The organism is Streptomyces sp. IBSNAI002, from assembly GCF_052244475.1.
Classification (GTDB): Bacteria; Actinomycetota; Actinomycetes; order Streptomycetales; family Streptomycetaceae; genus Streptomyces.
In genome coordinates this window covers 5,222,686-5,279,889 of sequence record NZ_JBQPXG010000002.1, presented here as the reverse complement: position 1 = coordinate 5,279,889, position 57,204 = coordinate 5,222,686, and the positions used below count along the sequence as shown (strand labels likewise).

The following is a 57,204-nucleotide window of genomic DNA, read 5'->3' as shown; positions in this document are numbered from 1 at the left end:
CGACCCGAACAACCCGTACGGCCAGCAGCAGCCCCCGGCCCCGCAGGGCCAGCCCGGCTACGGCTACCCGCAGCAGGCACCCCAGGGCGTCCCGCCGCAGGGCGGCTACGCCTACCCGCAGCAGCAGGCCCCCCAGGGCTACCCGGCCTACCCCGGCGGCCCCGGCGGCTACCCGGGCGCGCCCGCGCAGATGCCGGGTCTGGTGAAGACCGCGCGCGTCCTGCTCTTCGTCGTGGGCGGTCTCCAGCTCATCGTCGGCCTCATCGCGCTCCTCGGCGGCGCCGCGCTGTCCACCACGGACAGCGGCGCGGCCGGTGACGTGGTCGGCGGCGTCGTGATCGCCCTCGGCCTCTTCGTCCTGGCCCTCGGCGTGCTGGCCATCGTCCTCGGCGCCAAGTTCGCCAAGGGCGGCAACGGCGTGCGCATCACGACGATCGTCTACGCCGCACTGTCCATCCTGGGCGGCCTCGCCAACTTCACCAGCAGCGCCTCCGAGGGCGGCGGCCCCGCGGCCGGCGTCATCAGCCTGGCCATCGGCGGCCTGATCCTCGCCGCCATGGTCACCGCGCCCGGTGCCGCCTGGTTCAAGCGTCCGCGCTTCTGATCCTCGCGGTCCGCACACGGCGAAGGCCGCGACCCGCAGTGCGGGTCGCGGCCTTCGCCGTGTCGGGGCGGGCTCAGTGGAAGAAGTGCCGGGTCCCGGTGAAGTACATCGTCACGCCCGCCTTCTCCGCGGCCTCGACGACCTGCTCGTCACGGACCGAACCGCCCGGCTGGACGACGGCCTTGATGCCGGCGGCCGTGAGGATCTCCAGCCCGTCGGGGAAGGGGAAGAAGGCGTCGGAGGCGGCGTACGAGCCCTGCGCGCGCTCGGCGCCCGCCCGCTCGACGGCGAGCTTCGCCGAGTCGACGCGGTTGACCTGGCCCATGCCGACACCGACGGAGGCGCCGTCCTTGGCGAGCAGGATGGCGTTGGACTTGACGGCCCGGCAGGCCTTCCACGCGAAGGCGAGCCCGGCGAGCTCCTCGGCGGAGAGGGCGTCGCCGGTGGCGAGGGTCCAGTTGGCCGGGTCGTCGCCCTCGGCCTGGAAGAGGTCCGACTGCTGGAGCAGTGCGCCGCCGGAGATCGGCTTGAGGTCGCCCGGCTGGTGCGGGGTGCCGTCCACCTTCAGGACGCGGATGTTCTTCTTCCGGGCGAGGATCTCGACGGCGCCGTCCTCGTAGGCGGGGGCCGCGATGACCTCGGTGAAGATCTCGGCCACCTGCTCGGCGAGCTCGACGGTCACCGGGCGGTTGACCGCGATGACACCGCCGAAGGCCGACAGCGGGTCGCAGGCGTGCGCCTTGCGGTGGGCGGCGGCCACGTCGGTGTCCACGGCGATGCCGCACGGGTTGGCGTGCTTGATGATCGCGACGCAGGGCTCTTCGTGGTCGTAGGCGGCCCGGCGGGCGGCCTCGGTGTCCACGTAGTTGTTGAAGGACATCTCCTTGCCGTGCAGCTGCTCGGCGTTGGCGAGCCCGCCGGGCTGGCCGTCCGTGTAGAGCGCGGCGGCCTGGTGCGGGTTCTCCCCGTAGCGCAGGGTCGACTTGCGCTCCCAGGCGCCGGCCAGGAACTCGGGCAGCACGGCCTCGGGCTCCGGGGCGTACGCGTTCGTGAACCAGGAGGCCACGGCCACGTCGTAGGCGGCGGTGTGCTGGAAGGCCTCGGCCGCCAGCCGCTTGCGCGCGGTGAGGTCGAAGCCGCCGCCCTGGGCGGCCGCGATCACGTCGGCGTAGCGGGCAGGGCTGGTGACGACGGCGACCGACGGGTGGTTCTTGGCGGCGGCGCGGACCATCGACGGACCGCCGATGTCGATCTGCTCCACGCACTCGTCCGGGGTGGCACCCGACTGGACGGTGGCCAGGAAGGGGTAGAGGTTGACGACCACCAGGTCGAAGGGCTCCACGCCCAGCTCGGCGAGCTGGTTGCGGTGGTCCTCGAGGCGCAGGTCGGCGAGGATCCCGGCGTGCACGCGCGGGTGCAGCGTCTTGACGCGGCCGTCCAGGCACTCGGGGAAGCCGGTGAGCTCCTCGACCTTGGTGACCGGCACCCCGGCCGCGGCGATCTTCGAGGCCGTGGAGCCGGTGGAGACGAGCGCGACGCCCGCCTCGTGCAGCCCGCGGGCCAGCTCCTCCAGGCCGGTCTTGTCGTAGACGCTGATGAGCGCACGCCGGATCGGCCGCTGGGTCGTGGTCGGGTCGTTGCTCGCTGCGGTCTCTACGGCGGTCACTGGATTGTTACCTTTCGTCCCTCAATGTGGTAGCCGTGCCGGGCCAGGCGCCCCACGACATCGACGAGCAGCTGGCGCTCGACTTCCTTGATGCGCTCATGGAGAGCGGCTTCGTCGTCCTCGTCCCGGATCTCGACGACACCCTGGGCGATGATCGGACCGGTGTCCACGCCGGAGTCCACGAAGTGGACGGTGCAGCCGGTGACCTTCGCGCCGTAGGCGAGCGCGTCCCGTACGCCGTGGGCGCCGGGAAAGGCGGGGAGGAGGGCGGGGTGGGTGTTGATGAACCGGCCGCCGAAGCGGTCGATGAACTCCTTGCCCACGATCTTCATGAAACCGGCCGACACGACGAGGTCGGGGGCGTGGGCCCCGGTCGCCTCGGTGAGGGCGGTGTCCCACTCCGCACGGCTGCCGTACGCCTTGACCGGGCAGACGAAGGTGGGGATCCCGGCCTTCTCGGCCCGCTCCAGGCCGGCGATGTTCTCGCGGTCGGCCCCCACGGCGACGACTTCGGCGCCGAAGCCCTCGGGTCCGCCGGGGTGGGCGTCGATGGCGTCGAGCAGGGCCTGGAGGTTGGTGCCGGAACCGGAGACCAGCACGACCAGGCGGGAGGCGGCCATGGGAGGCCCTTTCTCACGGGAATGCGGTGTTCGTCTTTGTGTGGTCATACGAAACTTCGGGGTACCGATATACGGGGAACCATACGAAGCCACCGACCGCCTGCAACGATACCGGCACACCGGACGGCCCCCGGGGGACGGGGTGACGGGCGGGCGGTAGCGTCTGGCCTACAAGCCGCACACAGGCCTCACCCACCTGGCCTTCGCCGCGACGTCGCCCTGACGTCCATGACACAGGGGAAGAAACACACCCGATGCCGGACCGCCGCCAGCCCGACTCCCCCACCGACGACAACCCCTTCGCGGCTCCCCCGGAAGGCCGGCCCGACCAGCCGTGGCAGCCGCGCCGTGGTGGCGGCGACGGCCCCGGCGGTGGCGACGGCCCCGGCCGGAAGGACCCGGAGGGCGGCGGCCGGGGCGGCCCCGCGCGCTGGGACCCGACGGACCCGGTCCAGCGCCGCGCCCGCTACGCGCTGCTGGCCGGCATGTGGGGCTTCTTCTTCGGGATCTTCGGCATCCCGTCGGTGGGCCTGCTGCTGGGGGCGCTCGCCCTGTACTGGGGCATCAGCGCCCTCCGGGGCCGGCCGGCGAAGCCGGAGTCCGGCGAGGCCGGCCGGAACGCGCCGGGCGGCCTGGCGGCCCTGGGCGACGCGGCCCGCCCCCAGCGCACGGCGGCGGTGAGCGGCCTGGTCACGGCCTCACTGGCGATCCTGCTGGCGCTGAGCTCGTACGCGGTGCAGCTGACCTACAAGGACTTCTACGTCTGCCGCGACGACGCCCTGACGAACACGGCGGAACTCCAGTGCAACACCCTCCTCCCGGACAACGTCCTGGGCGACATCCTGAAGGTCCGCCAGTAACCCGCCAGCCTCGCTGGGGGCCACCTCCCAGCGGTAGCCGGGGGAGATCGAGGCGCGGGTGTCCCCCCGGGCGGAGTCTGGGGGAGGGCCTGGGGCGGAGCCCGGACCTTGAGCCGCACCGGCGATGGACGCGCAGGGCTAGGGGGTGTCTGACGGATGTCCGTGGCCTCGCGACGCCCGTCAGACAGGCCCTAGGCCGGGGGCTTGCGGCGCGGCAGGACCCGGGCCCCGCCGGCCACCGGCAGCGGCGGCACCGGCGGCTGCGGGGCGAGCAGGTCCAGGCGGAGCCCGGGCACGACGGTCACCTGCCGGGGCGGCCGAGCCGGGGCCAGGGCCGAAGGCAGGGGCGGGGCCGGGACCGGGGCCGCAGCCGGGGACGGGGCTTCGGCCGGGGCCTGAGGCAGCGGCGCCGGGGCGATGTCCGGCACCAGCGCACCCGCCGCATGGCGAAGCGCGGCCCATCGAAGCTCCCGCACACCACTGTCGTGCCAGCCGTCATCGGCGGCACCGGCGGGCCGGTTCCGCCACGCATGCACCGCCACCGCCACCGGCACGGCCGGCACCAGCGTCCACGCGAAGGCCGCCGCCCCCGTCGCCCACCACACCGGCCCGAACTCGGCCAGCGCCCGCGACCCCATCGGCCCGGCCGACGCCGCCGCCAGCCCGGCCATGGCCAGCCCGCACACCAGCGCGCCCAGCGCCGCCGTCAGCGCGGTCTCCCCGTACGAGACCTCCCTCGCCCGGCGCACCGCGAACCAGCCCACCGCCAGCCCGGCCACCACCGGCACCCCGGCGACCGCCCAGGTCAGCGGTGTCCCCGGCCCCTCCGGCGGGAGCGCCGCCAGCAGCGGGAACCGGGGCAGCGCGGGCGAACCCGTGAACCCGAGCGGGGTGGCGGCCACCCCGGCGCCCAGCGCGAACCCGGGCCCGAGCGCATACGCCGCCCCCCAGACCATGGCGTTCGGGATCAGCGCCACCGCGAGCAGCAACACCGCGAAGCGCCCCGACCACACCCCGGTCAGCGCCAGGAAGGACCCCTGGACCTCCGCTCCGTGCCACGCGAGCGAGCCGCCGACGAGCAGCGCCCCACCCCCCAGCAGAACGAGCGCCCCACCCGCACCGGCCCGCAGCGCCAGCGCGTACCGAGGGCGCGCGAAGGCCCTCCGTACACCCGCCGGCACCCAGTCCGGCAGCGGCCCGAGCGGCCGGCCCCGTACCGCCCACACCCCGCCCGCCGCGGCGAGCACGGCGACCAGCGGGACGTGCCAGGCCGCGCTGATCGGGTCGGCCGGCATGGGCCCGCCCGCCGCGTACACCGTGGCCAGCGCCCCGACGGCCAGATAGCCGCAGAGCACGGCCGAGAAGACTGCGCTGGCGGGCAGCACCTCCTCCCGCTCCTCGTCGGAGCCGCTGCCCAGCCGGGCGGCCCGCCGCATGAGCAGCACGGGCAGCGCGACGAGCAGCAGGGGGGTCACTCCGACGGGCGCGGGCACGCCGGAGAGGGTCTCGTACCGCACCAGCTCGGTGCCGTGGGCGAGCAGCCACAGCCCGGCGGCGAGGTGCAGGGCCCCGCCGGGGCCGCTGTCGGGATAGGGGGAGCTGATCCACAGCACGATGACGAGCACGGCGAGGAAGCCGAGCCCTAGTCCGGCGGCCACGGCGCCGCCCACCACGCACGCGGCCGCCGCCGGAGAGCGGCGGCGCCCGGCGGCTCGCGGGGCCACGGACAACGGAGTCCCGCGTTCGGTCACTTGGGTCACCCCGCCATGGTGCCAACGACACGCGCTATGAGCGGGTAACAGGCGAATGCCCGTGGTGTCGCTCAATATACGCTTATGTACTTTTTCGCCCAGGGCTGCCGGGTCGCGGGGAGTGTGGCATGACACAACGCGTCGAGGGCCTGCCCGCACCGAAAGAGCGCCGAAGACTGCGCGAAGCCGCGGAGCTGACGCCCGAACAGGTCGCTTCGGCCATGGGCGTCACCACGAGCACGGTCCGTTCCTGGGAATCGGGCCGCACACACCCCCGCGGCCGCAAGCGCGAGCTGTACGTGGACTTCCTGGCCGGCCTCGCGCCCCGTCCGGACGCCCCCCGGGGCGCCGCGGCAGCGGTGGCCGCGGTGGCGGGCGGGGCTGACCCCGGACCCGCGCGACGGGCGATCGCCACCGCACCCGAGGAAACCCGGGCCGCCGCCCGGCCGGAGCCGACGGCTCCGGCCGGAGCGGCGCCCCCCGCCGAGGAGTCCACCGCAATGGCCGAGCCCGCACCCGCCGCGGAGGCCGAAACGGAAGCCGCGGCCGAGCCCCCCGCAGCGGCACCGCCGCGGCCCCGGGGCCCGGCCGAGGCCTTCGACGCCCTGTACGCCCTCGCCGCCCCCGGACTCGCCCGCCAGACCTACCTGCTCACCGGCCGTCGCCGCCTCGCCCTGGAATCCGTGGAGCGGGCGTTCCGTCAGGCCTGGGCCCAGTGGCCGGACGTGGCCGCCGATCCGGACCCGGTGGGCTGGGTGCGCGCGGCCGCGTACGAGTACGCCCTCTCCCCCTGGCACCGCTTCCGGCGTGCCCACCGCCACCCGGACAAGCCCCCCGCCGAGCCCGCCGACCGGATCCTCCTCGACGCGATGCTCGCCCTGCCGACCATCCACCGCCGTACGGTCCTGCTCTACGACGGCGTCGGCCTGGACCTCCCCGACACCGCCGCCGAGACCGAGGCCAGCACGCCCGCGACCGGGAACCGCCTCCTCAACGCACACGCCGACCTCGCCCACCGGATCCCGGAACTGGCCGGCGTACCGCCCGAGGAGCAGTCCGCGCTGCTGCGCGACCTGTTCGACGCGCTGCGGCCGGCCGTGGTGCTCGACCCCCGCCCGGCTTCGGCCGTACGCGGCCACGGGGAGCGGCGGACCCGGCAGTGGACGCGTGCGACCCTCAGCCTCACCGCGGTGATCGCCGCCGCGACCGCCTACACGGCCTCGACCGCGCCCACGCACTACGAGCCCCCGCGTGCGCCCGGCGAGAGCGTCTCCGGCGTACCCCCGCTCAGCGGCCCCCAGCAGCTCACCGACCGGAGCCGGCTGCTCCACGAGAAGCTCCGGGCCGACCCGGACGCCGGACCGGCCCGGGTCGTCCCGCGGATCGACTGAAAAGGACCGACGGGAAAAGGGCGTGGCCCGCACCCCGGGGGGTGCGGGCCACGCCCTTGTGCGCAGGTGCGCCTACTGGGCGGCGCTCAGGATCTCGCGCGCCAGCTTGGCGGTCTCGGTCGGCGTCTTGCCGACCTTCACGCCGGCGGCCTCGAGGGCCTCCTTCTTGGCCTGCGCGGTGCCGGAGGAGCCGGAGACGATGGCGCCGGCGTGGCCCATGGTCTTGCCCTCGGGGGCGGTGAAGCCCGCGACGTAGCCGACGACCGGCTTGGTGACGTTCTTCGCGATGAAGTCCGCCGCACGCTCCTCGGCGTCACCGCCGATCTCGCCGATCATGACGATCAGGTCGGTGTCGGGGTCGGCCTCGAACGCCTCGAGGGCGTCGATGTGCGTGGTGCCGATGACCGGGTCGCCACCGATGCCGACGGCCGAGGAGAAGCCGATGTCACGGAGCTCGTACATCATCTGGTAGGTCAGCGTGCCGGACTTGGACACGAGACCGATGCGGCCGGGCTTGGTGATGTCGCCCGGGATGATGCCGGCGTTGGACTGGCCGGGGGTGATCAGACCCGGGCAGTTCGGGCCGATGATCCGGGTCTTGTTGCCCTTGGCGGTCGCGTACGCCCAGAAGGCGGCGGAGTCGTGCACCGCGATGCCCTCGGTGATGACGACGGCCAGCGGGATCTCGGCGTCGATGGCCTCGACGACGGCGGCCTTGGCGAAGGCCGGCGGGACGAAGAGGACGGAGACGTTGGCGCCCGTCTTCTCCATCGCCTCGGCGACGGAGCCGAAGACCGGGACCTCGGTGCCGTCGAAGTCGACGGTGGTGCCGGCCTTGCGCGGGTTCACGCCGCCGACGATGTTGGTGCCGTCAGCCAGCATCAGCTTGGTGTGCTTCATGCCCGTGGCACCGGTCATGCCCTGGACGATGACCTTGCTGTCCTTGTTGAGGAAGATAGCCATGTGAGTCTGTGACCTCTGCCCTTACTTCGCAGCCGCGAGCTCGGCGGCCTTGTCGGCCGCGCCGTCCATGGTGTCCACGCGCTGCACCAGCGGGTGGTTGGCGTCCGAGAGGATCTTGCGACCCAGCTCGGCGTTGTTGCCGTCGAGGCGGACGACGAGGGGCTTGGTGACCTCTTCGCCCTTGTCCTTCAGCAGCTGGAGCGCCTGGACGATGCCGTTGGCGACCTCGTCGCACGCGGTGATGCCGCCGAAGACGTTGACGAAGACGGACTTGACGTCCGGGTCGCCGAGGATGATCTCGAGACCGTTGGCCATGACGGCGGCGGAGGCGCCACCGCCGATGTCCAGGAAGTTGGCGGGCTTGACGCCGCCGTGGTTCTCGCCGGCGTAGGCGACGACGTCGAGGGTGCTCATGACGAGACCCGCGCCGTTGCCGATGATGCCGACCTCACCGTCGAGCTTGACGTAGTTGAGGTTCTTCGCCTTGGCGGCGGCCTCGAGCGGGTTCGCGGCCGCGTGGTCCACGAACTCCTCGTGACCCGGCTGGCGGAACTCGGCGTTCTCGTCGAGCGAGACCTTGCCGTCGAGGGCGATGACGTCGCCGTTGGCGACCTTCGCGAGCGGGTTGACCTCGACGAGGAGCGCGTCCTCGGCGATGAAGGTCGCCCACAGGGTCACGAGGACCTCGGCGACCTTCTCGGCGACCTCGGCCGGGAACTGCGCCAGCGCGACGATCTCGCGGGCCTTCTCGATGGTCACGCCCTCGTTGGCGTTCACCGGGACCTTGGCGAGCTTCTCCGGGGTCTCCTCGGCGACCTGCTCGATGTCCATGCCGCCCGCGACCGACGCCATGGCGAGGAAGGTGCGGTTGGTCCGGTCGAGGAGGTACGAGACGTAGTACTCCTCGAGGATCTCGGGAGCAGTCTCGGCGATCATCACCTTGTGGACCGTGTGGCCCTTGATGTCCATGCCGAGGATGTCCGTCGCCCGGGCGACAGCCTCGTCCGGGGTGGCGGCCAGCTTCACGCCGCCGGCCTTGCCGCGGCCGCCGACCTTCACCTGCGCCTTGACGACCGACTTGCCGCCCAGCCGCTCGGTGGCCTCGCGAGCCGCCTCAGGCGTGTCGATGACTTCACCGGCCAGCACCGGTACACCGTGCTTGGCGAAGAGGTCCCTCGCCTGGTACTCGAACAGGTCCACGCGCGTCCGTCCCTTGTCTTTTTAAAGATTCGCAGTGATTCGCGGTTGTCTGCTATCTGCGTGGGCGTGCCGCGGAGGGCAACGTGACGGCGCTGTCACAAGGAAGGCGCACACGGTGACCGTGGACGCGGCATGTCCGTCCCGCAGGTTATCCCCGTGGGCCGTAGGTCCCTAAATCACAGATCACACCTGAGCGGTGATACCTGTCACAGATCGCCTCACGGTTGAGCTGGAACTTCGTGCGATCGGCCGATTCCCCGGAGGGCTCCCGCGCCCCCTCAGGGCACCGGCAGGGGCCGCTTTTCCAGGGCCGCGGCCATCACGTCGGGGAACAGGTCGGGGGTGCAGGCGAAGGCGGGCGCGCCGAGGCCGGCCAGGGCTGCGGCGTGCTCGTGGTCGTAGGCCGGGGCGCCCTCGTCGGACAGCGCGAGCAGGGTCACGAACTCGACCCCGGAGGCCTTCATCGCGGCGACCCGCTTCAGCATCTCGTTGCGTATGCCGCCCTCGTAGAGATCGCTGATCAGGACCACGACGGTGTCGGCGGGCCGGGTGATCCTGGACTGGCAGTGGGCGAGCGCGCGGTTGATGTCGGTGCCCCCGCCGAGCTGGGTGCCGAAGAGGACGTCGACCGGATCGTCGAGCTGGTCCGTGAGGTCCACGACGGCGGTGTCGAAGACGACGAGGCGGGTGGCGATCGAGCGCATGGAGGCCAGGACGGCGCCGAAGACGGAGGCGTAGACCACCGAGGCCGCCATCGAACCCGATTGGTCGATGCAGAGGATCACCTCTTTCTTCACCGATTGCGCCGCTCGGCCGTAGCCGATGAGCCGTTCGGGGACGACCGTGCGGTATTCGGGCAGGTAGTTCTTCAGATTGGCCCGGATCGTGCGGTTCCAGTCGATGTCGTGGTGGCGGGGACGGCTGACGCGGGCGGAGCGGTCCAGCGCGCCCGTGAGCGTGGCCCGGGTTCGCGCCCCGAGCTTCCTCTCCAGCTGCTCCACCACCGTGCGGACCACGGCCCGCGCCGTCTCCTTCGTGGTGTCGGGCATCGCCTTGTTCAGCGAGAGCAGGGTGCCGACCAGGTGCACGTCGGGCTCGACGGCCTCCAGCATCTCCGGCTCCAGGAGCAGCGCGGCCAGCCCGAGCCGCTCGATGGCGTCGCGCTGCATGACCTGGACCACCGAGGCGGGGAAGTACGTACGGATGTCCCCGAGCCAGCGCGCCACGTTCGGCGCGGACCCGCCGAGCCCCGCGGAGCGCGCCCCCGCCCCCTTCCGCGAGCCGCCCGCGCCCCCGCCGTACAGCGCCCCGAGCGCCGCGTCCATCGCCGCGTCCCGCCCGGCCGGCACGAAGCCCGTACCGTCCCCCTCTCCCCCGCCCAGCACCATCCGCCAGCGCCGCAACCGCTCGCCGCCGAGGTGCTCGGCAGCACCCTGCGCCGTGTCCGAACCGTTCATCAGCCCTTTCCCCCCTGCATCGATCGCATCCGTCACCACCGGCCCGCTCTCACCCTTCGGTCCCGCCGGAGGGCGAGAGCAGCATCCGGACCACGTCGAGCACCGCATCCGCACGGACCTCGTCCAGCTCCGCCCCGAACCCCGCGGCCCCCGCACCCGCCCGGGACGGCCCGGCGGAGCCGCCCGGCCCCCGGCGGACCAGCTCGCCCAGGGTCCGCTTCACCCCCGGCTCGTACGCCCCGAACGTCCGCCTCAGCAGGGGCAGCACGTCGGTGAACGCCCGCTCCGGCACCCCCGTCAGCCAGCCGTCGATCAGGCCCAGCAGCCGTTCGTCGTGGACCAGCAGGGTCCCGCCGCCCGAAGCGCCGCCCGCGAAGCCCTCGATCCAGCCCGCCGCGTCGGCCGGGTCGCCCGCCGGTGACAGCGCGAGGCCCATCAGCCGGGCCGTCTCCTCGGCCGGCAGCCGCCCGTCGTCGAGCAGCAGCCGGGCCGCGCGGCCGCGGATCAGGCCCGGCACGGTCTCCCGTCCGGCCAGCGTCCGCAGCACCGCGGACCACCGCTCGCGCAGCCCCTCGTCCGCGTCCGCCAGCAGCCCGACCGCCCCGTGCACCCCGTCCACGTGGCCGCGCAGCTCCGCCGCCGCGTCGGCGTCGAGCCCGGTGGTGCAGGCGGGCGGCAGGGCCACGCATATCCGCTCGGCGAGCCCGGCCGCCACCGTGCCGAGGGCCGCCGCGTCGGTGCCCCGGACGTCCCCGTACCGCAGCGAACGGGCCAGCGCCGGCAGGGCCTTGGCGAGCCGCGCCACATCGGTGTCCAGCGCGGCCCGGTCCGCGAGCGCCCGCAGGACGGCGGGCAGCGCCTCGGACAGCCCGGCGAGCAGGCACCGTTCGGCGAGGGCGGTGACCTCGCCCAGCTCCGCGGCGCCGGCCGCGTCCGCCTCCGCCTTGGCGGTGGCCGCCGCCAGCACGGTGGTGCCCCAGATCCCGGCCTCCGCGACCCGCACCGACAGCTCCGGCTCCCAGCGGAGCCGCCAGGTCTCCCGGAAGGTCCCCGTGCTGCCCCGGGACGCGGTGGGTATGCCCCAGTCGATGCCGAGCAGCCTCAACCGGTGGAGCAGCAGCGACTTGGCCGCGTCGGTCTCCTTGCGCAGGTCGAGCTCCAGCTCGCGCTCCTGCGCCTCGGCCTTGAGCCGCAGCGAGCGCTGCCGGCGGGTGAGGTCGCGCTGGAGCGGTACGGCGGGGGCCGTGTCCGGGACCTCCCCGAGTACGTCCCCGATGACGAGCCGGTCCTCGATCAGCGCGAGCGGTACGTCGGATCCGTCGCACATCACCGCCCGGACCGCCTCCAGGGTCTCCGTCAGCCCGGGCAGCGGTCTGCCGCGCATCGCGGCCAGCGTCTCCGCCAGCCGGACCGCCTCGATGACGTGCGCCGAGGAGACCTGCCGGTCCTCCTCCCGGAGCAGCCCGGCGACCTTGGTCAGCCACCGCTCGACGGGCCGGTCCCGGGCCGCGAAGAGGTGGGCGTACCAGCCGGGCGAGGTGATCCCGGCGCCGTATCCGCCGGCCCGGGCCAGTCTGCGGTGGGTCCAGGGCACCCAGGTGGTCTCCACCTTGACCTTCGGCAGGCCGGTGAGCAGCGCCTTGTCGGCGGCGGCGGTGGCCTTGGCCCGCAGCGCCGGGACGTGCCAGGCCCCGCACACCACGGCGTAGGCGTCGCCGAACTCCCGGCGGGCGGCCCGCATCCGCTGCCGCATGTACGCCTCGCGCACGAGGTCGCGGGCGCGGCCGCCGGCGCCGTACGGGTGGCCCCCCTCGCGCAGCGCGCCCATGGCCTCCCCGAGCACCTCGAACGCGGCGAGCGGGTCGGGCACGGCCCCGGTGCCCCGGTGCTCGACCACGTCCTCCCACCAGCGCTCGGGGTCGTCGTACCCGGCGGCCCCGGCGAGCACCGCGAGGGGGTCCACCCGTACGGAGTCGGGCTGCCCGCCCTCCCCCTCCTCGTCGTCGTCTTCCCGGTGGGCCAGGGTGTGGGCGGCCGGGAGGTCCATGAAGCGCACCGGTACGCCCGCCTCCTGCGCCCAGCGGATCGCGGTCCACTCCGGGGAGAAGGCGGCCAGCGGCCAGAACGCGGCGCGGGCGGGGTCGTCCGCGGCGTGTGCGAGGAGCGCCACGGGCGGCCGCATCCCGGGGTCGGCGGCCAGTGCGAGCAGTGCGTCCCCCTCGGGCGGTCCCTCGATGAGCACGGCCGCCGGCCCCGCCGCGTCGAGGGCGGCGCGCACGGCGCGGGCGGAGCCGGGCCCGTGGTGCCGTACGCCGAGCAGCAGCGGGCTCATACCGTCACCTCCCGGCAGGCCCGGTAGAAGTCCTTCCAGCCGTCCCGCTCGCGGACCACGGTCTCCAGGTACTCCTGCCAGACCACCTTGTCGGCGGCCGGGTCGCGGACGACGGCTCCGAGGATCCCGGCGGCCACGTCGGAGGGGCGGAGCACGCCGTCCCCGAAGTGGGCGGCCAGGGCCAGGCCGCCGGTGACGACGGAGATGGCCTCGGCGGTGGACAGGGTGCCGCTGGGCGACTTCACCTTCGTGCGGCCGTCGCCGGTGACTCCGTCGCGCAGCTCGCGGAAGACGGTGACGACGCGGCGGATCTCCTCCAGGCCCTCGGGCGCGGCGGGCAGGTCGAGGGCGCGGCCCATCTGGTCGACGCGGCGGGCGACGATGTCGACCTCGGCGTCGGCGGTGGCGGGCAGCGGCAGGACGACGGTGTTGAAGCGCCGGCGCAGGGCGCTGGAGAGCTCGTTGACCCCGCGGTCGCGGTCGTTGGCGGTGGCGATGAGGTTGAAGCCGCCCACGGCCTGCACCTCTTCGCCGAGTTCCGGTATCGGCAGGGTCTTCTCGGACAGGACGGTGATGAGGGTGTCCTGGACGTCGGCGGGGATGCGGGTGAGCTCCTCGACGCGGGCGGTCATGCCGTCGGCCATGGCCCGCATGACGGGGCTGGGGACGAGGGCCTCGCGGCTGGGGCCGTGGGCGAGCAGGCGGGCGTAGTTCCAGCCGTACCGGATGGCCTCCTCGGGGGTTCCGGCGGTGCCCTGGACCAGGAGCGTGGAGTCTCCGCTGACGGCTGCGGCGAGGTGTTCGGAGACCCAGGTCTTCGCGGTGCCGGGAACGCCGAGGAGGAGGAGGGCGCGGTCGGTGGCCAGTGTGGTGACGGCCACTTCGACGATGCGGCGCGGCCCGATGTACTTGGGTGTGATCGCCGTGCCGTCGTCGAGGGTGCCGCCGAGCAGGTAGGTGGCCACGGCCCACGGGGAGAGCTTCCAGCGGGCCGGGCGGGGCCGGTCGTCCGCGGCCGCCAGGGCTTTCAGTTCGTGTGCGAAGGCGTCTTCGGCGTGCGGTCGCAGTGCCTGGTTTCCGCGGTCGTCCTCGGGCGTGGTCATGGTCCCCCTCCAATGCTCGGCAGCCGCTCCCGACTGCTGTTCCAACGGTGCACCACACCACTGACAACGCCCCTTGTTCGAGGCGTTGTTGCAGGTCAGGGCGATTGTCAGTGGGGGTCCGTACGGTGGTTCACATGACTGAGCAGGGGGTCCGCTGGACGGCGGAACAGGTACTGGCTCTGGCTCCTGACGATGCCTCGCGAAAGGCGGGGGGCAGACTCGGCGGGGCGGGGCCGTGGTTGCAGATCGGAGGTTCCGCTTCCGGTTCTGTATGGGGGTTGTGCAAGGGCAGCGGCAGCAAGCCGTACCGCACGGTCGTTGACCTGGCGGGGCCGGCGTACAAGTGCTCCTGCCCGAGCCGGAAGTTCCCGTGCAAGCACGCGCTGGGCCTGCTGCTGCTCTGGTCCGCGGAGGGGGCGGGCGAGCCGGGAGAGCCGCCGGAGTGGGCCGCGGAGTGGCTGGCGGACCGTGCGGCGAAGGCCGCGCGGCCGGCCGCCCCGGCGGGCCGGCCGGTGGACGAGGAGGGGGCCCGGCGGCGGGCCGCGCGGCGGGCGGCCCGGATCGGGGCGGGCGTCACCGAGCTGGAGCAGCGGCTGGCCGACCTGCTGCGCGGCGGTCTCGCCGGGCAGGAACAGGCGGGTTATGCGGCCTGGGAGGAGACGGCCGCCCGGATGGTAGACGCCCAGGCTCCCGGACTGGCCGGTCGGGTAAGGGAGTTGGGCACGATACCCAGTTGCGGCCCCGGCTGGCCCGCCAGGATGCTGGAGGAGGCGGCGCTGCTGCACCTGCTGGACCGGGCCTGGCTGGGCGTGGCGGCACTGCCCGAAGAGCTGGCCGCGACGGTGCGCAGCCGCGTGGGACTGCCGGCCTCCGGGGAGGGGGAGGCCGTACGGGACCGCTGGCTGGTGCTGGCCCAGTACGACTCGGTGTCGCCGGACGGCAGGCTCACCACCCGCCGGATATGGCTGCGCGGGCTGGCGAGCGGGCGGCCGGCCCTGGTGCTGGACTTCGGCCCGCCCGGGCGGGCTCCGGGGCTGGCACTGCCGGTGGGACTGGTGCTGGAGGCGGAAGTCCGCTTCCGGCCCGGGTCGGCGGGGCTGCGGGCGGATCTGGGGGAGAGACCCTCGGCGGCCGTGCCGTGCGCGGAGGTTCCCGCCGCGGTGAGCACGGGGGCCGCGCTGGAGGCCTACGGGGCGGCACTGCGGGCGGACCCGTGGCTGGAGTCCTGGCCGGTGGTGCTCGGCCCGGTGATCCCGATACCGGGGGAGCTCGGCTGGCAGCTGGCGGACGCGGGGGGCGACTCCGCGCTGCCGGTGCCCGTCACGGGGGCGGGCAGCCGCTCGCGCGGCGGCCTGTGGCAGCTGGCCGCGTTGTCGGGCGGGGGCCCGGTGACGGTGTTCGGGGAGTGCGGCCACCGCGGCTTCACCCCGCTGACCGCCTGGCAGCCGGGCTCGCCCGAGGCGGTGTCGCTGGCCTGATCCCAGGCTCGGCGCAGCAGGAATTCACAACGGAATCGACAGGGGCCTGGGGACACGTGTGCCGTCACGAAGGGGCGGCACGGACGGGGAAGGACGCGGCGGCGCGGGGGCGCCGTCGTGTGATGACGAGAGGCCGGGGGGCTTGCATGAACGACAACCACGCCAGTTGAGCGCAGTTGAACGGGGCACCGACTGCTCCGGTCCCGCGGAGGGGGCGGGACCGGAGCGCTGAGAGTGACGACGGACGAGTGCCGAGGGACGAGTGTCGAGGGAGGGGTCCGATGGGCAAGCGCGACGAGGGATACGGGGACTGGGAGGAGCTGGTCGCTGCGGCGCTGCTGGGCACCGGCCGGCGCCGGGGCGGGGGCCCGGCCGGCTCGCCGCAGGCCCTGCTGGACGCGGCGGCCGTGCACACCGTGCGGCGCCGGGCCGGGCTGCGGCCGGCCGAGGCCGGCCCACTCCCGGATCCGGCGACCCGGGACCCGCGTCCGGTGCCACCGGCCGCGGCCCGGCAGCGGCTCGCGCAGCTGCTGGCCGGCCGGACGGGCGCGGGCAGCGGCGGCCGCCGCGGCGCGGCCCCTGACCTGACGGAACTGCTGCCGCAGTGGCTGGCCGCGGCCGGCCGGCACGGATACCGCTCACCGGCGGCGCTCGTCCCCGCGCTGCTGGACGCGGCCCGGGCCCGTACGGACCTGCGGCCGCAGGCGCTCGCGCTGGCAGGGGCGCGGGGGCGGTGGCTGGCGCGGCTGAATCCGGACTGGCGGTTCGCGCTGCGAGGTGGGACCGGCGGAGCCGGGGAGCTGCCGGACGTGACCGACCGGTCCGGGGTGGAGCGGCTCTGGCAGGAGGGGCTGTTCGCGGAGCGGGTGGCCCTGCTGGGCACCGTACGGGCGCACGACGCGGCGGCCGCGACGCACCTGCTGGCGACGACCTGGGCCACGGAGCGGGCCGAGGACCGGTTGATGTTCCTCGATTCGCTGCGGGCGGGCCTCTCGGACGGCGACGAGCCGTTCCTGGAGGCGGCCCTGGGAGACCGCAGCCGCAATGTCCGGGCAACCGCGGCCGAGTTGCTGTCGGCGCTGCCGGGCTCGGCGCTGGCGGGTCGCATGGCGGAGCGCGCCCTGGCCTGCGTGGGACCGGAGGGGGTCAATCCGCCGGCGGCGTGCGATACGGGGATGCTGCGGGACGGGGTGATCCGCACCCCGCCCGCGGGGCGGGGCGAGCGGGCCTGGTGGCTCGGCCAGTTGGTGGAGTCGGCCCCGCTGTCCTGCTGGCCGGAGCGGTTCGGGGGACTCGACCCGGCGGAGATAGTGGCGCTGCCGGTGGCAGAAGGCGATTCCTGGCGGGAGGAACTGCACGCGGCGTGGTGCCGGGCGGCGGTGCGCCAGCGCGACGCGCGGTGGTCGCGGGCCCTGCTCGGTGAGCCGTCCGCGCCGCCCGCGGCCGGCCCGGGCACGGCCTCGCTCGCGGAGCGCGCCAAGCTGCTGGAGACCCTGCCCGACGGGGAACGGGCGGAGTGGGTCGCGCGGTTCATACGGGCCCACGGCCTGTCGGAGGCGTTCCAGCTGCTCGGGGTGTGCGTGGTGCCGTGGGCCGGGGAGCTGGGGCGGGCCGTGGTGGACGCGCTGGATTGCGCCCGGGAGGCGGGCAGTTACCCGTGGAGCTTCAGCGGGGTGATGGGGCTGGCGGAGCGCTGCCTTGATCCTGCGGAGGCCGGGCGGCTGGAGGCCGCGGCCGTCGGGGCCGATGCCGGGGAGCCGGGGGATGCGGCGGGTGGGGCCGCAGCGTACTGGGCCGAGGCCTTTCAGCGGCTGGTCGCCACCCTTCGCCTCCGCGAGACCATGCTCGCGGAGCTGACCCCGGCCTGAGCCGCTCCGGGCTCCGGCGCCGGGTCGCGCGGGGCGAGCCGGGCCGGGGCGGGCAGAGCAGGGCTCCGCCCTGACGCGGGTGCGGCCGCGCCGCCCGGTCGGGCCCGGCCCGGCCCGGCCCGGCCCGGCCCGGCCCGGCCCGACCCGGCCCTGGTCAGTGCCTGCGGCGGCTACTGGCGGACGTTCGCCCGGACCCAGTCGACGATCGAGGTCGTCGTCGCGCCCGGGGTGAAGATGGCGGCCACGCCCTTCTCCTTGAGGGGGGCGATGTCGTCCTCGGGGATGATGCCGCCGCCGAAGACCTGGATGTCCTCCGCGTCACGCTCCTTGAGGAGTTCCAGGACGCGCACGAACAGCGTGTTGTGCGCGCCCGAGAGGATCGAGAGGCCGATCGCGTCGGCGTCCTCCTGGATGGCGGTGTCCACGATCTGCTCGGGGGTCTGGTGGAGGCCGGTGTAGATGACCTCCATGCCCGCGTCACGCAGCGCACGCGCGATCACCTTCGCGCCGCGGTCGTGGCCGTCGAGACCCGGCTTGGCCACCACCACACGGATCGGACCGGTCACACCCATCGCACTGCCTCCCGAGTGAACGAACGTTAAGTACAGCATCGCGCACGCTCCCGTTTCGCGGTCAACCAGGAGGGGGAAATCACACGTGGGACGGCATTGCGCCACCGTGCCGACAGCCGAACGGCACGGTGGCGCCACGGTCGGCGTCAAGACCACAGTCCCAAGGGGCTGAGGGGAGAGCGTCAATGGGGTTGTACATACCCGTGTCGATTCCCGCCTCCGGCGCCGCGCTCCGGGCCGGCGCGCTCGAGGTGGTGGTGCTCGGCGGACACCTCCTCCTGTACCCCACCGGGGTGTGCCAGGAGAAGGCCGCCGCCGGCCGGCCCGCGACACGCCCGCCCGCGACCCGCCCGCCCGTCCTACTCCTCCACGGGTTCACCGACAACCGCTCGGTCTTCGTCCTGCTGCGCCGCGCCCTCGGGGCGGACGGCCTGCGGCACGTGGAGGCGTACAACTACTCGCCCTTCACCCGCGACCTGCGCGTCACGGCCCGCCATCTGGCCCGGCGCGTCGAGGAGCTGTGCGAGCGCACCGGGCAGGACCGGGTGGACCTGGTCGGGCACAGCCTGGGCGGGCTGGTCGGCCGGTACTACGTCCAGCGCCTCGGCGGCGACGCCCGCGTCCGGACCCTCGTCACGCTCGGCACCCCGCATTCCGGCACGCGGATCGCCCCCTTCCTCGACGCGCACCCGCTCATGCGGCAGATGCGCCCCGGCTCCGAGGTGCTGGCCGAGCTGGCCGAGCCCGCGCCCGGATGCGCCACCCGGTGCGTGTCGTTCTGGAGCGAGTTCGATGCCGTGATGACGCCCGCAGGGACGGCCCGGCTCGAACACCCGGATCTACGCGTGGAGAACGTGCAGGTCACCGGCATCGGGCACCTCGCCTTGGCCGTCCACCCCACCGTGATCGCGGCCATCCGACGCGTCCTCGACGGCATCGGACCGGCCTCGGCGGCCGCCCCGGGAACCGCCTCCGTCGCCTAGACAACAACCGGCGAGAAGTCGAACGAATTTCGAACTCAAGGCCAAGGCTGCGTCTTCACGCGACCGAAAGAGGGCCGAATGCCCGGTTCCACGAACAAGGAAACCCTTCGAAGATTGTCGTTGCCAGTAACCGCCGGGTACAGTCACGCCACTGCTCTCCTCCGGTGAACCCCGAGTTCCCCGGCCACCCAGGCCCCCCAATGCCGAGGCGAAAGAGAAGTTGGTGAACGACCGCCCCTCGCCGGGCCAGTACCCGGATCCCGGGTATGACGGCCTTGCCACCACCACTTTCGCTGGTGACTCGACCTACGTTTCCTATGAAACGCAGGGCCAGGGGGTCAACTACGCTGCATACGGCTCCTATGAGACCGGCGCGTACGACACCACGGCATGGAATTCCCAGGACGCCTACCTGTCCACGATCCCCTCCCAGGGCCTGCCCGCGGACGGGACCGGTCAGTGGGATACGAGTGCGTGGAGCACGGCCGGCACGGACCAGTCCGGTTACACGCAGTACGAGCCGGCCGTCTCCTTCGGGTACGACACCTCCGGCGAGCAGACCGGGCACTGGGCGATGCCGGGCTACGGGACCGAGACCGGGGCGTACGACGCCACCGCGTGGAACACGGTCACGGAGACGCAGGCACAGCCCCAGGCCGACACCGCGTACGAGTACGAGTACGCATACCGGCCCGCGCAGCCCGAGTACGCGCAGGAGTACACGTACGAGGCCGCGCCGACGACCGTCGCGGACTACGCCTACGAGGTGCACATCCCGGCGCAGGACGTCGTCGGCGAGTCGTACGAGGAGACCGCCGTCTTCGAGCTGGTCACCGACGCGGCGGCCGCAGTGGCCGAGGCGCCGGAGGTCCACGACCTCCCCACCCAGTCCATGCCCGTCACCTCCGCCTCCGTGCCGCGCGCCGCGCGCCGGACCTCCGCCAAGGGCAGTGCCAAAGCGGGCGGCGGCGCCAACAGCCGCCGCCGGACCCCTGCGAAGCGCTCCGCCCTGCTGACCGTGGCCGTGCCCTCCGCCTGCGTGATGGGCGTCGCGGGTGTCGCTGCCGCCTCCGTCGGCGGGCTCACCGGCACGGAGAAGCCCGCCGACGACACCACCACGATGGCCGCGCCCGACCCGGCCTCGGTGAAGCCCGTCGCGGCGAACACCAAGCTCGACACCCAACTGGCAGCGCTCAGCGCCGACGCGGGAGACTTCGCGGACCGCGCGAGCCGTACGCAGGAGCGCATCGACCTGCGCGAGCGCCAGGAGGAGGAGAAGAAGCGGAAGGCCGAGGAGGCCGCGGCCAAGGAGGCCGCGCGCCCCAAGTTCGCGATCCCCGTCGAACAGCGCGGCCTCAGCGCCAACTTCGGCCAGTCCGGCGGCATGTGGATGTCCGTGCACACCGGCATCGACTTCCCGGTCGCCTACGGCACCCCGGTCATGGCCGCCACCGACGGCACCGTGCGCACCCAGTACAACAGCGCCTACGGGAACATGGCCATAGTCACCGCGCCCGACGGCACCGAGACCTGGTACTGCCACCTCAGCAGCACCAAGATCCGCGGCGGCAAGGTCAAGGCCGGCGACGTCATCGCGTACTCCGGCAACTCCGGCAACTCCACCGGACCGCACCTCCACTTCGAGGTCCGGCCCGGAGGCGGAGCGGCGATCGACCCCCTGGCCTGGCTCCGCAGCCACGGCCTGGACCCGAACTAGCCGACAGCCTCAGCGGCGACCCCGGCACAGGCCGTGGGCGCGGCAACGGCCGCGCCCACCACCTCGGCCCACCACCTCGGCCCACTTCGGCCGCGCCTACAGCTTCTGCACCGGCGCGTAGCGCAGCAGCAGCCGCTTCGGCTTGTCGTCGCCGAAGTCGATGGTGGCCTGCGCGTCCGCGCCCGCTCCCCTGACCTCCATGACGGTGCCGAGCCCGAACTGGTCGTGCGTCACCCGGTCCCCGACCACCAGCGCGATCACCGGCTTGTCGGCGGCCCGGCGCGTGGCGAACCCCGAGGGGCCGGACTTCGTGCGCGACGATGACAGGAAGGCCTCCGGCGAGGTGCCGAACGACGCCTTGCCACCGCCCGAGCCGCGGATCGGCCCGGCCGGCTTCTGGGCCGCGCCCGTGCGCTTCCACTGGAGGTACTCCGCCGGGATCTCCTCGAGGAACCGCGACGGCGGGTTGTACGAGGGCGTGCCCCAGGCACTGCGCATCGAGGACCGGGTCAGGTACAGCCGCTCGCGCGCACGCGTGATGCCGACGTACGCGAGACGGCGCTCCTCCTCCAGCTCCTTGGTCTGGCCCAGCGACCGCATGTGCGGGAAGACCCCGTCCTCCATGCCGGTCAGGAAGACCACCGGGAACTCCAGGCCCTTGGCGGTGTGCAGGGTCATGAGCGTGATGACGCCCGTGCCCTCGGTGTCCTCGTCGGGGATCTGGTCGGAGTCGGCCACCAGCGCGACCTGCTCCAGGAACTCGGCGAGCGTCCCGGGCCCCGCGGCGCCGGCCGCCGGGGTGTCCGCCTGGTCCCGCGCCTGCTCGAACTCCAGGGCGACCGCCGCCAGTTCCTGGAGGTTCTCGATCCGCGTCTCGTCCTGCGGGTCGGTCGAGGCCTGGAGTTCGGCGAGGTAGCCGGTACGCTCCAGCACCGCCTCCAGCACCACCGCCGGGCCCGCGCCCGAGTCGACGATCGTGCGGAGCTCTTCCATCAGGACGTTGAAGCGCTTCACCGCGTTCGTGGAGCGCGCGGCCATGCCGAAGGCCTCGTCCACGCGCTTCAGCGCCTGCGGGAAGGTGATCTTCTCGCGCATCGCGAGGGCGTCGATCATCGCCTCGGCGCGCTCGCCGATGCCGCGCTTGGGCACGTTCAGGATGCGGCGGAGCGGGACGTTGTCCTCGGGGTTGGCGAGGACGCGCAGGTACGCGAGGACGTCGCGGACCTCCTTGCGCTCGTAGAAGCGGACGCCGCCGACGACCTTGTAGGGCAGCCCGACCCGGATGAAGATCTCCTCGAACACGCGCGACTGCGCGTTGGTCCGGTAGAAGATCGCGACGTCCCCGGCCTGGGCGTCCCCGGCGTCGGTGAGCCGGTCGATCTCGTCGGCGACGAACTGCGCCTCGTCGTGTTCGGTGTCGGCGACGTAGCCGGTGATGACCGCGCCGGTGCCGGCCTGGGTCCACAGGTTCTTGGCGCGGCGGTTCTCGTTGCGCTCGATGACCGCGTTGGCGGCGGAGAGGATCGTCTGCGTGGAGCGGTAGTTCTGCTCGAGCAGGATCGTCGTCGCGTCCTTGTAGTCCTCTTCGAACTGGAGGATGTTGCGGATGGTCGCGCCGCGGAAGGCGTAGATCGACTGGTCGGCGTCACCCACCACGCACAGTTCGGCCGGGGGCAGGTCCGGGTAGCCGGTGCCGACCAGCTCGCGCACCAGCGTGTACTGGGCGTGGTTGGTGTCCTGGTACTCGTCGACCAGTACGTGCCGGAAGCGGCGCCGGTAGTGCTCGGCGACGTCCGGGAACGCCTGGAGCAGGTGGACCGTGGTCATGATGATGTCGTCGAAGTCGAGCGCGTTGGCCTCGCGCAGCCGCCCCTGGTACATCCCGTACGCCTGGGCGAGCGTCTTCTCGAATCCGTCGACGGCCTGGTCGGCGAAGGCCTCCGCGTCGATCAGCTCGTTCTTCAGGTTCGAGACCTTGGCGTTGAAGGCCTTGGGCGGGAACTTCTTCGGGTCCAGGTCCAGGTCGCGGCAGACGAGCGCCATCAGGCGCTTCGAGTCGGCCGCGTCGTAGATCGAGAACGAGGAGGTGAAGCCGAGCCGCTTCGACTCGCGGCGCAGGATGCGGACGCACGCGCTGTGGAAGGTGGAGACCCACATGGCGTTGGCGCGCGGGCCGACCAGGCCCTCCACGCGCTCCTTCATCTCGCCGGCGGCCTTGTTGGTGAAGGTGATCGCCAGGATCTGGCCGGGGTGGACGTTCCGCGCGGACAGCAGGTGTCCGATGCGGTGGGTCAGCACCCGGGTCTTGCCGGAGCCCGCGCCGGCGACGATGAGCAGCGGCGAGCCCGCGTGCACCACCGCCGCGCGCTGCTGCTCGTTCAGCCCGTCCAGGAGCACCGCCGGGTCGATGACGGGCTTGGGGGCGCCGTCCCGGTAGTACGCGTCCCCGGACATGGGTACGTCGAACCTGCCCTCGAAGAGGTCGTCCGCCCCCTGCTCCGGGGCGGCGTGGTCCTCGGGCGGCGGCGGGACCTCGTCGGAGGGGGTGAGGTCCGCCAGGAAACTGTCGTCAAAGAGGCTGCTCATCGCATTCCGAGTCTAGGGGGCGGGACCGACAGCCGGTCCCGGGCCCGGAAAATCGCCCACGGCCAGGGCCAGCAGTCCGGGGAAGCGCTGCTCCAGGTCCTCGCGGCGCAGGGTCAGGAAGAGTCTGCGGCCTTCGGGCCGCTGGCGGATCACCCCGGCCTCGCGCAGGGTGCGCAGGTGGTGGGTGACGGTGGAGCGCGGGAGTCCGGTGGCCACGGCCCCGCAGAAGACCTCGGCCCCGGCGCCGGAGAGGGTCCGGACGATCTCCAGCCGGACGGGGTGGCCGAGGGCCGCCAGGACCTCGACCAGCTCGATCCGGGCGGCGTCGGGGTGGTGGAGTTCTCCGGCGGCCATGGGCCAACTGTACGCAAAAGCCGTACGGACACGGGCCCGCCGTCGGGGCCCTCCCGGCCGCCCGTACGCTCGACGCCATGGACGTACTCATCGATGTCTTCGTCGGCCTGCACATCATCGGGATCGCCTCGCTCCTCGGCGGGTTCCTGACCCAGATGAAGGCGATGAGCGCGGGCACCGCCCGGTTCGTGCCCGCCATGCTGCACGGCGCGCTCACCATGCTCGTCACCGGCGTGCTCCTGGTGGGCTTCAACGAGATGGACGGCTCCGCCGTCAACAACGTCAAGATCGGCGTGAAGCTGGCGGTCCTCTTCGTGATCCTCGCCCTCGTCTACGTCAAGCGTGACGAGGAGCGCGTGGAGAAGGCGCTGTTCGGCGCGGTGGGCGGTCTGACCGTGGTCAATATCTTCATCGCCGTCCTCTGGCACTGATCCGCTTCGGTCCCGGGCAGCCAACCGCGATCGCATCAGGACACTTGCGATCATCTCGTCATCTGCCCGTTACCTCCGGGTCTAGCGTCCTCCTCCAAGCACCGAGAGAGGAAGGACGTGAGGCCCTCGTGGCCAGTCATCGAAAGCCCAGGCAGCGCCCGCTCTCCGGCGGCACCGTACGGACCGCCGCCACTCTCGCCCTCGCGGGCGCTGCCACCGCCACCGCCTTCGAAGGCACCTCCCAGGCCGCCCCCCGCCCCACACCCGCGCAGGTCGAGGCGGAGGTGGACCGGCTCTACGAGGAGGCCGAGGCCGCGACCGAGCGGTACAACGGGGCGAAGCAGAAGGCCGACGAGGCCGAGCGGGCGCTGGAGGGCCTGCGCGACGAGACCGCCCGCAAGACCGACCAGCTCAACGCCGCCCGCGGCACGCTCGGCTCGCTCGCCGCCACCCAGTACCGCCGGGGTTCCCTGGGGACCGCCGTACAGCTCGCCATGGCGGCCGACCCGCAGGAGTACCTCTCCCAGGCCTCCTTCATCTCCCGCGCCGGGGACCGCAGCGCCGCGGGGATCAGCTCGGTGCGCCGCCGGCTCGACGAGGTCGGCAAGCTGAAGGAGCAGGCCGCCGGACGCCTCGCCGACCTGCGTGCACAGCGGGACGAACTGGCCGGGCACAAGGCCGAGATCGAGGGCAAGCTGGCGACCGCCAAGCAGCTCCTGGCGAAGCTGACCGCCGAGCAGCGCGCCGCGTACGAGGCCCGCTCGGGCGGCGGCGCCCCCGCGGCCGGCCCGCATTCCGCGCCCCCGCCGCCGGCGCCCTCGGACGGTTCGCGGGCGGCCCGCGCCGTGGCCTTCGCGCACGGGGCGATCGGGAAGCCGTACGTCTGGGGCGCGACGGGCCCGGGATCCTTCGACTGCTCGGGGCTGACCCAGGCGGCCTGGCGCTCGGCGGGGGTGTCCCTCCCCCGCACCACCTACACCCAGATCAACGCGGGCCGGCGCGTCTCCCGCGACCAGCTGGCCCCCGGCGACCTGGTGTTCTTCTACTCCGGGGTCACCCACGTCGGCCTGTACATCGGCAACGGCCAGATGATCCACGCACCGCGCCCCGGATCGACGGTCCGCGTGGCCCCGATCGACTCGATGCCCTGGGCGGGTGCCTCGCGCCCCGCCTGACCGCGCCCCGCCTGACCGCGCGACGGCGCGAGCGGACCGGGCGGACCGGGCAGCTCTACGGCGCCTTGACCGTCTTGCTCAGCCAGTCGAAGGTCTGCGGCAGCTGCTTCGACCACGAGTCGAGGTTGTGCCCGCCGGTCACCTTCTCGGCGTGCACCACGGTCGGGCTCTTCGCGATCGCCTTGAGGTCCGTGCCCGACAGGTATCCGTCGTGTTCCGCCCCCGACATCCACAGCGAGACCGCCGGCGGCGTGGGCGCGGTCTGCAGCACGTGCTTCAGATTGTGCGTACGGCGCAGTTCCGGATCCTGGGCGACCAGCGAGGACGGCTCCTGGCCCGGGTCGTTGTAGCCGGACAGGGAGACGGCCGCGCTGTAGCGGTCGGGGTGGTTGATCGCCAGCTTCGCGGCGCAGTAGGCCCCGGCCGAGTACCCGGCCACGCCCCAGGTGCGGGCCTCCTCCGAGACCCGGAAGTTGTCGACGACCATCTTGCGGACGTCGACGCTGAACCAGCTGTCGGCGTTGACCTTGCCCGGCAGGTTGGCGCAGCCGGTGTCGGCGTTGCCCAGCAGCATGGCGCGCGGCGAGACCAGGATGAACGGCTGCACCTTGCCGCTCTTCATCAGCGGCTCCAGCACCTCGTGCGCCTTGAGCCCCTGGAACCAGGACTTGCCCGTCCCCGGGATGCCCGGGATCAGCTCGACCACGGGGAACTTCTTGTCCTTGTAGGCCGGGTCGTCGTACTGGGGCGGCAGCCACACCATGACGTCGCCCCTGACCCCGGAGACCTTGCCGTCGAGCTCGGTCTTCTGGACGCGGCCCCCGAGGCCCTCCACGGGCTGGAAGGCCTGCTTCACCTTGGGCGCGGCCTCGGCCTTCTTCCCGCCGAGCCCGTCCGGGCCGAGGTCGGGAGCGGCGGTGACGTACGTGCCGGTGCCGAGCAGGTCCCCCCACGAGGCGTAGAAGTTCATGTCCCGGTTGACCCCGATGAACACCAGCGCGATGGCAGTGACCTGTGCGAACACCACCATCAGGGCGCGGGAGGCCACGCGTACGACGGCAGGGCCGCGCATCTTGCTCCACACGGCCAGCGGCAGGACGACGGCGATCACGGTCAGGGCGACCACCGTCGCGAAGAGGGGGGTCCCCGTCAGGCTCATCACGGCAACGTAGAGGGCCGCACGGCCCGCCCCGGTTGCCCTCACGGCCTGCGGCATGGATCACATCGGGGGGTCCCCCGCGGCTACACCAGCCGGCGGGCCGTCGCCCAGCGGGTCAGCTCGTGCCGGTTGGAGAGCTGGAGCTTGCGCAGGACGGCCGAGACGTGCGACTCCACCGTCTTGACGGAGATGAAGAGCTGCTTGGCGATCTCCTTGTACGCGTAGCCGCGCGCGATGAGCCGCAGCACCTCGCGCTCGCGCTGGGTCAGCCGGTCCAGGTCCTCGTCGACGGGCGGGGCGTCCGTGGAGGCGAAGGCGTCGAGCACGAAGCCCGCCAGCCGCGGCGAGAACACCGCGTCCCCCTCCTGCACCCGGAAGACCGAGTTCACCAGGTCGGTGCCGGTGATCGTCTTGGTGACGTAACCGCGCGCGCCGCCCCGGATGACACCGATGACGTCCTCCGCCGCGTCCGACACGGACAGCGCCAGGAACCGCACCTGGTTCTCGGCCGCCGCCATCAGCGGGGCGCAGCGCCGCAGCACCTCGACCCCGCCGCCGCCGGGCAGGTGCACGTCCAGCAGGACGACCTCGGGCCGGGTGGCGGTAATGACGGTGACGGCCTGGTCCACGTCTGCGGCCTCGCCGACGACCTCGACCCCGGTCCGCTCGGTCTCGCCGATCTCGGCCTGTACGCCGGTGCGGAACATCCGGTGGTCGTCGACGAGCACCACCCGGACCCGCCTGCCGGTCTGCGTCACCGCGTTGTCCTCGGTCATGCTGTGTTCGCCGCCCTCTCCATCTCCAGCTCGACTTCCGTGCCGCCGTCGGGCGCCGACCGCAGCCGCGCGGTCCCGCCGTTGCGCTGCATCCGGCCGATGATCGATTCTCGTACGCCCATCCGGTCGTCCGGTACGGCGTCGATGTCGAAGCCCGGTCCGCGGTCCCGTACGGACACGAACACCGTCTGCCCCTCCACCTCCGCGTACACCTGTACCGGGCCTCCCTCGCCACCGTACTTGGCGGCGTTGACCATCGCCTCGCGCGCGGCCTGGATCTGCGCGGCCAGACCCTCGTCGAGCGGGCAGTCGCCGACGACGACGACCTCGATGGGGACGCCGTGGTGGTCCTCCACCTCGGCGGCGGTCTTCTTCACGGCCTCCGCCAGGGTGGCCGGCTCCTCGTCCTCGTCCTTGCCGGTGCCCTCGGGCTTGTACAGCCAGTTCCGCAGTTCCCGCTCCTGGGCACGCGCCAGGCGGCGCACCTCCCCGACGTCCTCGGCGTTGCGCTGGATCAGGGTGAGGGTGTGCAGCACCGAGTCGTGCACGTGGGCGGCGACCTCGGCGCGCTCCTGGGCGCGGATGCGCATCAGCCGCTCCTCGGAGAGGTCCTGGGTCATCCGGATCAGCCAGGGCCCGGCGAGCAGTGCGACGCCGACGAGGACGGCGAGGGTGGCGGTGAGGACGTTGCCGAGCTGGGCCGCGGAGCCGCGTACGACGATGAAGACGGTGAGGCCGACACCGACCAGGGCCACCCCGGCGAGCGCCCGGGCCGCCTGGAGCAGCCGCCCGTGCCGTCCGGCGGCCTCGGTCCAGTGGGCCCGGCGGGCGTTGTCGGCCTGCCGCCATACGAGGACCACCCCGGCCCCGACCAGCAGCGTCGGCCACACGTACCGGCCGGAGGCGCCGCCGACCTGGACCTGCGAGATGAAGATGCCCGCGCCGATGCACAGCGCGATCAGCGCGCTGATCTGCCCCTTGTCGGGTTTGCGCAGGCGGCGGGTGCCGTCGGGCAGGGTCTCGAAGTACGAGCGGTGCCCGCTGCGGCCGCCGACGCCCAGCGGTACGAACACCCAGAACGCGGCGTACAGCAGCACGCCGAGCCCGTCGCCCCACATGAACAGGCCGAGGAAGGCCAGCCGGACCCAGACGACCGGCAGCCCGAGGTGCCCGGCGAGCCCGCGTGCGACTCCGCCGAGCATCCGGCCGTCGGCGCTGCGGTAGAGCTTGCGCTGCGGCACCTCGTCGACGTCGGGGGCGTGCGGGGTACGGGAAGCGGCGGCTGCGGGCATGGCACCAGGGTCACACGCGCGGAAGCCGCCCGGCATCAGGGCTGCCCCCCAGATCGGCCCGGGGGATATCAGGGTTGTGCCAGGGTCGGGCCCGGTGCCGCGGGCCGCCGCGGGCCGTCACCATGGACACATGACCGAAGTACACGACGCCCCGCCGGAGCCCGGGGCGCCCCAGGCACCCGAAGTCCGGCCTCCGCTGCGCCGCAGCAAGCGCGACAAGGTCCTGGCGGGCGTGTGCGGGGGGCTGGGCCGGTACTTCGACCTGGACCCGGTGGTCTTCCGGATCGTGCTGGGCGTCCTCGCGGTCACCGGCGGCGTCGGCCTGATCTTCTACGGCTTCGCGTGGCTGCTGCTCCCCCAGGAGGGGGAGGAGGACAGCGAGGCGAAGAAGATGCTGACCGGCCGCGTCGAGGGCGCCACCCTCGCCGCGGTGTTCGCCGCGCTGGTCGGCTGCGCGCTGTTCCTGTCGATGCTGGACAACGGCGTTCTCGCCGTCTTCTCGGTGCTGGTGATCCTGGCGCTGGGCGGAGCCTCGTACTGGTCGCAGCGGCGGCGGACCGCCGGCCCGGTGGAGGCCGAGGCCCCCGCACCGCAGGAGACGAAGGCGCCGCCGGAGACGAAGGCCCCGCCCGCCCCGGGCGGCCCGTCGTGGTGGCGGGACCCGCTGGTCAAGGACGGCACCACCGGCCCGGTCGGGGCGACGGGGTACCTGTGGGGCCCCGCCGACTCCCCCGTCCCCGAGCGGCCGGGCGCCGCACCGGCCGCGGCCGCCGCCACGAAGGAGCCGCCCGCTCCGGCCCGTCCGCGCGGCGGCATCGGCGGCCGGGTCTTCGTCCTGGCGCTGATCGCCGGGATCACCGCGGCGAGCGCCAAGTGGCAGGGGCATCCGCTGGGCGAGGCCCTGCAGGCCGCACTGGCCGCCGCGCTCGTCGTCTTCGGCCTCGGTCTCGCCGTCAGCTCCCTGCTGGGGCGCACCGGCTTCGGCACGATCGTGCTGGCCGTGCTCACCTCGGGGCTGCTCGCGGTGGCCGCCGTACTGCCCCGGGAGATCGGCACGGACTGGCGGGAGACCGCGTGGCGGCCGGCCGCGGTGGCCGACGTACGGCCCGAGTACGAGGCGGGGACCGGCCTCGCCACCTTGGACCTGAGCCGGCTGGACGTGCCCAAGGGCACCACCCTGGCCGTCCGGGCCTCCGTGGACGCGGGGCGGCTGAAGGTGATCGTGCCCCGCGAGGTGACGGCCGAGGCCGATGTGACCATCCGTCTGGGCGACATCCAGATGCCCGGGGACACGAGCGAGGACGTACGGGTCCGCGGCGGCGGCGAACACCGGCGGGCGACCCTCTCGCCCGAGGCCGGCACCGAGGCCGGCGGGACGATCGAGCTGCACCTGAACGCGGGTGTGGGACAGGTGGAGGTGGCCCGTGCGGCGTCATGAGTTCCAGCCGGGACGGCTGATCGCGGGACTGGCCCTGCTGGCCGCGGGCGTGCTGTACCTGCTCGACAGCAGCGGCGAGGCCGACCTGCCCTGGTTCCTGGTCATCCCGCTCACGGTGGGCGGGCTCTCGCTCGCCGCCCTGACCGGGATGGTGACCTACGCCGTCAGGCGCGACCGCCGCGACCAGCGCGACCCGATCAGCGAGTCCAGGGACCAGTAGGGCGCACCGGCGATGACCAGCGGGATCCAGGCGATCATGTAGATCAGGTCGTTGCCGTAGTAGTACGGGGTCACCGCCCACGAAACGGTGAGCCACAGGCTGAGCGCGATCAGCGCTCCGCCGGCGGCCGCGATCCGGGTCAGCAGGCCGGCCAGCGTCCCGAGGCCGACGAGGATCTCCCCGATGGCCAGGGCGACGGCGAAGCCGACGGGGGCCTCCAGGGCCATGTCCACCATGGCGGGGATCGCGGAGGTGTCGCGCACCCCCGTCATCAGCTCCCCGATGGAGCCGGTGCCGGAGGCGGAGAGGAAAGCGGAATCGGTCAGCTTGTCCACGCCCGCGTAGACGAAGGTCACGCCGAGGAAGATCCGCAGGGGCAGCAGTGCGTAGTCGGCCGCGCGTGCCTTCGGCGGGCGGACTGCGGACGCGTCTGTCGAGACATCAGTTCGGGTCACGCGACATGTGTACCCCGATCACTCCGCCACGTCGATGATGCACCGGTTGGATTCCACCCCGGCGGCGGTGACCACCTGGATGTCGATCCGCCCCGGCTCGACCTCGGCCGGCACCGGCACCGTCAGCACCGTGTCGGAGGGATTGGTGAATCCGCCCGGCACCGGAACCAGCGGCACGTGCACGTGCACCGCCCCGATCCGCACCACCAGCCGGGCCAGCATCTCCGGTGTCTGCGCCCCGGGCGGCACGAAGCCCACCCCCCGGATCTCGATGTCGTCCCCGGGCCGGACCGCCGCGTCCAGGTCGCCGGGCTCCCGTCTGCGCACCACCGACAGCACCAGCGGGCGGCTGCCCTCCGCGTACTTGGCCGCCAGGTACACCGCGGCCGACAGCGCCACCAGCAGGGCCAGGGCCCAGGGCAGCTGCGGCAGCCGGTCCGGGAAGCGGGCCAGCGACGCGGCCGCGTAGACCAGCACCACCGTGGAGACGAGCACGTACTGCGTGTCCGGGAAGCTGCCGCGGCCCGCGTCGTCCGTCAGCAGGTCCACCCCGCGCGGCCGGTCGGCCGGCAGCTTCTGCAGGCGCTGGCCCATGATCCGTACGGAGACCACCCGGCGCACCACCACGGCCACCACCGAGGTCAGCGAGACCACCGCGAGCAGGGGCAGCGCCCGGTCCAGGGCGAACCCCGCGTACAGGGCCTGCCGTTCGGGGCCCGGCGCCGAGGCCGCCAGCCGCAGCGCGGGCAGCAGGCCGGCGAACGCCGTCAGCACCACCCAGGCGCTCGGCACCGCCTTGGAGGTGGACAGCCGGTTGTCCTCGCCGACCAGCGGGGCCAGCAGCCCGCCGCGCACCGACTGGGCGCGGGCCGCGACGGTCAGCAGCCCGGCCAGGACCAGGGCGGCCAGCAGCCCGGCGGTGCGGGCCGTGGACCAGCCGGTGCCGAGCGCGGTGGCGACCTGGACCAGGAGCAGCACCCCTGCGGCGATCCACACGCCGAGCACGGCCCGCCGCGAGAACAGGTACAGCCAGGAGTTCCCGGCCTCCCGGCCCCGGTCGGCGACGGTGCGGGCCGACAGGGTCAGTTCGTCGGAGACCCACTGCCGGGACGCTCCGAGCGAGTGGGCCACGGCGGCGGGCAGCCCCTGTCCGGCGGCGAACTCGTCGCGCTTCTCCAGGAAGGCGGCCACGGCCCGGCGGTGCCCTTCCCGTGCGCAGTCGTCGCATGCGCAGGCCGCGGTGTGAGTACCCCGGGACATCTCTTGGACAGCCACGTGCGTGCCGCCTCTCTGAACTACGGTGCAATGCCAGCGAATTGTGCACCACTGCGGCAGTGTTCCGGATTGCGCACGATGTCAGAGCAGGTGATTAACCGTTCATGATGTTGACGCCACCGGCGTGTCACCGCTGTGGCGCAGGGGCTGGTAGTTCACCCAGGCGGCCAGATCGGACCCGAACCGCTCCCGTGTGGCGAGCGCGCTGTGGTGGTCGATGAGCACCGGTTTCCCGGCCGCCCGCGCGATCAGCTGCACCTGGGCGGCCCGCTCCGCCGCGATGAACCACCAGACAGCGGCGTCCACCGATCCCCCCACCGTCAGCAGCCCCCGGTTGCGCAGGATCAGCGCCTTGTACGGGCCCAGCGCGCGCCCGATCCGGCTCGCGTCCTCGGCTCCGGCGAACTCGTCGAGCAGGGCGTGGTCCTCGTAGAAGGCGCAGGCCTCCTGGGAGATCGGGGCCAGCAGCTCGCCGAGCGCGGCGAGGGCGCGGCCGTACGGGGCCTGCGTGCGCACCACGGCCACCACCCCGGGGCGCTCCCGGTGCACGGCGGCGTGCACGGCGAAGGCCAGCTCGTTGACCCGGCGCTCCCCCTGGAGGACCCGCCCGTCCCCGTCGACCAGCAGCAGGTCCGCGGCGGTCAGCGCGGCGAAGGCCCGCCCGAAGGGGTTGACCCAGTAGCAGTCCTCGAACTCCGGGTCCCGCGCGCTGACGTGCCCGGCCACCCCGTCCTCGTAGCCGAGCCAGCCCAGCAGGCGCAGCGCTCCGGCGAGCCGCTCCTTGCGGTGCGCCCGCTCGTCGGCCGGGTCGGTGTGGACGGGCGGCATCTCGAAGCCGAGCCGTTCCACGGGGACGGGTACGGGCTGATCCGGCATGGGACCTCCTGCGACGGCTCGGGTCGCGGCGCAAGGTACCGGCGCGTCCGCGAAGTGGCCAGAGGAACGCGGCCCCGAGAAGGAGGCGCCGCAGGAACGGAGCCGGGAAAACGGCGAAGCCGCCGCTCGGGAGGGAGCGGCGGCTTCGGCTGCGGTCCGGGTGGGGACTACTCCCACTCGATGGTGCCCGGGGGCTTGCTCGTGCAGTCCAGGACCACACGGTTCACGTCCGGCACCTCGTTGGTGATGCGGGTGGAGATCCGCGCGAGCACCTCGTACGGCATGCGCGTCCAGTCCGCGGTCATCGCGTCCTCGGAGGAGACGGGACGCAGCACGATCGGGTGGCCGTAGCTGCGGCCGTCGCCCTGGACGCCGACGCTGCGGACGTCCGCGAGCAGGACGACCGGGCACTGCCAGATCTCGCGGTCCAGGCCGGCCGCGGTGAGCTCGTGGCGGGCGATGGCGTCGGCCTCGCGCAGCAGGTCCAGGCGCTCCCGGGTGACCTCGCCGACGATGCGGATGCCGAGGCCGGGGCCGGGGAAGGGCTGGCGCTGGACGATCTCGTCGGGCAGGCCGAGCTCCTGGCCGACCATCCGGACCTCGTCCTTGAACAGCTGGCGCAGCGGCTCGACGAGCTCGAACTCGATGTCGTCGGGGAGGCCGCCCACGTTGTGGTGGGACTTGATGTTCGCGGTGCCGGTGCCGCCGCCGGACTCGACCACGTCCGGGTACAGGGTGCCCTGCACCAGGAACGCGACCGCGGGGCCGTCCTCCTGGAGGATCTCCAGCTGGGCCTGCTCGAAGACGCGGATGAACTCACGGCCGATGATCTTGCGCTTGGTCTCCGGGTCGGAGACGCCGGCCAGCGCGTTCAGGAAGCGCTCCTGCGCGTCGACGACCTTCAGCTGCACGCCGGTCGCTGCGACGAAGTCCTTCTCGACCTGCTCGGTCTCACCCTTGCGCATCAGACCGTGGTCGACGTACACACAGGTCAGCTGCGAGCCGATGGCCTTCTGCACGAGGGCCGCGGCCACGGCCGAGTCCACGCCGCCGGAGAGGCCGCAGATGGCGCGCTTGTCGCCGACCTGCTCGCGGATGGCCGCGATCTGCTCCTCGACGATGTTGCCGGTGGTCCAGGTCGGGGACAGGCCCGCGCCCCGGTAGAGGAAGTGCTCGAGGACCTGCTGGCCGTGCGTGGAGTGCATCACCTCGGGGTGGTACTGCACGCCGTACAGCTTCTTCTCGTCGTTCTCGAAGGCCGCGACCGGGACCACGTCGGTGGACGCGGTGACGGTGAAGCCCTCGGGGGCGGCGGAACAGGCGTCGCCGTGCGACATCCACACCGACTGCTGCCCGGGGGTGCCCTCGAAGAGGGTGGAGCCGGTCTTGGAGACGGCCAGCTGGGTACGGCCGTACTCGCGGGCGCCGGTGTTGTCGACCTGGCCGCCGAGGGTGGTCGCCATCAGCTGGAAGCCGTAGCACATGCCGAAGACGGGAACACCGGCCTCGAACAGGGAACGGTCGAGCCGCGGGGCGCCCTCCTCGTACACGGAGGACGGACCGCCGGAGAGGATGATCGCCTTGGGGTTCTTGGCCAGCATCTCGTCGACGGGCATCGAGCTCGGCACGATCTCGCTGTAGACCCGTGCCTCGCGGACGCGGCGGGCGATGAGCTGGGCGTACTGGGCGCCGAAGTCGACGACGAGAACCGTGTCCGGGGCGCTGTCGTGGGCGGCGGAGGGTGCTTCTGGCACGGGGCGGCCTTCCGGCGGAAGAGGTGGCTGTTTTGTCGATTCTAACGGGGCACCCACACCCCTCTTCGTCTCACCATCCGAACCGGCTTGGCCGGGAGGGGGACGGAAGTACATAATCCGTTCCATGCGCAAGCAGCTGAGCTTCCTCTTTACCTATGGCACCGGCCGGTCCGGTCGCCATGGGTCTTCGTGATGCTCGCCTGAGCCGCTGAACTTCCCAGAGCGCCCCGGTCCGACAGGACCGGGGCGCTCTGGCGTTCTCGGGACTGGCGGGCGGCGGGCTCCATCCGACAGGAGACGAAGACCATGAGCACGACCACGATGACCGCCGCCACCTCCGAGCAGCTCATCGCCGACTCCCGTGAGCGCATCGACGCCCTCGACGACCGGATCATCGGGCTGATCCAGGAGCGCATGGCCGTCTCGACGGTCATCCAGGAGGCGCGGATCTCCTCCGGCGGGCGGCGGGTGCACCTGTCCCGGGAGATGGAGGTGCTCTCGCACTGGAGCGATGCCCTCGGCAAGCCCGGCACCGCCCTCGCCATGACGCTGCTCGAGCTGTGCCGGGGGCGCGTGTGACGGCTGTTCGTCACCCGTCCGGACCGTGACCGCCCCGAGTGCCCTTCGTTGGTGTGGTTGTCCGCACCAGCCAGGCGCGCGACCGCAACACCACGCGTGGCTCCGCCGGAGCGATGAGGCGCGTTCCCCGTGGGGGGCGCGTCGTGGGACCTCGCTCCCTCGCGTGACCGGACGGCAGGGGACAGCAGCCCGGTCACCCCACAAAGAACGGCCGGCCCTGGGGACGCCCCGGGCCGGCCGTTCGGCGTTCGGAGCTCTCCGGTCACCCCGGCTCTCCGGTCACCCCCGACCCTCCCGGCACACATGCACACTTCACTGTGTGACCGACACCACAGCCCGGGGTGACGGATTCCGGTACAACCTTCCGTGGCGACCGCCTGTCACTCATGTACCGCGGTGGGTACCGCGCTCGGAGGGGGAGCGCGGTGCCGACCCGGTCATCAGACCTGGTCCACGACCTTCGGCGGGACCTCGGGGACGGCCAGGAACGGCAGCCGCAGCGCGCCGAAGGCCTCCTTCGGAACGGCCGGACGAACCGGTTCCACCGCCGCGAGCCGTACGTAGCCCGCCCCCTGCTCCGGACGCGGGTCCTGCTCGCCCTTGTTCGGCCAGTACGACATCGCCCGCTCGGCCTGCGCCGTGATCGTCAGCGACGGGTTCACGCCGAGGTTCGCGGAAACCGCCGAGCCGTCCACCACCGAGATCCCCGGGTGCCCGTAGAGCCGGTGGTACGGGTCCACCACGCCCTCCTCGGGCGAGGCGCCGATCGGGCAGCCGCCGAGGAAGTGCGCGGTCAGCGGGGTGCCCATGAGCTCGCCGATGTTGCTGCCGGCGAAGCCGTTGATCTCCTCGGCCAGCAGGGTCGCGGCCCGGGTGGCCTCCTCGATCTGGACCGGGTTGGGGGCGCCGTGGCCCTGACGGGCGGTGAGCAAGCCCTTCCCGATGCCGCCGGGCTTGCGGTAGGTGGTCAGCGAGTTGTCCAGCGACTGCATGACCAGGCCGATGATGGTCCGCTCCGACCAGCGCCGGTTGGACAGCGAACGGGCCAGCTGGAGCGGGTGCCTGGCGGTGCGGGCGAACCAGGCGCGGACCCGGTGCCTGCTGTACGGGACCTGGAGGACGGTCATGAACCCCATCGCGTTGGAGCCCTTGCCGTAGCGGACGGGCTCGATGTGGGTGTCGGCGTTGGGGTGCACCGAGGAGGTGATCGCCACGCCCCGGGTGAAGTCGGCGCGCTGCCCCTCGCTGGGGCCCGCGCCATGCCGCCTGCGGTAGCGGCGGTCGTCGGTCTGCGCGCCGACCAGGCCCTCGGAGTTGGTCCGGGTCAGGTCGCCGAGCCGGTCCGAGATCCCGGGGAGCTCGCCGCGGTCCTTCATCGTGTGCAGCAGGGTCTGGGTCCCGTACGTGCCCGCCGCGACGACCACGTACCGGGCGCGCAGCACCTTCGGCCTGCCCTTGCGGCGCTGGTCGGTGGGGACCGTACGGATCCGGTAGCCGCCCTCGGGGTGTTCGGAGAGCGCGGTGACCGTGGTCATGGGGTGGATGACGGCCCCGGCGCGTTCGGCGAGGTGCAGGTAGTTCTCGCCCAGGGTGTTCTTCGCGCCGTGCCGGCAGCCGGTCATGCACTCGCCGCATTCGGTGCAGGCCTTGCGGGCGGGGCCGGCGCCGCCGAAGTACGGGTCGGCGACCTCGTCCCCGGGCCGGACCCGCTCGTTCCCCCCGGCGTCGGCTCCGTCGCCGAAGAAGACGCCGACCGGGGCCATGTGGAAGGAGTCGGCCACGCCCATCTTCGCGGCGGCCGCCTTGAGGTGGACGTCGGAGGGGGTCATGGTCGGGTTGAGGCGGACGCCGAGCATCCGCTTGGCCTGGTCGTAGTACGGGGCCAGTTCCTCGCGCCAGTCGGTGATGCCAGCCCACTGCCGGTCCTCGAAGAAGGCGGTGGGCGGCACGTACAGGGTGTTGGCGTAGTTGAGGGATCCGCCGCCCACCCCGGCGCCCGCGAGCACCATCACGTTGCCGAGCAGGTGGATGCGCTGGATCCCGTACAGCCCGAGGGCCGGGGCCCACAGGTAGTTGCGCAGGTCCCAGCTGTTCTTCGGCAGGCTGTCCCGGGTGAAGCGGCGCCCTGCCTCCAGGACGCCCACCCGGTAGCCCTTCTCGGTGAGGCGCAGGGCCGAGACCGACCCGCCGAAGCCGGATCCGATGACGATGACGTCGTAGTCGTACGGCTCAGACACGGTGTGCCCCTTCAGCGGAGTCGGAGGGCCTTCATGACCTGGAGGCTGCGGGTCATGAACGCCGCGTACTTCTCGTCGTCCATGCCCAGCGAGGGCGCCATCGGGAGCAGCCGCTGGTGGGCGACGGTCTGGGCCTCGGTGTACTTGAGGATGCCCTCGGAGCCGTGGCGGCGGCCGAGCCCGGAGTCCTTCATGCCGCCCATGGGCGCCTGGGCGCTGCCGTAGGCGGGGGCGTAGCCCTCGTTGATGTTGACGGTGCCGGTGCGCAGACGGGCGGCGACGGCGTGGCCGCGGCGGGCGTCCTTGGTCCAGACGCTGGAGTTCAGGCCGTAGGCGGTGCCGTTGGCCTCGGCGATGGCCTGGTCCTCGTCGGTGAAGCGGTAGACGGACACGACCGGGCCGAAGGTCTCCTCGCCGCACACCGCCATGGGCGCCTCGACGCCGTCGAGGATGGTCGGCTCGTAGAAGAGGGGGCCGATGTCGGGGCGGGCGGTGCCGCCGGCGACGAGCGTGGCTCCCTTGGCGACGGCCTCGTCCACGTGCCGCTGTACGGTCTCCAGCTGGCGCTCGCCGACCAGCGAGCCCATGTCGGCGCCGTAGGCGAGCGCACTGCCCAGGCGCATGGCCTTGGTGCGGGCGGCGAACCTCTCGACGAACGCGTCGGCGACCGAGGCGTGCACGTAGAGCCGCTCGATGGAGATGCACAGCTGGCCGGCGGAGGAGAAGCAGGCGCGGACGGCGCCCGCGGCGGCCTTCTCGATGTCGGCGTCATGCAGGACCAGCATGGCGTTCTTGCCGCCGAGCTCGAGGGAGACGCCGACGAGGCGGGCGGCCGCGCCCTGGGCGACCTCGCGGCCGGTGCGGGTGGAGCCGGTGAAGGAGACGTAGTCGGCGTGCCGGACCACTTCGGGGCCGACGACGGGGCCTTCGCCGAGGACGATCTGGAAGACCTCGGCGGGCAGGCCTGCCTCGATGAGCAGGTCGCGGGCCCACAGGGCGGTCAGCGCGGTCTCGGTGTCGGGCTTCATGACCACGGCGTTGCCCGAGACGAAGGCGGGCAGCGCGTCGCCGACGGACAGTTCCAGCGGGTAGTTCCAGGGGGCGATCTGGCCGACGACCCCGCGCGGCTGGCGCAGTTCGGTGACCTTGGTGAGGGTGGGCATGGCGCCCGTGTGGCCCTTGGGGCGCAGGTAGCCGGGGGCCTTGCGGCCGTAGTGCCGGGCGGAGACGGCGACCGCCTGGACCTCTTCGTGGGCGTGCAGGCGGGCCTTGCCGGTCTCCAGCTGGATCAGGTCGAGCACCTCGGCCTGCCGGGCGAGGACCAGGTCGTGGAAGCGCAGCAGTACGGCGGCCCGCTTGCGCACGGGGACGGCGGCCCAGGCGGGCTGGGCGGCGCGGGCCCGGGCGAAGGCCTCGGCCACGTCCTCGGGGGTGGCCTCGGGGAGTTCCGCCAGCCGGTCCCCGGTGAAGGGGCTGTGGTTGGCGGTGCGGCCGGAGCCGATCACCCCGCGGGTGAGGCGGACGACCAGATCGGGGGTCACCACGTCGGCCGCGGTGCGGACGCCGGCCGGGGCCGGGGCGACCGGGTTGGTGGGTGCCGGTGCGGTGCGGAGGGGGGCCGGGGCCTGCGAGTCCGTCATGGCGGTGAGCGTATTGCGCCGGACAGGCTTTGGGTACCCGTGGGTAACCGGATTTTGCCATTTCCGCCAGCGATCGCTGGCAGGATGACGGAATCAGGGCTTCGCGGCGGGCGGCTCCCAGCCGCTGAGCACGATGTCGAACTGCTGCCGCGTCGTGTCCCAGTCGGCGGCGGGGCTCGACATGTACACCGCGTACTCGGTGCCGTCCGGGGCGATGTACATCTGCTCCTTCGCCCGCCGGGGCCCGGCGAGCGTCCCCTTCTCGGTCCAGGTGAAGTCCCACAGGGCGCCCCGGGTGGTGTCCCGGAAGCTGTTCTGCTCCAGCCGCAGCCGCTTGTACTCCGCCCGCTTGCGCACCTGCTTCTCCAGGTCGAGCAGGTGCAGGTACGGGGTCTCGTAGTCCGGGGTCGGGTCGACGGCGATCCGGATGAAGTGATTGCCGTTGTCCGGGGTGTAGTCGATCTGGGTGCCGTTGTACTCCCGGTGCCAGCCGTCCGGCACGAACAGGGTGAAGCCCTCCGGGTCGGTGACCTTGGACCAGCCGGCCGGCGGCGCGGCCTGGGACTTCTGCGACTTCGACTCCCCGCCCGCACCCTCCTGGTCGGGGGCGCTCGCGTTCTTGTCCGATCCGCCCGAACCGCTGTCGCTCGTGTACTTGAGGATTCCGAACACCCCGCCGCCGCCGATCAGCGCCGCCACCAGGGCCACGGCCGCGGCGCGCTTGATCCAGCCGCCGCCCGCCCGGTCGGTGGGGGCCGGCGCGGACACGGGGGTCTCGGGCTCCGGCAGCGGGGTCGTGTGGGCGGTGGTCCCGGGAGCCGCCGCCTCCTGCGACACCTCCTGCGGATGGTCCTGCGCCGGGGCGAGCTCCTGCGAGGTCACCGAACGCGTGGGCACGTACGCCTGCGCCGCCTTCGGCTCCCGGCCCTCCATCGCCTCCAGCAGCATCCGCTCCGCCTCCCCGGCCGTCGGCCGGTCCGCCGGATCCTTCCGCAGCAGGGCCGTGATGACCGGGCCCAGTGCGCCGGACTGCTTCAGGGCCGGCGGTTCGTCGTTCACCACGGCCTGGAGGCTGGAGATGGGCGAGGTGCGGCGGAACGGCGAACGGGCCTCCACCGCCGTGTACAGGGTCGCGCCCAGCGACCACAGGTCGGAGGCCGTGCCCGGGGTCCCGCCGGTGACCCGCTCGGGGGCCAGGTAGTCGATGGATCCGACGATCTCGCCGGTGCGCGTGATCGAGGAGTCCCCCTCGATCGCCGCGATCCCGAAGTCCGTGAGCAGCACCCGGCCGTCCTTGGCCAGCAGCACGTTGCCCGGCTTCACGTCGCGGTGCAGTACGCCGACCGCGTGCGCCGCCCGGAGCGCGCCCAGCACGTGCAGCCCGATCCTGGCCGCCTCGCGGGGCTCGATGCGCCCGGCCGCCTTGGCCGCGTCCGCGAGGGAGGGGCCGTCGATGTACTCCATGACGATCCACGGCCGGTCGTCGTGCTCCAGCACGTCGTGGACGGTGACGACCGCCGGATGCTGGATCCGGGCCGCGGCCCGGGCCTCCTTCTGCGTCCGGGCGTGCATGACGTCCCGGTCGGCCTGGGCGACGTACAGACCCGCCGTCAGCTCCTTGACGGCGACGGTCCTGTGCAGCAGCTCGTCATGCGCGCGCCACACCTTGCCCATGCCGCCACGGCCGATCGGCTCGATGAGCCGGTACCGGCCCGCCAGCACGGCGCCCCCACCTGTCTGCTGTTCCACAAAACCCCGCCGCTCTCCGCACTTCAGGCCAGATTACGGAGCCCACGGCCGGTGTCGGAACCGCACGGCCGCGGAAAGCCCGCACTGTGACGCAATCGCCGTACTGACCGCCCGTCAGCCACCGTTCATCCGCCCGATTTGTAACTCGTCGTGGCCTTCTCGAAGACCTCGGTCACCTTTCCCTGCTCGTCTTCCGGGCCGGTGACCATGACCACGTGGTAGCTGCCGCCCAGCGCGACGACGAAATTGCGGGCGAACACGTTGCGTCCGGTGCCGTCGATCCACGTGTAACGGCCCGTGGCGCGCAGCTGCTGGCCGACCTTGGTGGTCTTGACGTCGCCGACCGTGGACCAGGTGGAGGTCCGGTACGGCGTCAGCTCCTGCTCCTTGTCCTTCTGGTATGCCGCCGGGTCCGGGTTGCCCTCGACCTTGTCCCGGCCGGGGACCACCGTCAGCGTGAACTGCCCGCTGGTGTAGCGGACCTGGCCGGCCTCGTTGATGCCGCGGCGCTCCCAGCCGTCGGGGACCACGATCTCGAAGTGCTCCGGATCCTGCTGGGTGGTGTACCCGGCCGGGGCCGGCGCGGCCGGGGTCGCCGCCGGGGGCGGTGTCGTCGTCTGGGGCGCGGGCTTGGACTCGGGGGTTCCGGTCGGGACCTGGGACGGGCTCTGCCGGGGCGCGGTGGGCGCGGCGCTGCCGCCCCGGCCCTGCGGGTCGGCGGAGCGGGGCATGAAGAGCATCGCGTACGCCACTGCCCCGGCGAGCAGGACCAGGATGCCGAGGAGCAGGCTCCGGCCCAGGGCGCGGGGCTTGCGGGGGGCCGCGGGATTGCGGTGCCGCCCGTGGAGGTCGCCGCGACGGCGTACGACGGGCAGCCGCGCGGGGTCCGGTTCGGGCATCGGGAGCATGGCGAGGCCCGCGTCGGGCTCGGGGGCGGACCGTACGAGCGAGCGCAGCCAGCCGCGGAGCTCCTCGAAGTCCGGGCGCTCGGTCGGGTCCTGACGCAGCAGCGACTCGACGACCGGGCGGAGCGCGCCGCACTCCTCGGCGAAGGCCGGCGGCTCGGCGCAGACCATCTCGACGAGCTCGGCGACGGACTCCTCGGGGTACGGGGCGTGGCCCTGGACGGCCCGGTACAGCAGCGCGCCGAGCGCCCAGAGGTCGGTGGCGGGGCCGACGGGGGCCGCCAGCTGCCAGGGCCCGGTGACGGAGCCGGCCTGCTCGGGGGCCCACCGCTCGGTGACGGCGCCGACGACCGCCATCCGCGTCTGGCGGGCCCGTTCGGCGTCGAGGCCGCTGCGGGGGCCGGACCAGCTGTCGGCGGTGCCGGTCCCGGTGCCGGTGCCGGTGCCGGTGCCGGTCCGCGGGGGTGACGGGGCGTCGGCCTGGCGGTAGCCCTGGGGCAGCGCGAGCTGTGCGGGCAGCCCGGGCGACTGAGGCGGCGGCAGCTGCTGAGGCTCCGGCTGCGGGTCCGGCTGCGGGTCCGGCTGCGGCTTCGGGTCTCGTTCCCGTTCGCTCTCCGGCTCGGGAGGTTCGAGCGCCGGGCGGCGGGGGGTGGCGCCGTGCCAGGGCGCGGCGGTACCGGCCTCCGGGCCGCCGTACGGGTACGAGTACCCCTGCGGCAGGGTCGACCCCTGCGGCCTCGGCTCCGGTACGACGACGGGGTCGCTCTGCCGCTGCTCGCCGACCTTGGCCGCGGCCGCCCGCGCGCCCGCCCGGTACGCGGCGATGGCCCCGGCCCGCGCGGCGGCCTTGAGCTCGGGCCGCTCCTCGGGGCTCGGGCGTCCGGGGGTGATGTGATCGCTGTACCGCGGCCCGGTGTCGTACCCCGGAGCCACCAACGGCGCATACCCGCCGCCGTACGTCTCCGCGCCGGGTCCGGCTGGGACCGGTCCGGCGGGGCCGGGTCCGGCGGGGCCGGGTCCGGGCTGTCGGGCCGGCGCGGGCGGGGCCGGGGGCGGGGCTTCGCCCCATCCCGTACCCCCGCCGGAGGCGTCACCGCCCGGAACGGGGTCGTAGCCGCACAGGGCGTCCTCCGCCGCGCCGGCCGCGAGGCCGGTCAGCACGACCCGCCCGTCGTCGCAGACCAGCACCGTCCGCACGGTGATGTTGCGGTGGGTCCAGCCGTGCGCGTGCAGCACCCGCAGCGCGGTCAGTACGTCCGAGGCCACCTCCGCCGCCCGGTAGGCGGTCAGCGGCTCATCGGCGATCAGTGCCGCCAGCGGCCTGGCCGGGACCAGTTCGCTCACTATCCACAGCGACCCGCCCTCGGCGAAAACGTCGAAGACCTGGTCCAGCCGGGGGTGGTCGGGTACGGCTGCGGCGGCCTGCGCGGCCTCGATCGCGCGTCGCACGGCCGGGAGGTCGCCCGGGGCGCGCTGCCCGGCCGCCGGTACGGCCCGGTGTCCGTCCAGCAGCTCCGCGTCCACGACCTCCGGCAACGGCACCTGCCGGACCAGGACTTCCTGACCGCTGCGCGTGTCGAAGGCGCGGGTCTCCACGAGCTCGTACTCGTCCGTCGGCGGCAGCGGCAGACGGTAGCGGTGGGCCACGATCCGGCCCGCGTAGTCCTCCACATCGCCTCCCCCGAGTGCTGGGGGCACCCCCGTGGCCCCGCTGACACGATACGTCTCCGGGGCCGCCCGCGTCCCGAGGTCAGCCGAGCGGCTGGAAGGTCTCGAAGGCGGTGTTGCGCATCTGCGTGCACTCGGGACCGTCCCACTGGTCCGCGGGGCAGCTGATCATGATGGCGTAGCCGTGCGTCGCGTCCATCTTGAAGCCGCGGTTGAGCACGCGGACCCGGATGCCGCTCTGCTCCCTCTCGAACTCCCAGTCGGCGACGGTGGGGTAGTTCCGGTAGTTCGTCGGGTCGATCCTGATCAGGCGGTAGCCCTTGCTGCTGCCCGCCACGGCGGGGGCCAGCTGGGCCCAGGCCAACCGGGCGTCATCGCCCGGGTTGGCGTTGTAGTCGACCTGGATCCTGGGGAAGCCGCCGTCGCGGCTGTATATCCCGCCGGAGTTGTCACCCGCTATGGCCGTCTGGTGGAAGCCCTGGGGCATCGCCATCGAGAAGCGGAACCCAGGCTCCGTCACCATCACGTAGCCCGCGGGTATTCCGCTCCCCCCGCCGCCGGGCTGGGCGCCCTGGCCCTGGCCCTGCCCCTGGCCCTGACCGGCGCCCGGGCTCTGCTGGCCCTGGCCGCCGGAGGCGGTGCTGCCGTCCGTCCCGGCACCGGGCTCACCGGGCTTGGCCGAGGGCTGCGGGCTCTGCCCGGCGCCGCCCGGAGACTGGCTCGCGGACACCGAGGGGTTGGCCTTGCCGTCCTTGCCCTCGTCCTTGCGGCTGTCGGTGTCGTCGCCGCCGACGGCGTAGGCGATGAGCGAGCCGACCACCGCGAGCACGACCACCACGGCGGCTATCGCGAGCGCGATGGTGCGGCGCGGCATGACGTCGGTGAGCGGGGCCGCCACCGGGCCGGTCTTGGCCGAGGGCTTGGGTGCGGGCTGGTCCGCCGGCGGCTCCGCGGCCGTGGCGGCGGTCGTGGCCGCCGCGGCGGCGGCCGCCTTGCGGGCCGACTTCAGCGCGGCGCGGGCGCGTTCGCGCTGCTCGCGTTCCTTGCGCTCGCGTTCCTTCTTCGCCGCCTTTTCCGCCGCCTTCTGGGCGGTGGCCTGCTCGGCGGCCTGCTTGGCGTCGGCGAGCGAGATCTGGCGGGTCTCCTCGGCGGGCGGGGCCGCCACCGGGACCGGTTCGGGCTCGGGCGCGTTGACGACGGCGCTCAGCATCGCCCGGGCCCGGCCGTCGTCCAGGCGCTGGGCCGGGTCCTTGGCGAGCAGACCGTAGATGACGTCGGTCAGCGGGCCGGCGTTCTTGGGCGGCTCCACCGGCTCGGTCATCACCGCGGTGAGGGTGGCGAGGGCGGAGCCCTTGTCGTACGGGGGCACGCCCTCGACGGCGGCGTACAGCAGGCCGCCGAGCGACCACATGTCGGCGGGCGGACCGGGCTTGTGGCCGCGGGCGCGCTCGGGCGAGATGTAGGAGGGGGCGCCGACGAGCATGCCGGTGGAGGTGACGGAGGGATCGCCCTCGACCTGCGCGATACCGAAGTCGGTGAGGACGACACGGCCGCTGGCGGCGATGAGCACGTTGGACGGCTTGACGTCCCGGTGCAGGATGCCCTGCCCGTGGGCGGCGCGCAGCACGTCGAGCACCGCGAGGCCGACCTCGGCGGCGCGGCGCGGGGTGAGCGCGCCGTTCTCGCGTATGAACTCGGCGAGCGAGGGGCCCTCGATGAGCTCCATGACGATCCACGGCCGGGCGTCCTCGTCGACGACGTCGTAGACGGTGACGGCTCCGCCGCTGCGGATCCGGGCGATGGCCTTGGCCTCGCGGAGGGTGCGGGTGATGAGGCGTCGCTTCTCGTCCTCGTCGACGCCGGTGCCGAAGCGGAGCTCCTTGACGGCGACCGTCCGGCCCAGGGTCTCGTCCTGGGCCCTCCAGACGGTTCCCATCCCGCCCTTGCCGAGCACGGCGCCCAGCCGGTAGCGGCCGGCCAGCAGCCGTCCCTTGTCCTGGCCGTCCGCGGCCGCCTTGGCGGCCTCGGCCCGGGCCTTGACCTCGGCGGCCACGGCATCGGCCTTCTCCACCACGGGATTGACGGCCTTCACCGCCTCGGCCTTGGCCGCGGGCTTCGCGTCCTCAGGCTCGGCCCTGACCGCGGCCTTGGCCTCAGCCTCGGCCTCAGGCTCCACACCCTCAGGCTCCACCCCGGCCTCGGCCTTGGCCTTGCCGTCGACCTCGGCCTCGACCTCGGCCTTGTCCTCGACCCTGCCCTCGGGCTCCGCCCCGGCCGCCGGCTTCGCGTCCTCGGGTTCGGCCTTCGGCCCGGTCTTCCCGTCCCCGGGCTCCGCCTTCGTCAGCCCCGGCTTCGCAGCCGCGGGCTTCGGACCCTCAGCAGGCGCGGCCTCGGCCGACGCAGCCGGAGCCGCAGCCCCCACCTCTTCGGGCTTCGCCGCAGGCGCCCCGTGCTCCGGCTTCGACATGCGTCCCCTCTGCGATCGTGCCGCTGCTCCGACTGCCCCGGTGTCCGACCAACCCGGCGGCCGAGCGACCCGGCGACCGGGGTCCGCGTAACCCGCCCCGGCAGAACCTTCATTGTTCCTCACTCCGCAACGGACGGGCGCCCCGGGTCCGCGGTTCCCCCTTCCACATCCCGGAGTTACAACGGAACGATGTCGGGCGCCCCCAGCCGCGCGGCGTCCGCCGTCTGGTCGTCCGGCTGACGCTGCGATTCCCGCTCCGCCTGGACCCGCTTCTCGTAGTGCTCCACTTCTTTCTCGATCTGCTGCTTGTCCCACCCCAGCACGGGCGCCATCAACTCCGCGCACTCCCGGGCCGACCGCGTCCCCCGGTCGAAGGTCTCGATCGAGATCCGCGTCCGCCGGGTCAGTACGTCGTCCAGATGGCGGGCCCCTTCGTGCGAGGCGGCGTACACGATCTCCGCCCGCAGATAGTCGTCCGCCCCGGTCACCGGCTCACCCAGCCCCGGGTCGGCGGCGATCAGGTCGAGCAGTTCCTCGGTGAGCGACCCGTACCGGTTCAACAGGTGCTCCACCCGGACCACGTGAAGCCCCGTCCGGGCCGCGGTCCTCGCCCGCCCGTTCCACAGCGCCCGGTACCCCTCCGCACCGACCAGGGGCACGTCCTCCGTCACGCACTCCGCCACCCGCAGGTCCAGCCCGTGCACCGCCTCGTCGACCGCGTCCTTCGCCATGACCCTGTACGTCGTGTACTTGCCGCCGGCCACCACCACGAGCCCCGGCACCGGATGCGCCACCGTGTGCTCGCGCGACAGCTTGCTCGTCGCGTCCGACTCCCCGGCCAGCAGCGGCCGCAGGCCCGCGTACACGCCCTGGACGTCGTCCCGCGTCAGCGGCACCGCCAGCACCGAGTTCACGTGCTCCAGCAGGTAGTCGATGTCCGCGCTCGACGCCGCGGGGTGCGCCTTGTCCAGGTCCCAGTCGGTGTCCGTGGTGCCCACGATCCAGTGCCGCCCCCACGGGATGACGAACAGCACCGACTTCTCGGTCCGCAGGATCAGCCCGGTGCTCGAATGGATCCGGTCCTTCGGTACGACCAGGTGGATGCCCTTCGACGCCCGTACGTGGAACTGCCCGCGCTCCCCGATCAGCGCCTGGGTGTCGTCCGTCCACACCCCGGTCGCGTTCACGACCTGCTTCGCGCGGACCTCGTATTCCCCGGCGCCCTCCACGTCCCGCACCCGCGCGCCGACCACCCGTTCGCCCTCGCGCAGGAATCCGATCACTCTCGCCCGGTTGGCGCAGTGCGCCCCGTACGCCGAGGCCGTGCGCACCAGCGTGGCCACGTACCGCGCGTCGTCCATCTGGGCGTCGTAGTACTGCAGGGCGCCCACCAGCGCGTCCTTGCGCAGCGCCGGGGCCACCCGCAGCGCGCGCCTGCGCGAGAGGTGCCGGTGCACCGGCAGACCCCGGCCGTGCCCGCTGGAGATGGACATCGCGTCGTACAGCGCGACGCCCGATCCCGCGTACCACCGCTCCCAGCCCTTGTGCTGCAAGGGGTAGAGGAACGGCACCGGCTTCACCAGGTGCGGCGCGAGGCGCTCCAGCAGCAGGCCGCGCTCCTTCAGCGCCTCCCGCACCAGGGCGAAGTCGAGCATCTCCAGATACCGCAGGCCGCCGTGGATGAGCTTGCTGGACCTGCTGGAGGTCCCGGACGCCCAGTCGCGCGCCTCCACGAGGCCGGTGGACAGTCCTCTGGTCGCCGCGTCGAGCGCGGTGCCGGCGCCGACCACGCCCGCGCCCACGACCAGTACGTCCAGCTCCCGCTCGGCCATCCGGGCGAGGGCCTCGGCGCGCTGCGCCGGTCCCAGTGTCGCTGTCCTCACGGCTGCCTCCCGTTGGTGCGGGTGTTCCCCGCGTCGTGCGGGTGATCCCGCTCACATCCCCGTTTCATGATTCTGACCGCCCGCACCCACATCAGCCACCGCCTGTGGACAACACAACGACGACCACCACCCCAGAATGCGACATATCTGTCATATATACGCCTAGTCTGACATTGCGCCAGCTTCCCCGGGCCTTCCTCGTCCACAGGGCTTGCGCGCGCATCCCCCTCATGTCAGGGAAGGGACGGCACCCCCATGCCCGCAGACCTCGCCGTCATCGGACTCGGCCATCTCGGCCTCCCCCTCGCCCAGGCGGCCGTGGCCGCCGGGATCGAGACGGTCGGCTACGACAGCGGTCCGGTCACGGACTCCACCCTCACCGCCGCCGAGATCCGCCGCATGTCGGCGGCCGGCTTCCGGGTCACCACCAACCCCGCCGAGCTCGGCCGGGTCCGTACCGCCGTCATCTGCGCCCCCACCCAGCTCGGCGCCGACCGCGCACTGGACCTGTCCGCCATCGCCGAGGCGGGCCACGCGCTCGCCGCCCGCCTGCGCCCGCACACCACCGTGATCCTCGAATCGGCCGTCCACCCGGGCGTCACCGAGGAGTACCTGCGCCCGGTCCTCGAGGCGGGCTCCGGACTGCGGGCCGGCCGGGACTTCCACCTGGCCTACTCCCCCAGCCGCCACGACCCGGGCAACCGCACGCACGGCATCTCCAACACCCCCAAGGTGATCGGCGGCCTCACCCCCGCCTGCACGGAGTCCGCGCACGCCTTCTACGCCCGCCTCACCGAGAAGGTCGTCCGGGCCCGCGGCCTGCGCGAAGCCGAGACCGTGCAGCTCCTGGAGACCAACTACCGGCACGTCAACATCGCCCTCATGAACGAGATGGCCGTGCTCTGCCACGACCTCGGCGTCGACCTGTGGGACGTCATCCGCTGCGCCGAGACCAAGCCGTACGGCTTCCAGGCGTTCCGCCCCGGCCCCGGGGTCGGCGGCCACGGCGTCCCCCTCGACCCCAACTACCTCCCCCACACCACCCGCACCCCCGGCCACCCCCTGCGCATGATCGGCCTGGCCCAGGAGATCAACAACCGGATGCCGCAGTACGTCATCCAGCGGTCCGCCACCCTGCTGAACGAACACGGCAAATCCGCCCGCGGCGCCCGCGTCCTGCTCCTCGGCGTCACCTACAAGCCCGACCTCGCCGACCAGGAGGGCTCCCCGGCGCGCGAGATCGCCAGCCGCCTGCTCGACCTGGGGGCGCTCGTCAGCTACCACGACCCGTTCATCACGGGCTGGCGGGTCAGGGACCAGCCGGTCCCCCGGGCCGAGTCCCTGTACGAGGCCGCCGCGAACGCGGATCTGACGATCCTGCTCCAGCACCACCGCACCTACGACCTGCAAGGCCTCGCGGTGAAGGCCCAGTTGCTCCTCGACACCCGCGGAGCCAGCCCGGCGGGCGCCGCCCACCGGCTCTGACCCGGGAAATTCCCCCACCCGGATGTCCGTGCGGCCTGCTAGCCTGCGGCGTCACTTATCTCGCACTTACGCCCTCCGGGCGTTCGCATGCCCGAATCCCTGGGGGGGATTTCCCAATGAGCCAGAACTTCCAGCCGCCGGCGCCCGACTCCTTCACCGAGGCCCCGGCCGCCCCGGCCCCGGCCCGCACCGGCAACCTCGCTCTCGGCATCGTCGCCGCCGTCGTCGCGGCCCTGGTCGCGGCCGGCGCCTACGGCGGCATCATGAACGCCATCGACCGCGAGATCGGCTACGCCGCGGCCGGTGTCGGCCTCCTCGTCGGCCTCGCCGCCGGCAAGATCGGTGGACGCAACCCGGTCCTGCCCGTGGTCGCCGCCGCCCTGTCGCTCGGCGCCGTCTACCTCGGCCAGCTGTTCTTCATCGCGCTCGTGCTCGCCGACTTCGGCAAGGTCGGCGTGGGCGAGGTGCTCAGCGAGGCGGGCGTCAGCGGCCTGAACGACATCTGGAAGGAGAGCATGGACGCGATGTCCTTCCTCTTCCTCGCGATCGGCGGCTTCGTCGCCTTCGGCTCGGCCAAGAAGGTCAGCGCCTGATCCCGCGCCACCGCGTACGCCGGAGGGCCGGCACCCCGCTCGGGGTGCCGGCCCTCCGGCGTACGTACGGGAGCCGTCAGCGGCTGTGCTGCGAGTCCGCGACCGTGACCTCGACCCGCTGGAACTCCTTGAGCTCGCTGTAGCCGGTGGTGGCCATCGAGCGGCGCAGCGCACCGAAGATGTTCATCGAGCCGTCCGGGGTGTGCGACGGGCCGGTGAGGATCTCCTCGGTGGTGCCGACCGTGCCCAGGTCGACCTTCTTGCCGCGCGGCACGTCCTCGTGGACGGCCTCCATGCCCCAGTGGTTGCCCTTGCCCGGCGCGTCCGTCGCGCGGGCGAGCGGGGAACCCATCATCACGGCGTCGGCGCCGCAGGCGACGGCCTTCGGGATGTCGCCCGACCAGCCCACGCCGCCGTCGGCGATGACGTGCACGTAGCGGCCGCCGGACTCGTCCATGTAGTCGCGGCGGGCCGCGGCCACGTCCGCGACGGCGGTCGCCATCGGGACCTGGATGCCGAGCACGTTGCGCGTGGTGTGCGCGGCGCCGCCGCCGAAGCCGACCAGGACGCCCGCCGCGCCGGTGCGCATCAGGTGCAGGGCCGCGGTGTAGGTGGCGCAGCCGCCCACGATGACCGGGACGTCGAGCTCGTAGATGAACTGCTTGAGGTTCAGCGGCTCGGCGGCGCCCGAGACGTGCTCGGCGGACACGGTGGTGCCGCGGATCACGAAGATGTCCACGCCCGCGTCCACGACGGCCTTGGAGAACTCGGCGGTGCGCTGCGGGGACAGCGCGGCGGCGGTGACGACGCCCGAGTCGCGCACCTCCTTGATGCGCTGCCGGATCAGGTCCGCCTGGATCGGGGCGGAGTAGATCTCCTGGAGACGGCGGGTCGCGGCCTGCTCGTCCAGCTCGGTGATCTCGTCGAGCAGCGGCTGCGGGTCCTCGTACCGGGTCCACAGGCCTTCGAGGTTCAGCACGCCGAGGCCGCCGAGCTCACCGATGCGGATCGCGGTCTGCGGGGAGACGACCGAGTCCATGGGGGCGGCCAGGAAGGGGAGCTCGAAGCGGTACGCGTCGATCTGCCAGGCGATCGAGACCTCCTTCGGGTCCCGGGTACGCCGGCTCGGGACGATGGCGATGTCGTCGAACGCGTACGCCCTGCGGCCGCGCTTGCCGCGCCCGATCTCGATCTCAGTCACGTGTGGTGGCCTTTCCTCTGGGTCTGCCCGTCCAGTATCCCCGACGGGCGGAGGACTGCGTTTCGGTGACCGCTGTACGGACGACGCGGACACGGCGAAGGGGCGGACCCGGCTGCTCCGCCGGGTCCGCCCCTCACCTCACGCGCTTCAGCCCTTGCGGCTGTAGTTCGGTGCTTCGACCGTCATCTGGATGTCGTGCGGGTGGCTCTCCTTGAGGCCCGCCGAGGTGATCCGCACGAAGCGGCCCCGGTCCTGGAGCTCGGGAACCGTGCGGCCGCCGACGTAGAACATCGACTGGCGCAGACCGCCGACGAGCTGGTGCACGACCGCGGAGAGCGGGCCGCGGTAGGGCACCTGGCCCTCGATGCCCTCGGGGATGAGCTTGTCGTCGCCGCCCACGCCCTCCTGGAAGTAGCGGTCCTTGGAGAAGGAGCGCTGGTCGCCGCGGGACTGCATCGCGCCGAGCGAGCCCATGCCGCGGTACGACTTGAACTGCTTGCCGTTGATGAAGAGCAGCTCGCCCGGGGACTCCTCGCAGCCCGCGAGCAGCGAGCCGAGCATCACCGTGTCGGCGCCCGCGACCAGGGCCTTCGCGATGTCGCCGGAGTACTGGAGGCCGCCGTCGCCGATCACCGGGACGCCCGCGGCCTTGGCGGCGAGGGAGGCCTCGTAGATCGCGGTGACCTGCGGGACGCCGATGCCGGCGACGACACGGGTGGTGCAGATGGAGCCGGGGCCGACGCCGACCTTGATGCCGTCGCAGCCGGCGTCGATCAGTGCCTGGGCGCCGTCGCGGGTGGCGACGTTGCCGCCGATGACGTCGACGCCGGAGTTCGACTTGATCTTGGCGACCATGTCGCCGACCAGGCGGGAGTGGCCGTGCGCGGTGTCGACGACGATGAAGTCGGCGCCCGCCTCGATCAGCGCCTGGGCGCGGTCGTACGCGTCACCGGCGACGCCGACGGCCGCGCCGACCAGCAGGCGGCCGTCCTTGTCCTTGGCGGCGTTCGGGTACTTCTCGGCCTTGACGAAGTCCTTGACCGTGATGAGGCCCTTGAGGATGCCCGAGTCGTCGACCAGCGGAAGCTTCTCGATCTTGTGGCGGCGCAGCAGCTCCATGGCGTCGACGCCGGAGATGCCGACCTTGCCCGTGACCAGCGGCATCGGGGTCATGACCTCGCGCACCTGGCGGCTGCGGTCCGACTCGAAGGCCATGTCGCGGTTGGTGACGATGCCGAGCAGCTTGCCCGCCGGGTCGGTGACCGGGACGCCGGAGATCCGGAACTTCGCGCAGAGCTCGTCGGCCTCGCGCAGCGTCGCGTCGGGGTGCACCGTGATCGGGTCGGTGACCATGCCGGACTCGGAGCGCTTGACCAGGTCGACCTGGTTGGCCTGGTCGGCGATGGAGAGGTTGCGGTGCAGGACGCCGACGCCGCCCTGACGGGCCATCGCGATGGCCATGCGGGCCTCGGTGACCTTGTCCATGGCGGCGGAGAGCAGGGGGACGTTCACCCGGACGTTGCGCGAGATGAGGGAGGAGGTGTCGATCGCGTCAGGCGACATGTCCGACGCGCCCGGCAGCAGCAGCACGTCGTCGTAGGTCAGTCCGAGCGTGGCGAATTTGTCGGGCACTCCGTCGGTCGTCATGACACCTTCCCAAATGGTCTTGCTCAGCGCGGATGTCCATGCTAACGGGATCCCGCAGCGTCTCATTCCACGAGCCAGGCCGATCGGAAGTTTCGTCGGTTCCTACGATGAACCGCCGGAGGCGCCCGGCGGGACCTCCAACGGTTCCTACTGCTCGGCGAGCGCGCGCAGCCGGCTGAGGGCACGGTGCTGGGCCACCCGCACCGCCCCCGGCGACATCCCGAGCATCTGTCCGGTCTCCTCGGCGGTCAGCCCGACGGCCACCCGCAGGACGAGGAGCTCGCGCTGGTTCTCCGGCAGATTGGCGAGGAGCTTCTTGGCCCAGGCCGCGTCACTGCTGAGCAGCGCCCGCTCCTCGGGGCCGAGCGAGTCGTCGGGCCGCTCCGGCATCTCGTCGGACGGGACGGCCGTGCTGCCGGGGTGCCGCATGGCGGCCCGCTGCAGATCGGCGACCTTGTGCGCGGCGATGGCGAAGACGAAGGCCTCGAAGGGCCGCCCGGTGTCCCGGTAGCGCGGCAGGGCCATCAGGACGGCGACGCAGACCTCCTGCGCCAGGTCCTCCACGAAGTGGCGGGCATCACCCGGGAGCCGCGACAGCCGGGTGCGGCAGTAGCGGATCGCGAGCGGGTGAACGAAGGCGAGCAGGTCGTGCGTGGCCTGCTCGTCGCCCTCCACCGCCCGGCGTACGAGCGCGCTGACGGCTCCGGCACTGCCGCCCTTGGCGGCGCCGGTCGGGCCTGTGGCCGCGGGTGACCCCAGGGCCTCGTCGTCACGCATCAATCCATGGTGCCTTGGCGCCGGAGGTTCCGTGGCACCACGGCCGGTTTCGTGCATCGAAGCGTTATGAGCGGGTGCGCCGGAACTCATGGTCTGCACCCTCCCCTCCCGCTCGCCGAATGATCCCCAGGACGGGGATCCCACATTTCCAAGAATGCGGCACACCCTCAAGGATGCGGCATCGCGCACGAAGCGACACGTCCCCCGGATTGTGCCCCGCCAATCCCCGGGTGCGCACCGGGTACGACGGGGCTCACGGTCGTCGGACCGGGCCGTGACCCGAGGGTCAGCGGACCAGGCCCCAGCGGAAGCCGAGCGCGACGGCGTGCGCCCGGTCCGAGGCGCCGAGCTTCTTGAACAGCCTGCGGGCGTGCGTCTTGACCGTGTCCTCGGACAGGAAGAGCTCGCGCCCGATCTCCGCGTTGGACCGGCCGTGGCTCATGCCCTCCAGCACCTGGATCTCGCGCGCGGTGAGCGTGGGCGCGGCGCCCATCTCGGCCGAGCGGAGCCGGCGCGGGGCCAGTCGCCAGGTCGGGTCGGCGAGGGCCTGGGTGACCGTGGCCCGCAGTTCGGCGCGCGAGGCGTCCTTGTGCAGGTATCCCCGGGCGCCGGCGGCGACCGCGAGTGCCACGCCGTCCAGGTCCTCGGCGACCGTCAGCATGATGATGCGGGCGCCGGGGTCGGCCGAGAGCAGCCGGCGGACCGTCTCGACACCGCCCAGCCCGGGCATCCGTACATCCATCAGAATCAGGTCGGAGCGGTCGGCACCCCAGCGGCGGAGGACTTCCTCGCCGTTGGCAGCCGTCGTCACACGCTCGACGCCGGGCACGGTGGCAACCGCGCGGCGGAGCGCCTCTCGGGCAAGCGGGGAGTCGTCGCAGACGAGGACGGATGTCATGACCGCCCTCCGCAGCTGCTGATGCGCGTCACCTTGAGCCTCCAGGCTGGTACGTATCGTCACCTGTGCGGTCGATGCTCCCGGACACCTGTCCGAGAACTTATTGGTTCAACCGCCTTCGCACTCTCAACGATGGTCACTCGAAAGAGTTACGGGTCGGACGGACACCTTCGGCACTCTACGTGAGGAAGCGAACACGACACGGACGCCACAAGGCAACTGTCCTCCATCTGGAGCTATGCCCTATTTGGCGGCTTTCCTTCCGTTTGGCACATGTCTGAGGCTAGATTCCCAATGAGTCATATTTACATCTACTCCGACAGTAGGTGTGGAGACCCTTGGAGACATGGACCGTATCCGCCTCAGTACCGGCACCAAGAGGACTACCCATGGCAGATTTCTCCCGCCTCCCCGGACCGAACGCCGACCTCTGGGACTGGCAGCTGCTCGCCGCCTGCCGCGGGGTCGACAGCTCCCTCTTCTTCCACCCGGAAGGCGAGCGGGGCGCGGCCAGGAGCGCGCGCGAGGCCTCGGCTAAAGAGGTCTGCATGAGATGCCCGGTCCGCGCGGAATGTGCCGCGCACGCGCTCGCCGTCCGCGAGCCCTACGGAGTGTGGGGAGGACTGACGGAGGACGAGCGGGAGGAACTGATGGGCCGCGCGCGCCACCGCCTGATCCCCGCTTCCAGCGCGATCGGACCGATCACACCCCACTGAACAGACGAACAAACACACGAAGGAACGTTCCTTCGATCCGTCGCGCCCACCGGGCGCGCCGCGGTCCGGGGCGAAACGTCACGCGTTCGGCCGTACGTGCCCGCCAGAGACGTACGGTCAGCGCGTGGCGGCCCGCTCCAGCTCGGCCAGGGTCGCGGCGACGGCCGGCACCCGGGCCAGGTCGGGCAGGGTCAGCGCCACGACCTCCCGCTCCACGGCCGGCTCCACGGCCACCGTGCTGACGCCCTTGGCCCGTACGGACTCCACCGCGAGCTCCGGCAGCACGGCGACGCCCAGTCCCGCCCCCACCAGGCCGACGACCGCCGGGTAGTCGTCGGTCGCGAAGTCGATCCGCGGGGTGAAGCCCGCGGACTCGCACACCTCCACCAGGTGGCGGCGGCAGCGCGGACAGCCCGCGATCCACGGCTCGTCCGCCAGCTCCGCCATGCCCACGCGCTCCGCCCCGGCCAGCCGGTGCCCCTCGGGGACCAGTCCGACGAGCCGGTCGGTCAGCAGCGGGCGCACCACCAGGTCCTCCCACTCCGCCGCGGATCCGGCGGACCCGCCGTAGCGGAAGGCCAGCGCCAGGTCGCAGTCGCCCTCGCGCAGCATCTCCACCGAGCGCGGCGGTTCGGCCTCGACCAGGGAGATGCGGGTTCCCGGGTGCTCGGCGCGCATCGCGGCGAGCGCGGTGGGCACCAGCGTGGAGCTGCCGCTGGGGAAGGACACCAGCCGGACCCGGCCCGCGCGCAGCCCGGCGATCGCCGCGACCTCCTCCTCGGCGGCGGTCAGCCCGGCCAGGATCCCCGCGGCGTGCCGGACCAGGGCCTCGCCGGCCTGGGTCAGCCGCATCTCGCGGCCGGTGCGGATGAGCAGCGGGGTGCCGGCCGACTGCTCCAGCGCCTTCATCTGCTGGGAGACGGCCGGCTGGGTGCACCCGAGCTCGCGGGCGGCGGCGGAGAAGGACCCGGTCCCGGCAACAGCGCGCAGAACACGGAGATGACGTGCCTCGATCACCCCTCGAGCATAAGCCCTGCTTTGACCGTCGAGCGGATATCCACTCGGCACTTTGGGGCCGCTCGGCTAGTTTGCTTTCATGGGCGCCATGCATCTGATCTCCGTGAACCTCGGCCGCGCCACGGCCGTCGACTACACCGACGCGGAAAGCGGGCTGACCGGACACGGCAAGCGCCCGGTCCCCGGACCGGTCCGCGTCGTCGCCCCCGGCGACAAGGCCACCGGCCTGGGCAGCGGTCTCGAGGGCGACGCCGTCTGCAACCGCCGCCACCACGGCGGCGACCACCAGGCCGTCTACGCGTACGCGCGCGAGGACCTGGACCTGTGGGAGGCGGAGCTCGGCCGCGAGCTGCCGGCCGGGACGTTCGGCGAGAACTTCACCACCTCCGGCATCGACCTGAACACCGCGCGCCTCGGCGACCGGTGGCGGGTGGGCGCGGACCTGGTCCTCGAAGTGGCCTCGGCCCGCATCCCGTGCCGGACCTTCCAGGGGATCCTCGGCGAGAGCGGCTGGGTCAAGCGGTTCACCCGGGAGGCACGGCCGGGCGCGTACTTGCGGGTGATCGAGGAGGGCTCGGTCTCCCCCGGCGACGGCATCGAGATCATCCACCGTCCGGAGCACGACGTGACGGTGCAGCTGTGGTTCCGCGCCTTCACCACCGAGCGCGCCCTGCTGCCGCGCACGCTGGCGGCGGGCGCGGCGATGGAGCCGGAGGCCCACGAGCGGGTGCGGCAGTACGTGGAGAAGTACGGGGCCGGGGACGGGGCGAGGTAACGCCGTCACCCGGGGCGGCTAGGTTGCGCCTATGACGACTGCGTTGATTACGGGATCCACGGCGGGCATCGGCGCCGCCTTCGCCCGGCGGCTCGCCGCCCAGGGCCACAACCTGGTGCTGGTGGCGCGTGACACCGAGCGGCTGGGCGAGCAGGCCACCGAGCTGCACGACCGGCACGGCATCGAGGCCGAGGTGCTGGCCGCCGACCTCTCCACGGAGGAGGGCATCGCGGCGGTCGAGCTGCGGCTCGGCGACCGCACCCACCCGGTGGACCTGCTGGTCAACAACGCGGGCTTCGGCAACAAGGGCCGCTACCTCGAGGTCTCCATGACCGACGAGCTCACCATGCTCAAGGTGCACGTCGAGGCGGTGCTGCGGCTGACCTCGGCGGCGACCGGGTCGATGCGCTCGCGCGGGCGCGGCGGCGTGATCAACGTGGCCTCGGTGGCGGCGTTCGTACCGCGCGGCACCTACGGGGCGAGCAAGGCCTGGGTCGTGCAGTTCACCCAGGGCGCGGCGCGGGACCTGGCGGGCTCCGGGGTGCGGCTGATGGCCCTGTGCCCCGGCTTCGTGCGCACCGAGTTCCACCAGCGCGCGGGCATGGGCACCG

At 72.9% G+C, this 57,204-nt stretch carries 46 protein-coding genes (2 of these 46 cut by a window edge); 17 read left to right on the top strand and 29 right to left on the bottom strand.

Annotation, left to right across the window (positions count from 1 at the left end):
• Positions 1 to 604: the 3' portion of a hypothetical protein gene (locus tag ACTVZO_RS25610; protein ID WP_443300586.1), read on the top strand. It extends 11 nt beyond the left edge of the window; only the last 604 of its 615 coding nucleotides appear in the window; its start codon lies off the left edge, out of view; it ends in the stop codon at positions 602 to 604.
• 73 nt (positions 605 to 677) lie between these two features.
• Here ACTVZO_RS25610 and purH read toward each other — a convergent pair whose 3' ends face one another.
• Both purH and purN read right to left on the bottom strand, forming a co-directional pair.
• Entirely contained in the window at positions 678 to 2,270 is a 1,593-nt protein-coding gene (gene purH, locus ACTVZO_RS25605; RefSeq protein ID WP_443300585.1) for a bifunctional phosphoribosylaminoimidazolecarboxamide formyltransferase/IMP cyclohydrolase, read from the bottom strand.
• On the bottom strand, positions 2,267 to 2,890 hold the full coding sequence (purN, locus tag ACTVZO_RS25600; protein WP_443300584.1) for a phosphoribosylglycinamide formyltransferase: 624 nt from the start codon (positions 2,888 to 2,890) through the stop codon (positions 2,267 to 2,269). The genes purH and purN overlap by 4 nt, the downstream gene beginning before the upstream one ends.
• 254 nt (positions 2,891 to 3,144) lie before the next feature.
• Here purN and ACTVZO_RS25595 point away from each other — a divergent pair, with 254 nt between their 5' ends.
• Positions 3,145 to 3,750 carry a hypothetical protein gene (locus tag ACTVZO_RS25595; protein ID WP_443300583.1) on the top strand — a complete coding sequence of 202 codons (606 nt, stop codon included), beginning with the start codon at positions 3,145 to 3,147 and terminating at the stop codon, positions 3,748 to 3,750.
• A 191-nt stretch (positions 3,751 to 3,941) separates the two neighbouring features.
• Here the strand turns inward: ACTVZO_RS25595 and ACTVZO_RS25590 are convergent, their stop codons facing one another.
• Positions 3,942 to 5,510, bottom strand: coding sequence for a cell division protein PerM (locus tag ACTVZO_RS25590; RefSeq protein WP_443300582.1), 1,569 nt, complete (start codon positions 5,508 to 5,510; stop codon positions 3,942 to 3,944).
• Between the two features lie 119 nt (positions 5,511 to 5,629).
• Here ACTVZO_RS25590 and ACTVZO_RS25585 point away from each other — a divergent pair, with 119 nt between their 5' ends.
• A complete protein-coding gene (locus ACTVZO_RS25585; protein ID WP_443300581.1) occupies positions 5,630 to 6,892 on the top strand; it encodes a helix-turn-helix domain-containing protein in 1,263 nt (420 codons plus the stop codon).
• 72 nt (positions 6,893 to 6,964) lie between these two features.
• Here ACTVZO_RS25585 and sucD read toward each other — a convergent pair whose 3' ends face one another.
• From sucD to ACTVZO_RS25560, 5 genes are all read right to left on the bottom strand, one after another.
• Positions 6,965 to 7,855 carry a succinate--CoA ligase subunit alpha gene (gene sucD / locus ACTVZO_RS25580; RefSeq protein ID WP_385065385.1) on the bottom strand — a complete coding sequence of 297 codons (891 nt, stop codon included), beginning with the start codon at positions 7,853 to 7,855 and terminating at the stop codon, positions 6,965 to 6,967.
• Between the two features lie 21 nt (positions 7,856 to 7,876).
• Positions 7,877 to 9,055, bottom strand: coding sequence for an ADP-forming succinate--CoA ligase subunit beta (gene sucC / locus ACTVZO_RS25575; protein ID WP_361771006.1), 1,179 nt, complete (start codon positions 9,053 to 9,055; stop codon positions 7,877 to 7,879).
• A 278-nt stretch (positions 9,056 to 9,333) separates the two neighbouring features.
• Positions 9,334 to 10,512, bottom strand: a complete 1,179-nt coding sequence (locus tag ACTVZO_RS25570) for a VWA domain-containing protein (protein ID WP_443300580.1) — start codon at positions 10,510 to 10,512, stop codon at positions 9,334 to 9,336.
• A gap of 49 nt (positions 10,513 to 10,561) precedes the next feature.
• Entirely contained in the window at positions 10,562 to 12,844 is a 2,283-nt protein-coding gene (locus ACTVZO_RS25565; RefSeq protein ID WP_443300579.1) for a DUF5682 family protein, read from the bottom strand.
• On the bottom strand, positions 12,841 to 13,947 hold the full coding sequence (locus tag ACTVZO_RS25560) for an ATP-binding protein (protein WP_443300578.1): 1,107 nt from the start codon (positions 13,945 to 13,947) through the stop codon (positions 12,841 to 12,843). The genes ACTVZO_RS25565 and ACTVZO_RS25560 overlap by 4 nt, the downstream gene beginning before the upstream one ends.
• Positions 13,948 to 14,081: 134 nt before the next feature.
• Between ACTVZO_RS25560 and ACTVZO_RS25555 the strand changes: the two genes are divergently transcribed.
• Positions 14,082 to 15,425 carry an SWIM zinc finger family protein gene (locus ACTVZO_RS25555; RefSeq protein WP_443300577.1) on the top strand — a complete coding sequence of 448 codons (1,344 nt, stop codon included), beginning with the start codon at positions 14,082 to 14,084 and terminating at the stop codon, positions 15,423 to 15,425.
• 281 nt (positions 15,426 to 15,706) lie between these two features.
• On the top strand, positions 15,707 to 17,293 hold the full coding sequence (locus ACTVZO_RS25550; RefSeq protein ID WP_443300576.1) for a DUF5691 domain-containing protein: 1,587 nt from the start codon (positions 15,707 to 15,709) through the stop codon (positions 17,291 to 17,293).
• A gap of 170 nt (positions 17,294 to 17,463) precedes the next feature.
• Here ACTVZO_RS25550 and ACTVZO_RS25545 read toward each other — a convergent pair whose 3' ends face one another.
• Positions 17,464 to 17,865, bottom strand: a complete 402-nt coding sequence (locus tag ACTVZO_RS25545; protein WP_443300575.1) for a cobalamin B12-binding domain-containing protein — start codon at positions 17,863 to 17,865, stop codon at positions 17,464 to 17,466.
• 185 nt (positions 17,866 to 18,050) lie between these two features.
• Between ACTVZO_RS25545 and ACTVZO_RS25540 the strand changes: the two genes are divergently transcribed.
• Both ACTVZO_RS25540 and ACTVZO_RS25535 read left to right on the top strand, forming a co-directional pair.
• Positions 18,051 to 18,848 (top strand): esterase/lipase family protein, encoded by a 798-nt coding sequence (locus ACTVZO_RS25540; protein ID WP_443300574.1) that lies wholly within the window; start codon positions 18,051 to 18,053, stop codon positions 18,846 to 18,848.
• 223 nt (positions 18,849 to 19,071) lie between these two features.
• Positions 19,072 to 20,565, top strand: coding sequence for a M23 family metallopeptidase (locus tag ACTVZO_RS25535; RefSeq protein ID WP_443300573.1), 1,494 nt, complete (start codon positions 19,072 to 19,074; stop codon positions 20,563 to 20,565).
• A gap of 96 nt (positions 20,566 to 20,661) precedes the next feature.
• Here the strand turns inward: ACTVZO_RS25535 and pcrA are convergent, their stop codons facing one another.
• On the bottom strand, positions 20,662 to 23,151 hold the full coding sequence (pcrA, locus tag ACTVZO_RS25530) for a DNA helicase PcrA (protein ID WP_443300572.1): 2,490 nt from the start codon (positions 23,149 to 23,151) through the stop codon (positions 20,662 to 20,664).
• A 12-nt stretch (positions 23,152 to 23,163) separates the two neighbouring features.
• Entirely contained in the window at positions 23,164 to 23,505 is a 342-nt protein-coding gene (locus ACTVZO_RS25525; RefSeq protein ID WP_443300571.1) for an ArsR/SmtB family transcription factor, read from the bottom strand.
• Positions 23,506 to 23,582: 77 nt separating this feature from the next.
• Between ACTVZO_RS25525 and ACTVZO_RS25520 the strand changes: the two genes are divergently transcribed.
• Positions 23,583 to 23,936 (top strand): hypothetical protein, encoded by a 354-nt coding sequence (locus ACTVZO_RS25520; RefSeq protein WP_443300570.1) that lies wholly within the window; start codon positions 23,583 to 23,585, stop codon positions 23,934 to 23,936.
• 128 nt (positions 23,937 to 24,064) lie between these two features.
• Positions 24,065 to 25,111 (top strand): NlpC/P60 family protein, encoded by a 1,047-nt coding sequence (locus ACTVZO_RS25515; RefSeq protein ID WP_443300569.1) that lies wholly within the window; start codon positions 24,065 to 24,067, stop codon positions 25,109 to 25,111.
• Positions 25,112 to 25,166: 55 nt separating this feature from the next.
• On the opposite strand, the gene ACTVZO_RS25510 is transcribed toward ACTVZO_RS25515, so the two are convergent.
• The 3 genes from ACTVZO_RS25510 to ACTVZO_RS25500 all read right to left on the bottom strand — a co-directional run bounded on the left by ACTVZO_RS25510 (position 25,167) and on the right by ACTVZO_RS25500 (position 28,338).
• Positions 25,167 to 26,270 (bottom strand): alpha/beta hydrolase, encoded by a 1,104-nt coding sequence (locus ACTVZO_RS25510; protein WP_443300568.1) that lies wholly within the window; start codon positions 26,268 to 26,270, stop codon positions 25,167 to 25,169.
• A gap of 83 nt (positions 26,271 to 26,353) precedes the next feature.
• Positions 26,354 to 27,046 carry a LuxR C-terminal-related transcriptional regulator gene (locus ACTVZO_RS25505; protein WP_443300567.1) on the bottom strand — a complete coding sequence of 231 codons (693 nt, stop codon included), beginning with the start codon at positions 27,044 to 27,046 and terminating at the stop codon, positions 26,354 to 26,356.
• Positions 27,043 to 28,338, bottom strand: a complete 1,296-nt coding sequence (locus ACTVZO_RS25500) for an ATP-binding protein (RefSeq protein ID WP_443300566.1) — start codon at positions 28,336 to 28,338, stop codon at positions 27,043 to 27,045. Before ACTVZO_RS25500 ends, ACTVZO_RS25505 begins: the two co-directional genes overlap by 4 nt.
• Positions 28,339 to 28,468: 130 nt before the next feature.
• On the opposite strand from ACTVZO_RS25500, the gene ACTVZO_RS25495 reads away from it, so the two are divergent.
• Entirely contained in the window at positions 28,469 to 29,776 is a 1,308-nt protein-coding gene (locus ACTVZO_RS25495) for a PspC domain-containing protein (protein WP_443300565.1), read from the top strand.
• Positions 29,763 to 29,996, top strand: a complete 234-nt coding sequence (locus ACTVZO_RS25490; protein ID WP_443300564.1) for a hypothetical protein — start codon at positions 29,763 to 29,765, stop codon at positions 29,994 to 29,996. The genes ACTVZO_RS25495 and ACTVZO_RS25490 overlap by 14 nt, the downstream gene beginning before the upstream one ends.
• On the opposite strand, the gene ACTVZO_RS25485 is transcribed toward ACTVZO_RS25490, so the two are convergent.
• The 4 genes from ACTVZO_RS25485 to guaA all read right to left on the bottom strand — a co-directional run bounded on the left by ACTVZO_RS25485 (position 29,933) and on the right by guaA (position 34,356).
• Positions 29,933 to 30,451 carry a TQO small subunit DoxD gene (locus tag ACTVZO_RS25485; RefSeq protein WP_443300563.1) on the bottom strand — a complete coding sequence of 173 codons (519 nt, stop codon included), beginning with the start codon at positions 30,449 to 30,451 and terminating at the stop codon, positions 29,933 to 29,935. The two genes, ACTVZO_RS25490 and ACTVZO_RS25485, sit on opposite strands and share 64 nt — an antisense overlap.
• Positions 30,452 to 30,469: 18 nt before the next feature.
• On the bottom strand, positions 30,470 to 31,726 hold the full coding sequence (locus ACTVZO_RS25480; protein WP_443300562.1) for a hypothetical protein: 1,257 nt from the start codon (positions 31,724 to 31,726) through the stop codon (positions 30,470 to 30,472).
• 102 nt (positions 31,727 to 31,828) lie between these two features.
• Positions 31,829 to 32,602 carry a class II aldolase/adducin family protein gene (locus ACTVZO_RS25475; protein WP_443300561.1) on the bottom strand — a complete coding sequence of 258 codons (774 nt, stop codon included), beginning with the start codon at positions 32,600 to 32,602 and terminating at the stop codon, positions 31,829 to 31,831.
• Between the two features lie 167 nt (positions 32,603 to 32,769).
• Positions 32,770 to 34,356: a glutamine-hydrolyzing GMP synthase gene (guaA, locus tag ACTVZO_RS25470; protein WP_443300560.1), complete on the bottom strand. Its 1,587-nt coding sequence runs from the start codon at positions 34,354 to 34,356 to the stop codon at positions 32,770 to 32,772.
• 285 nt (positions 34,357 to 34,641) lie between these two features.
• Between guaA and ACTVZO_RS25465 the strand changes: the two genes are divergently transcribed.
• Positions 34,642 to 34,935 carry a chorismate mutase gene (locus tag ACTVZO_RS25465; RefSeq protein ID WP_443303263.1) on the top strand — a complete coding sequence of 98 codons (294 nt, stop codon included), beginning with the start codon at positions 34,642 to 34,644 and terminating at the stop codon, positions 34,933 to 34,935.
• Positions 34,936 to 35,375: 440 nt separating this feature from the next.
• On the opposite strand, the gene ACTVZO_RS25460 is transcribed toward ACTVZO_RS25465, so the two are convergent.
• The 6 genes from ACTVZO_RS25460 to ACTVZO_RS25435 all read right to left on the bottom strand — a co-directional run bounded on the left by ACTVZO_RS25460 (position 35,376) and on the right by ACTVZO_RS25435 (position 47,484).
• On the bottom strand, positions 35,376 to 37,172 hold the full coding sequence (locus ACTVZO_RS25460; protein WP_443300559.1) for a GMC oxidoreductase: 1,797 nt from the start codon (positions 37,170 to 37,172) through the stop codon (positions 35,376 to 35,378).
• Positions 37,173 to 37,183: 11 nt separating this feature from the next.
• Positions 37,184 to 38,812: a succinic semialdehyde dehydrogenase gene (locus ACTVZO_RS25455; protein ID WP_443300558.1), complete on the bottom strand. Its 1,629-nt coding sequence runs from the start codon at positions 38,810 to 38,812 to the stop codon at positions 37,184 to 37,186.
• Between the two features lie 93 nt (positions 38,813 to 38,905).
• Complete coding sequence (locus ACTVZO_RS25450) at positions 38,906 to 40,561, bottom strand: serine/threonine-protein kinase (protein ID WP_443300557.1); 1,656 nt, start codon at positions 40,559 to 40,561, stop codon at positions 38,906 to 38,908.
• Between the two features lie 125 nt (positions 40,562 to 40,686).
• Positions 40,687 to 43,137: a protein kinase gene (locus ACTVZO_RS25445; protein ID WP_443300556.1), complete on the bottom strand. Its 2,451-nt coding sequence runs from the start codon at positions 43,135 to 43,137 to the stop codon at positions 40,687 to 40,689.
• A gap of 79 nt (positions 43,138 to 43,216) precedes the next feature.
• Complete coding sequence (locus tag ACTVZO_RS25440) at positions 43,217 to 45,601, bottom strand: serine/threonine-protein kinase (protein ID WP_443300555.1); 2,385 nt, start codon at positions 45,599 to 45,601, stop codon at positions 43,217 to 43,219.
• 176 nt (positions 45,602 to 45,777) lie between these two features.
• Complete coding sequence (locus ACTVZO_RS25435) at positions 45,778 to 47,484, bottom strand: glycerol-3-phosphate dehydrogenase/oxidase (protein WP_443300554.1); 1,707 nt, start codon at positions 47,482 to 47,484, stop codon at positions 45,778 to 45,780.
• A gap of 255 nt (positions 47,485 to 47,739) precedes the next feature.
• Here ACTVZO_RS25435 and ACTVZO_RS25430 point away from each other — a divergent pair, with 255 nt between their 5' ends.
• Positions 47,740 to 48,969 carry a nucleotide sugar dehydrogenase gene (locus tag ACTVZO_RS25430; RefSeq protein ID WP_443300553.1) on the top strand — a complete coding sequence of 410 codons (1,230 nt, stop codon included), beginning with the start codon at positions 47,740 to 47,742 and terminating at the stop codon, positions 48,967 to 48,969.
• 116 nt (positions 48,970 to 49,085) lie between these two features.
• A complete protein-coding gene (locus ACTVZO_RS25425) occupies positions 49,086 to 49,562 on the top strand; it encodes a hypothetical protein (RefSeq protein WP_443300552.1) in 477 nt (158 codons plus the stop codon).
• Positions 49,563 to 49,638: 76 nt separating this feature from the next.
• Here the strand turns inward: ACTVZO_RS25425 and ACTVZO_RS25420 are convergent, their stop codons facing one another.
• The 4 genes from ACTVZO_RS25420 to ACTVZO_RS25405 form a co-directional block, all read right to left on the bottom strand.
• Entirely contained in the window at positions 49,639 to 50,763 is a 1,125-nt protein-coding gene (locus ACTVZO_RS25420; RefSeq protein WP_362582920.1) for a GuaB3 family IMP dehydrogenase-related protein, read from the bottom strand.
• A gap of 147 nt (positions 50,764 to 50,910) precedes the next feature.
• The gene (guaB, locus tag ACTVZO_RS25415) at positions 50,911 to 52,410 is read right to left on the bottom strand and encodes an IMP dehydrogenase (RefSeq protein ID WP_443300551.1); all 1,500 of its coding nucleotides are present in this window, start codon (positions 52,408 to 52,410) and stop codon (positions 50,911 to 50,913) included.
• A 147-nt stretch (positions 52,411 to 52,557) separates the two neighbouring features.
• Positions 52,558 to 53,187, bottom strand: coding sequence for a sigma-70 family RNA polymerase sigma factor (locus ACTVZO_RS25410; protein ID WP_266574431.1), 630 nt, complete (start codon positions 53,185 to 53,187; stop codon positions 52,558 to 52,560).
• 286 nt (positions 53,188 to 53,473) lie between these two features.
• Positions 53,474 to 54,085, bottom strand: a complete 612-nt coding sequence (locus ACTVZO_RS25405) for a response regulator transcription factor (protein WP_003948568.1) — start codon at positions 54,083 to 54,085, stop codon at positions 53,474 to 53,476.
• A gap of 389 nt (positions 54,086 to 54,474) precedes the next feature.
• Here ACTVZO_RS25405 and ACTVZO_RS25400 point away from each other — a divergent pair, with 389 nt between their 5' ends.
• Positions 54,475 to 54,801: a WhiB family transcriptional regulator gene (locus ACTVZO_RS25400; protein ID WP_069921560.1), complete on the top strand. Its 327-nt coding sequence runs from the start codon at positions 54,475 to 54,477 to the stop codon at positions 54,799 to 54,801.
• 117 nt (positions 54,802 to 54,918) lie between these two features.
• Here the strand turns inward: ACTVZO_RS25400 and ACTVZO_RS25395 are convergent, their stop codons facing one another.
• Positions 54,919 to 55,818 (bottom strand): LysR family transcriptional regulator, encoded by a 900-nt coding sequence (locus ACTVZO_RS25395; protein ID WP_384228621.1) that lies wholly within the window; start codon positions 55,816 to 55,818, stop codon positions 54,919 to 54,921.
• A gap of 88 nt (positions 55,819 to 55,906) precedes the next feature.
• Here ACTVZO_RS25395 and ACTVZO_RS25390 point away from each other — a divergent pair, with 88 nt between their 5' ends.
• Together ACTVZO_RS25390 and ACTVZO_RS25385 are read left to right on the top strand one after the other, a co-directional pair.
• Positions 55,907 to 56,593, top strand: coding sequence for an MOSC domain-containing protein (locus ACTVZO_RS25390; RefSeq protein ID WP_443303262.1), 687 nt, complete (start codon positions 55,907 to 55,909; stop codon positions 56,591 to 56,593).
• A gap of 31 nt (positions 56,594 to 56,624) precedes the next feature.
• Positions 56,625 to 57,204: the 5' portion of an SDR family NAD(P)-dependent oxidoreductase gene (locus ACTVZO_RS25385; RefSeq protein ID WP_443300550.1), read on the top strand. 194 nt of this gene lie beyond the right edge of the window; only the first 580 of its 774 coding nucleotides appear in the window; its start codon is at positions 56,625 to 56,627; its stop codon lies beyond the right edge, outside the window.

Bases quoted from the DNA above. Each gene is read 5' to 3' on its own strand.
- purN (WP_443300584.1), bottom strand. From the start codon at position 2,890: ATGGCCGCCTCCCGCCTGGTCGTGCTGGTCTCCGGTTCCGGCACCAAC.
- ACTVZO_RS25595 (WP_443300583.1), top strand. From the start codon at position 3,145: ATGCCGGACCGCCGCCAGCCCGACTCCCCCACCGACGACAACCCCTTC.
- ACTVZO_RS25585 (WP_443300581.1), top strand. From the start codon at position 5,630: ATGACACAACGCGTCGAGGGCCTGCCCGCACCGAAAGAGCGCCGAAGA.
- sucD (WP_385065385.1), bottom strand. From the start codon at position 7,855: ATGGCTATCTTCCTCAACAAGGACAGCAAGGTCATCGTCCAGGGCATG.
- ACTVZO_RS25570 (WP_443300580.1), bottom strand. From the start codon at position 10,512: ATGAACGGTTCGGACACGGCGCAGGGTGCTGCCGAGCACCTCGGCGGC.
- ACTVZO_RS25565 (WP_443300579.1), bottom strand. From the start codon at position 12,844: ATGAGCCCGCTGCTGCTCGGCGTACGGCACCACGGGCCCGGCTCCGCC.
- ACTVZO_RS25560 (WP_443300578.1), bottom strand. From the start codon at position 13,947: ATGACCACGCCCGAGGACGACCGCGGAAACCAGGCACTGCGACCGCAC.
- ACTVZO_RS25555 (WP_443300577.1), top strand. From the start codon at position 14,082: ATGACTGAGCAGGGGGTCCGCTGGACGGCGGAACAGGTACTGGCTCTG.
- ACTVZO_RS25550 (WP_443300576.1), top strand. From the start codon at position 15,707: ATGGGCAAGCGCGACGAGGGATACGGGGACTGGGAGGAGCTGGTCGCT.
- ACTVZO_RS25545 (WP_443300575.1), bottom strand. From the start codon at position 17,865: ATGGGTGTGACCGGTCCGATCCGTGTGGTGGTGGCCAAGCCGGGTCTC.
- ACTVZO_RS25540 (WP_443300574.1), top strand. From the start codon at position 18,051: ATGGGGTTGTACATACCCGTGTCGATTCCCGCCTCCGGCGCCGCGCTC.
- pcrA (WP_443300572.1), bottom strand. From the start codon at position 23,151: ATGAGCAGCCTCTTTGACGACAGTTTCCTGGCGGACCTCACCCCCTCC.
- ACTVZO_RS25525 (WP_443300571.1), bottom strand. From the start codon at position 23,505: ATGGCCGCCGGAGAACTCCACCACCCCGACGCCGCCCGGATCGAGCTG.
- ACTVZO_RS25520 (WP_443300570.1), top strand. From the start codon at position 23,583: ATGGACGTACTCATCGATGTCTTCGTCGGCCTGCACATCATCGGGATC.
- ACTVZO_RS25510 (WP_443300568.1), bottom strand. From the start codon at position 26,270: ATGAGCCTGACGGGGACCCCCCTCTTCGCGACGGTGGTCGCCCTGACC.
- ACTVZO_RS25505 (WP_443300567.1), bottom strand. From the start codon at position 27,046: ATGACCGAGGACAACGCGGTGACGCAGACCGGCAGGCGGGTCCGGGTG.
- ACTVZO_RS25500 (WP_443300566.1), bottom strand. From the start codon at position 28,338: ATGCCCGCAGCCGCCGCTTCCCGTACCCCGCACGCCCCCGACGTCGAC.
- ACTVZO_RS25495 (WP_443300565.1), top strand. From the start codon at position 28,469: ATGACCGAAGTACACGACGCCCCGCCGGAGCCCGGGGCGCCCCAGGCA.
- ACTVZO_RS25475 (WP_443300561.1), bottom strand. From the start codon at position 32,602: ATGCCGGATCAGCCCGTACCCGTCCCCGTGGAACGGCTCGGCTTCGAG.
- ACTVZO_RS25455 (WP_443300558.1), bottom strand. From the start codon at position 38,812: ATGACGGACTCGCAGGCCCCGGCCCCCCTCCGCACCGCACCGGCACCC.
- ACTVZO_RS25440 (WP_443300555.1), bottom strand. From the start codon at position 45,601: ATGTCGAAGCCGGAGCACGGGGCGCCTGCGGCGAAGCCCGAAGAGGTG.
- ACTVZO_RS25430 (WP_443300553.1), top strand. From the start codon at position 47,740: ATGCCCGCAGACCTCGCCGTCATCGGACTCGGCCATCTCGGCCTCCCC.
- ACTVZO_RS25425 (WP_443300552.1), top strand. From the start codon at position 49,086: ATGAGCCAGAACTTCCAGCCGCCGGCGCCCGACTCCTTCACCGAGGCC.
- guaB (WP_443300551.1), bottom strand. From the start codon at position 52,410: ATGACGACCGACGGAGTGCCCGACAAATTCGCCACGCTCGGACTGACC.
- ACTVZO_RS25410 (WP_266574431.1), bottom strand. From the start codon at position 53,187: ATGCGTGACGACGAGGCCCTGGGGTCACCCGCGGCCACAGGCCCGACC.
- ACTVZO_RS25405 (WP_003948568.1), bottom strand. From the start codon at position 54,085: ATGACATCCGTCCTCGTCTGCGACGACTCCCCGCTTGCCCGAGAGGCG.
- ACTVZO_RS25400 (WP_069921560.1), top strand. From the start codon at position 54,475: ATGGCAGATTTCTCCCGCCTCCCCGGACCGAACGCCGACCTCTGGGAC.
- ACTVZO_RS25390 (WP_443303262.1), top strand. From the start codon at position 55,907: ATGCATCTGATCTCCGTGAACCTCGGCCGCGCCACGGCCGTCGACTAC.